The sequence below is a fragment of the Psychromarinibacter halotolerans genome, from assembly GCF_029168315.1.
In the GTDB taxonomy this organism is placed as follows: Bacteria; Pseudomonadota; Alphaproteobacteria; order Rhodobacterales; family Rhodobacteraceae; genus Psychromarinibacter; species Psychromarinibacter halotolerans.
This window is the reverse complement of record NZ_JARGYD010000007.1, coordinates 110,749-164,194: the sequence shown is the minus strand read 5'-3', so window position 1 is coordinate 164,194 and position 53,446 is coordinate 110,749. Positions and strand designations below refer to the sequence as shown.

The window sequence follows — 53,446 nt, the reverse complement described above, 5'->3', positions numbered from 1 at the left end:
ATCGACTATTTCTTCTCGACCACGTCACCGTTCAGCTATCTTGCGGGCACCCGGATGGAAGAGATCGCGGACCGCCACGGGGTCACGGTCGCTTACAAACCCTTCGACCTGCGCGCGGCCTTCCCCCGCACCGGCGGCACGCCGCCCGAGATGCGGTACGAAGGGCGGGTGGACTACCGCCTGCAGGACATGGCGCGCCAGTCGAAGAAACTTGGCCTGCCGATCAACCTGAAACCGGCGTATTGGCCGGCCAACGGCGCACCGTCGTCCTATGCGATCATCGCCGCGCAGTCGGCGGGCGGCGGCGATCTTGGCGCATTGGTGCACGGCATCCTGCGCGCCTGCTGGGCCGAGGAACGCGACATCGCGCAGGACGACGTGATCCGCGACTGCCTGTCAGCGGCGGGCTTCGACCCATCGCTTGCCGACAGCGGGTTGCTGGCCGGGGCCGAGACCTACGCCGCGAACCTCGAAGAGGCGGTCGCGCGCGGCGTCTACGGCGCGCCGTTCTACCTTCTCGACGACGGTCAGAAGTTCTGGGGTCAGGACAGCCTCGGCGATCTCGACCTGCACCTGTCGGGCAAGCTTTAGCGCGCCCGCCTCAGGCGTTCAGCGCGCCAAGGAAGCCGTCGATCTCGTCCTCGCCGGTGCACCAGCTGCAGACAAGCCGTGCCGACACGGGTTCGTCCGGATCGCCCTCCAGCGACTGGTGGCCCGGCCAGATGTGATAGGCCGCACCCTCGGCGCGCACCTTGTGGTGCAGCCCGCGCGGGAAGGCGGCGAACACCATGTTGGCGTCCTGCGGATGGGCAAGGCTGGCGCCGGGGATCTTCAGGATGCCCTCGGCCAACCGGTCGGCCCGCGCATTCGCGGTGCGCGCCATGTCCAGCCACAGGTCGTCGGCCAGATAGGCCTGCATCTGCGCCGACAGATAGCGGTGCTTGGAAAACAGGTGCCCGCCGCGCTTGCGCCGCAGCTCGAACTCCCACGCCTTGTCGGGATCGAACAGCACCACGGCCTCGACCCCCATCAGCCCGTTCTTGGTGCCGCCGAAGGACAGCACGTCGACGCCCGCGCGCCACGTCAGATCGGCGGGCGAGGCGTTGGTCGACACCAGCGCATTGGCGAACCGCGCGCCGTCCATGTGCACCGGCAGGCCGTAATCCTTCGCCACAGCCGCCAGCGCCGCCACCTCGGAAACGGAATAGACCGTGCCGTTCTCGGTCACGTCGGTGATCGACACCATCCCGCGCTGCACGTTGTGCACCCCGCCGCGCCCGGTGAACCGGATCGTCTCGCGCAGGGTCTCGGGGGTCATCTTGGCATGCTCGCCATCGACCAGCACCAGCTTGGCGCCGCCGGTATAGAACTCGGGCGACGCGCATTCGTCCTCTTCGATATGCGCGTTGCGATGGCAGAAGATCGCGGACCACGGCGGGCAATAGCAGGCCAGCGACAGCACGTTCGCCGCGGTGCCGGTGGCCACAAGGTACACCGCCGCCTCGGGCGCCTCGAAGATCTCGCGGATACGCGCGCGCACCTCGTCCATGATCGGATCGCCGCCGTAGGACGGCATGTACCCGGCGTTGGCGGCGACCAGCGCCTCCATCACCTTGGGATGCGCGGGAGACGAGTTGTCAGAGGAGAAGAACATCGCGGTCGTCCTGAAGTTCGGGGATGCCGTGTCAGACCACATTCCACGCCCAAGAGCAATCGGGCGGCCCCCTTGCTTCTTCTGTCCGCAAATATCCCGGGGAGCGCGAGGGGCAGCGCCCCTCGTATGCCGACCGATCAGCCGGTCGGTTCTTCGATGATATAGTCTTCCCAGTCCTCTTCCGGGATCTCGAACTCTGGCACCGTCCAGCCCTGAACCGACACGCCCGCCGCGTGCACCGTGTCCGGCGTGCCCGAGATCAGCGGGTGCCAGTCGTACAGCGCCTTGCCCTCGTACATCAGCCGATAGGCGCAGGTCTGCGGCATCCAATAGGCGATCTCGCCGATGTTCTTCGGCGTCAGCACCACGCAATCCGGGACGAACTGCTTGCGGATTTCGTACTGGGCGCAGCGACAGGTCGAATCGTCCAGCAGCCGGCAGGCGACGCGGGTGAAGGCGACCTCGCTGGTGTCCGGGTCCTCCAGTTTGTTCAGGCAGCACTTGCCGCAGCCGTCGCACAGCGCCTCCCACTCGCGCGCGGTGAGGTTCTTCAGCGGAACCCGTTCCCAGAACCGGTCCCGCAGCCCGTGGCGGTCGATCGGATCGTCGGTCATGGCAGCGCCGCCAGAATTTCGCGGGCGCGGGCGCAGTCTGCGTCCATCTGGCGGACCAGCGCGTCAAGACTGTCGAACTTGGCCTCGGGCCGCAGGTACTCGACCAGCGCCACGGACAGGTGTTCGTCGTACAGATCGCCGGCAAAATCGAACAGGAAGGTCTCCAGGTTCGGCACGTTCTCTCCGAACATCGGACGGTGCCCGATGTTGGCGGCGCCGTCATAGCTGCCCTTGTGCGGGCCGGTCAGGATGTCGGCCTTGACGGCATAGACCCCGAACCGCGGCGGGTGCAGCCCGCTGATCGACATGTTCGCGGTCGGATAGCCCAGATCGCGCCCGCGCTTGTCGCCGTGGCGCACCGCGCCGTCGATCCGGTGCCAATGTCCCAGCATCGCGGCGGCGTGGCGCACCTCGCCCTCGGCCAGCGCGGTACGGATGCGGGTCGACGACACCTCGATCCCCGCGGTTTCGACAAGCTCGGCGATGGTGACGCCGAACCCAAAGCGCGCGCCGAACTCCCGCAGCATATCGACGGTGCCCTTGCGGCCCTTGCCGAAGCAAAAGTCGGCCCCGACCACGACATGGCTCAGCCCCAGCCCGTCGGCGATCACATCGCGGGCAAATTCCTCGGCCGACAGGCCGGACAGGCGCGCATCGAACGGCAATTGGTACAGCTGGTCGACGCCCAGCTTCTCCAGCCGGTGCGACTTGGTCTCGGCGCTCATCAGGCGGAACGGCGGCGCGTCGGGCGCGAAGAACTCGCGCGGGTGCGGTTCGAACGTCATGATGCCCAGCGGCGCATGGGTGCGCGCAGCCTCGGACCGGGCGATGTCGATGACCGCCTGATGCCCAAGGTGCACGCCGTCGAAATTGCCGATGGCAGCAGACGCGCCCTTGTCGGCGTCGGCAATCCCCGTCCAGTCGGTGAAGGTCTTCATGGTCCCCCGAGCGACGGGGGCGCCCCGTCCGTCAGTCGAATTTCCGGCTGGGCGCCAGGACCAGCGCCTCACCTTTCAGGACGACCGTATCGCCCACGGCGCACTGACAATCAAGCGTGACCCGTCGCCGGGAATGGTCGATCTCACGCACCGTCACCTCGGCGACGACCACGTCGCCCGGCCGCACCGGCGCCATGAATTTCAGGCTCTGTCCAAGATAGACCGTTCCATGTCCCGGCAACTGCTCTCCGATCACCGCCGAAATCAGCCCGGCGGTCAGCATCCCGTGGGCGATGCGGCCCTCGAAGATCGTGTCCATCGCGTAGGCATCATCAAGGTGCACCGGATTGCGGTCGGTCGACACCTCGGCGAACAGTTCGATGTCGCGGTCGGTGACCTGCTTGCGCAGGTAGCGGCGCATCCCGATCTCGAGATCCTCGATGCAGATCGTGCCACGTTCCAGATTGTCGAGCATAGCGGCCTCCGGGCGGTTGTTGCGCTGCAGCATACACCGCCCGGCAGGGTGGGATCAATCGGGAAGGTAATTTAAATCACGAAACGGCTCAAAATTTGAAACTTTATTGCCGCGCCGTCCTTCGTCAGCGCAGAAACCCGATGCTGTAGGTCGGGTCGTAGCCCTTGGTCGCAAGCCATGCGTCCAGTCGGTCGGAATGCGGATGCGCGCCGTCCAGCGTTTCCTCGGCGGCCAGCCCACCCGCGACGAACAGCACATCCAGATCCTCGCCCACGGCGCCTTGGACGTCCGTGTGAATGCCATCCCCGACGCAGAGGATCCGCGCTTCGGGCACGTCCCGCTCCAGCGCCGCCAGCCGCCGCCGGGCCAGATCGTAGATCGGCGGATGCGGCTTGCCGAAATACAGGCTTTCGCCGCCCATCTCGGTGTACATCTCGGCCAGCGCACCGGCACACCACTGCCGTTTGGTGCCCACGTCGACGATCACGTCGGGGTTCATGCACAAAAGCTTCATGCCCTTCGTCTTCGCGAACAGGAACTCACCCTTGTAGACCGACGGATCGGCATAGGGGTCTTCCGGCCCGGCGACGACAAGGCCCTCGGCGTCGGCCAAAGGCACCACCTCGACCGAGATCGGATCGTTCAGGATCTTCGGCGGCTCGAAGATGGTTCGATCGGATTCGTAGCCGATGAAATGCACCTTGTTGCCCACCGCGCCGGTGAACAGCGCGGTGCGTGCGCTGTCGCCGGACGTCGCGATCGCGTCCCACGCGTCGCGCGGCACACCGATGTCATCAAGACCCTTGGCCACCTCTGTCCACGCGCGCGGCGCGTTGGTCACCAGCACCACCGTGCCGCCCTTCGCCCGGAACGCCTGCAGCGCCGCGACCGCCTCGGGGAAAGCTTCACGACCGTTGTGCACACAGCCCCAGACATCGCAGAACAGCGCGTCGTAATCGGCGGAAATGTCGGACAGGGCGTGGACGATACGGGTCATGAAGGGGCCTCGGCTGCGCGTTCGCAGGCGGTATCGCACGAAGCCCGCGGCGCGGAAACCCGCGATCGCGGCGGCCCTGCTTCGGCCGCTTTTGTCTTTGGTCCTTAAATATCCCCGCCGGAGGCAAGAAATCCTATGCCGCGCCGTCGCGGCGGGCGCGGGCGTCGGCAAGAAGCCGGGCCATGTCCGGATCTTCGATGTTCAGGATCTCGAACCTGTCGGCAAGGTTCTGAATGTACTCGAAGCTGGTTCCAAGAATGCCCTCGCCAAACGCCGCATAGGTCACCTGTTCGTCATGCGACAGGTCCGGGTGGATCATGTCGGCGTCATGGTCGGCGGTGAACGCCAGAACGGTGATCTCTCCGTGGTCGGTCGAGGCCGGAAGGAATTCTTCGTGATAGCACGGCGAGATGCGTTCGCGCCGCCACAGGATGTCGGTCTCTTCCTCAAGCCGCTCGGCGGCGATGCGAAAGGCCAGCCCGTCGCAGCCGGGTCCGTCCGGGTCGCTGTCCAGCGCGGCCATCACGCCGGGATGGTCCGGTGTGCCGCGCCCGCCGGAAACGTCCTTCAGGATGAAGCGGCGGGCGAAGCCGGGCAGGTGGGCGCGGCGCACTTCCTCGAACAGGAACGCCGGGTTCCACATCAGCGAGCCATAGGCGAACACCCAAAGGTCCTTGTCCCGGCGGCCATCCAGCGCAGCGGTGCGGAACGCCTCGCGTTCGGCATCGGGATAGGCGGGCATCGGTTCCAGCCCGCGAGCGGCCAGTTCCGCCTCGATCGTGGCGGGGTCGAAGTCGCGGAAGAACGAGGTCAGCGGATCCTCGATCTTGCCGCGCAGGCCGGGGTGGTGGCGGTACGGGTCTGTGGTCCGGGTGTTGCTGTCTGGCTGCATGGGCCATCGGTGACAGGCGGGCCGCCGGGGCGCAACCCGGAACGCCGCACAGTGCCGGTGCGCCGGGTGCAAAGCGGGGCCCGGATGCGGGGCCCGGATGTGGGAGGGCGGATACGAAAAGACCCCCGGCAGTGCGGGGGTCTTCCGTCAGTCGGCAGGCGATGCGCTTACAGCGTCAGCGCCGGGATGATCTGCTTTTTGCGGCTCATGATGCCGGGCAGCACGACGCTGTCGCCGGTCACGGTGGCGCCAAAGCTTTTCTCGGCCACGGTCTTGACCGTGTCGTTCGGCACCAGAAGCGTCGCCTCTTCCTTCAGGATGTCGACGACGAACAGCAGCACCTCGTCCACGCCGTCCTCGGCCGCGACGGTTTTCATCGTCTCCATCAGCGACGCCTTGCGGTCCAGCGGGATGTTCGGCGCGGTGGTTTCCAGAACCGAGACGCGGAACTTGGTGCCCGACACTTCGTATTCCTTGCTGTCCATGCGGATCAGTTCGGCATCGCTGAAGGCCGAAACGTCCGACTTGGCGGCGAACAGGTCGGCGGCGTAGTCAGAGATCGAGATCCCCAGATCGGCGGCCAGTTCCTCGGCCAGCGCCTTGTCCTGCTCGGTCGTGGTGGGCGAGCGAAATTCCAGCGTGTCCGACAGGATGCACGACAGCATCGCGCCCTTGATGTTCTCGGGCATCTTGGCGGCGTTGTCGCCCATCAGGTTGTGCATGATGGTCGCGGTGCAGGCGAGCGGCTTGATCGTGATGTCGATCGGGCCCTTCGTTTCCAGTCCGCCGGTCAGCTTGTGGTGGTCGATGATCTGCACGATGTCCGCGTCGTTGATCGCGTCGGGCAGCTCGGCCGGGTTGTTGGTGTCGACGATGACGACCTTGTCCCCGGTGGCGACGTCCGAGATGATCTCGGGTTTGTCGAAGCCCCAGCGTTCCAGCACGAAGGCGGCTTCGGTGTTGGGCTCGCCCAGCAGCTTCGCCTCGGCGGGCTGGCCGCGGTGTTCGGAAAGGTACCAGGCCCAGATAAGCGGCGAGCCTGTGGAATCGGTGTCGGGGGATTTGTGGCCGAAGACTTTGATGGTCATGTCTCTGTCCGTCGTTTTCAGGAAGCCGTTTGGTCTGGCGTGGATCGTGCGTTCGGGCGCCTCTATAGGGGCACGGCGGCGGGTTGTCACGCGGCGGCAGGTGAGGTCAAGTGGCGCGCATGGCCGACATGCGTGAAACAGACCTGTACCCGCCCGTGAAGGCGTTTCTCGAAGGGCAGGGATACGAGGTGAAGGGCGACGTGGCCGAAGCCGACGTGGTCGCCTGCCGGGGCGACGCGCCGCCGGTCATCGTAGAACTGAAGACCTCGTTCTCATTGGCGCTGCTGCATCAAGCGGTCGCACGGCTGTCGATCAGCGACACGGTCTATGTCTGCGTGCCGCGCAAGCCGGGGATGGCCTTTCACAGGGCGCTGAAGGACAACATCGCCCTGTGCCGACGGCTGGGGCTGGGGGTGATCCTTGTTCGCCTGTCCGACGGCCATGTCGAGGTGCCCTGCGATCCCGGTCCCTATGCGCCGCGCAAGTCCGCCAAGCGCCGCGACCGCCTGCTGCGAGAGTTCGCCCGGCGCGACGGCGATCCGTCCCCCGGCGGGTCCGTGCGGGGCGGGGTGGTTACTGCCTACCGTCAGGATGCGATGCGGGTGGCGGCCTACCTTGTGGCGCACGGCCCAAGCAAGGGCGCGGTGGTTGCGAAGGCCACGGGCGTCACCCGCGCCACGCGGATCATGGCGGACGACCACTATGGCTGGTTCGAACGGGTCCAGACCGGCGTTTACGCGTTGACCAAAAAAGGGGCAGCGGCGAGCGAGACCGCCGAAATTGGTAAAGACGCGGCGTCAAGTCCCTGAGAATACGTGCTTTTAGCAGGTATTTGCCGCAAAACCGCCAGATTCTCCCGGCTTGAACGGAACGTGCGACCGGGAACCGGCGCGTTCTACTCAGGCGGAAAGCAAGACTATGTCATCCCAGAACGGGAACGATACGATCAAGGGTGACTGGCAAGACAATGATCTTGCCGGCGGCGACGGCGACGACAGCGTTTCGGGTGCTTCGGGCGACGACACCCTTGATGGCGGTGCAGGCAACGACACGCTGAAAGGCGACTCTGGCAACGACAGCCTAAGCGGCGGCGACGGCGACGACCAACTGGAAGGCGGGTCGCAGAACGACACGCTGGACGGCGGCGCGGGCGATGACACGCTGTATGGCGGAAGCGAAGAAGACGTCCTGATCGGCGGCGACGGCGACGACTATCTTGACGGTGGGTCGCAGAACGACCGCCTGTACGGCGGCGCCGGCGACGACACGCTTTATGGCGGGACCGGCGACGACACGATGGACGGCGGCGCGGGCGACGACCTGATTTACGCCGGCGAGTACGAGGGCGGCCACGACATGATCGTGTGGGGGCCCGAAGGCGGTCACGACACCATCATGGGCTTCAGCCCGGAAGACGACGTCATCTACGTCGACGGCGCGACCATCGACGACGTGATCCTGACCCCGACGGACAATCCCAAGATCTGGACCATGACGCTGGACGGCGTCGAGGACGCCAGCCTGACGATCGATTTCACCTATTATTGGAACGAAGGCATCACGGCCGAACAGCTGAAGCAGCAGGTCGTGACCGAGAAGGACACGACCATCCCCGAGTCGCCCGTCGCCATGCCGGTCTGCCTGACGGCAGGGGCAATGGTCCTGACGGCGACAGGTCCGCGTCCGGTGGAAACCTTGGCCGAGGGCGACCTGTTGCAGGTCGCGGATGGCGGTCTGCGCCCCGTTCGCGCCGTGCTGCGCAACCGCGTCAGCGTCGCCGCCCAGAAAGCCGACCCGGCGCTGCGCCCGGTCGAGATCGCGGCGGGCGCGTTCGGCGACGGGCTGCCGCGCCAGCGGATGCGGGTGTCGCTTCAGCACGCCTTCCTTGCCGTCGACGCGCGGCCCAATGGCCGCGGAGAGGTGCTGATACGTGCGCGCCACCTTGCGGATGAGATGGGCCTTGCCCGGCTGGTGGAAACTCCGCGCGCGAACGTGACCTACTATCACCTCGTCATGGACCGCCACGAACTGGTCAACGCCGACGGGGTCTGGACCGAAACCGTGTTCGCCGGTCCCGAGGCGCTGGCCGCGGACCCGGTCCTGTCAGAGATGCTGGACGGGCGCGACATTCCGCAGATGGATCGCAGGGCCCGCCCGCTTTTGCTGCGCAAGCACCTGCGTCGCTATTCGGGCCTCAGCATCGGTCAGGTCGCGCGCGACGGGGTTGCTGCCGCCTGAAAAGGGATTTCGTCAGTCGGGGGTGCGGGCGCGGCGGGTGACGTCGAAGCCCTCTGCCTCCAACAGGTGAAGAAGCCCCGCGTCGCCGGGAAGGTGCATCGCGCCGACCGCCACCAGCGTGTCGCCGTCGGCGGACAGAATGCGATCCATCCACGCGCGGTTGCGGTCGTCGATCAGCACCTTTTCAAAGCGCGCGATCTGGTCTTCCAGCTCCTCGGCCGAAAAGGTCTCGTCCGCTTCTGACAGGGCGACGGTGAATTCCCAGATCAGCTGGATTTCCTCGCGGAAATAGGCTTCGGCCATCGTCACCGCCAAATCGGCGCTCTGGTCGGTCGACTGCGACAGGCCGTAGCGCAGCAGATCAAGCTGCTCTTGCTGGGTGAAGGCCGCGAATGCGGTCAGCGCGGTGTCGATTGGCTCCAGCGCCAGCGCGGGCTTGTCCAGCGCCTCGGCGGCTGCGGTAATCATCCCGTCCAGCCCGCGCTTTCCGGATTGCAGGGCCTCCATGTCGCAGCGGGTCATGCCAAGCTGCGCCATCGCCATCCAAGGCCGCATCTGCGAGGCAAGAAAACCCGGCACACCACGATCGGCCATCGCCGCGCGCAGCCGGTCCCAGTCTTCCTCGCCCAAAAGGTCGGGCAGGGTGGGGCCCTCGGTGATGAAGGCAAGCGACGGCTCGGCGGCGATCATCCGCTGCAACCGCGCCTCGTCGCCCGCCCCCATCTCAAGATAGATCGTGTCGGCGGTTTCCAGAAACGGGCGGATCTGGTCCAGCGTCGCCTCGTGGCGGGGGTCGTACAGGTGCATCGTGCCGACAAGCAGAACGTGCCGACCGTTGCGCTGGGCGTCCCACAGGATGCCGGTGCCGTTCGGAACGGCGTCGGCAAGGTTTCGCAGGCGCTCCTGTTCATCCGCTGGCAAGGCTGTTATCAGGTCGCTTCCGCCGCAGTCCGCTGTGGCCGTGGCGGGCCTGAGCGCGACCAGCGCAAGGAACAGGAAGATAAGGAATTTGCGCACTTGCCGGTCCTCCGCGGGTGTTGGCCGAAAGGGTACGCCAGTCCCCTCCGACCGCAAGCAAATTTCTGTAAGGCGCCCTGTTGACTCGTGGAACCCACCTCCTTATCTCCGGCTCGTTAGCACTCGCCCCCGGTGAGTGCTAATTTGGGAGAACAATGAACCAAGGAGCGTTCAGAGATGGCATTCACCCCGCTGCATGACCGTGTGCTGGTCCGCCGTGTGGAATCCGACGAGAAGACCAAGGGTGGTCTGATCATCCCGGAAAGCGCGAAAGAGAAGCCGGCCGAGGGCGAGATCGTCGCCGTGGGCGCAGGCGCCAAGGACGACGACGGCGATCGGATCGCGATGGACGTTAAAGCCGGCGATAAGATCCTGTTCGGCAAATGGTCCGGTACCGAGATCACGCTGGACGGCGAAGAGCTGCTGATCATGAAGGAAAGCGACATTCTCGGCATTATCGCCTGAGACCTGTCCCCTTCAATCACTCAAACATTTCAGACGGAGTAACCAATCATGGCTGCTAAGGACGTCAAATTCGACACCGACGCCCGTAACCGTATGCTCAAGGGTGTGAACATCCTTGCTGACGCGGTGAAAGTGACCCTCGGCCCCAAAGGCCGCAACGTGGTCATCGAGAAATCGTTCGGTGCCCCGCGCATCACCAAAGACGGTGTTTCGGTCGCCAAGGAAATCGAACTGGAAGACAAGTTCGAGAACATGGGCGCCCAGATGGTGAAGGAAGTCGCTTCCCGCACCAACGACGAAGCCGGCGACGGCACCACCACCGCGACGGTTCTGGCGCAAGCCATCGTCAAGGACGGCCTCAAGTCGGTTGCCGCCGGCATGAACCCGATGGACCTGAAGCGCGGCATCGACCTGGCCACTGCCAAAGTCGTCGACGCGATCAAGGCCGCTGCCCGTGAAGTGAACGACTCGAACGAAGTCGCTCAGGTCGGCACCATCTCGGCGAACGGCGAAGAAGCCATTGGCCGCCAGATCGCCGACGCGATGCAGAAAGTCGGCAACGACGGCGTCATCACCGTCGAAGAGAACAAAGGCCTCGAGACCGAGACCGAAGTCGTCGAAGGCATGCAGTTCGACCGCGGCTACCTGTCGCCCTACTTCGTGACCAACCCCGACAAGATGATCGCCGAACTGGACGATTGCCTTATCCTGCTGCACGAGAAGAAACTCTCGTCGCTGCAGCCGCTGGTCCCGCTGCTCGAGCAGGTGATCCAGTCGCAGAAGCCGCTTCTGATCATCGCCGAAGACGTCGAGGGCGAAGCCCTGGCGACCCTCGTGGTGAACAAGCTGCGTGGCGGCCTGAAGATCGCTGCCGTCAAAGCTCCGGGCTTCGGCGACCGCCGCAAGGCCATGCTGCAGGACATCGCGATCCTGACCGGCGGCCAAGTGATCTCGGAAGATCTCGGCATGAAGCTGGAATCGGTCACGATGGACATGCTTGGCACCGCCAAGACCGTGTCGATCACCAAGGACGAGACCACGATCGTCGACGGTCACGGCGAAAAAGCCGAGATCGAGGCCCGCGTTGCCCAGATCCGCACGCAGATCGAGGAAACCACCTCGGACTACGACCGTGAGAAGCTGCAGGAACGTGTTGCCAAGCTGGCGGGCGGCGTTGCCGTCATCCGCGTCGGCGGCATGACCGAAGTCGAAGTGAAAGAGCGCAAGGACCGCGTCGATGACGCGCTGAACGCGACCCGTGCGGCCGTTCAGGAAGGTGTCGTGGTCGGTGGCGGTGTTGCCCTGATCCAAGGTGCCAAGGCCCTTGACGGTCTGGAAGGCGCGAACAGCGACCAGAACGCCGGTATCGCCATCGTGCGCAAGGCTCTGGAAGCTCCGCTGCGCCAGATCGCCGAGAACGCTGGTGTCGACGGTTCGGTTGTTGCCGGCAAGATCCGCGAAAGCCAGGACCTGGCCTTCGGCTTCAACGCTCAGACCGAAGAATATGGCGACATGTTCAAGTTCGGCGTGATCGACCCCGCGAAGGTCGTCCGCACCGCGCTGGAAGACGCTGCCTCGGTTGCTGGCCTGCTGATCACCACCGAAGCGATGGTGGCCGACAAGCCGCAAAAAGACGCACCCGCGGCGCCCGACATGGGCGGCATGGGCGGCATGGGCGGCATGATGTAATCAGCCGCTCCATCCGGAGTATCGGGAAAGGGCGCCCTTGCGGCGCCCTTTTTCTTTGCAGTTTCGCCGCTGCACCGGCAACCGGCTGCCGAACACAGGCGCCAAGCCTATCGACTCTCTTGCGTGAACGGTCCCGATGCCGCCTAGATACCTCGCGTGATGGGGGTATCAATGACGCCGCAACGGATCGTCATTCTGGGCAACGCGGGCAGCGGGAAGTCCTCGCTGGCGCGCGTATTGGCGCGGCAGCTGTCGTTGCCTGTCGTTCACCTTGATTGTCTGTACTGGGGCGCTGGCTGGGTGAAACCGGCCCGCAAGGCGTTCCGCCAGCGCGTTGCGGACGCCACCGACGGCCCGGCGTGGATCTGCGAAGGCAACTACCACCACCAGACCTTCGACCTGCGCCTGCCAAAAGCCGACCTTGTGATCTGGATGGACACCCCTCGGCTGACCTGCGCCCGTCGCGTCGCCCTCCGCGCCTTGCGCCAAGGGCCGCGCGCCGACCTGCCGGACGGCTGTGCCGAGAAACTGGACCGCGATTTTCTTGCCTTCCTCGGCTATGTCTGGCGGTTCGACAGGGTCTACCGGCCAGCGATCGAGGCGCTGCGCCACGTCCACGGCCCGGACGTGCCCGTCATCCGCCTGCGCGACCGGCGGCAGGCGGATGCCTTCGCAAGCGGGCTGGGGCCCGCCGACCGGCGTCTCAGCCGGTTCTGGCCTTCGATGCCTTTGCCGCCAGCCGTTCGCGGTGAAGCGTATAAAGCCCCGTCGACACGATGATCAGCGCACCGACCCACGTCCAGAAATCCGGCAGGTCGTTGAAGATCAGCCAGCCGTAGAACGTCGACCACAGCAGAAGCGAATACTGCACGGGCGCCACCACGGCGGCCTGTCCGACCTCTAGCGCCTTGATCAGGGTGAATTCGCCCACGCCTGCCATCGCGGCGACGCCAAGCAACAGTATCAATTCGATGCCGGTGGTCGGGGTCTGCCAGACGAAGGGCAGGGGCAATGTCAGCAGCACCACGCTGACCAGCGCGGTATAGGCGACGGTCGTGATGGTGCGGTCAGAGTTCGCCAAGGACCGCGACACGATCTGGCGCAGCGCGAAGCAGAACGCCGCCAGCACCACGAAGAAGATCGCCGGGTCCACCACGCCCATCCCGGGGCGGATCACGATCAGCGTCCCGAGGAACCCGATGGTGACGGCGGCCCACCGGCGGATGCCCACCGTCTCGCGCAGGATGAAGGCGGACAGAAGCGTGACGATGAACGGCGCGATAAAGCTGATCGAAACGGCGTCCGCCAGCGGCACGAAGCTGACGGCGACGATGAAGCACACGGCCGAAACGGCGGCGAGGCACCCCCGGAACACCTGCAGCCACGGGTGCGCGGTCTTCAGAACCGACGGACCGTGCCGCGCCAGCAGGAACAGCATCGCCGCGAACAGGCCAAGCTGCCGCGACCACGTCACCTGGATCGGGTGCATCGTCTGGGTCAGGAACTTGGCTTGCGTGTCGACTGCCGAAAAGACGAACATCGCCAGTGCCATAAGGGCAAGACCCCGCATGTTGTCGACCTGCTGGCCTGCGGGAGACGGCACGTTCATCGGTGTAGAGGGAATGGGAATGGTCTTGCTCCGGAACTGACCGGCTGTGCCCGGCCCGGGGTTAGTGCTACGCCCGGGACGCCGGAGGGTCCAGTGCCGCCCGGCGGGATTCGTGGAACAGGAGATCAAGCACATGCGTCTGTTCGCGCTGGTCGCGGTGGTCATGGTGGCCTTCGCGGCGAATTCGGTCCTGAACCGGCTGGCGGTCGGCGGCGGCTGGATCGACGCGATGGATTTCGCCCTGATCCGGGTGATGTCCGGTGCCGTGGCTTTGGCCGTTCTGGTGCTGGTGCGGGACCGGCGGCTGTCGGTCGGCGGGCCGCACAGGCTGGCGGGCGTGCTGTCGCTGACGCTGTACCTTGCGGGATTTTCGGCCGCTTACCGGACGCTTGATGCGGGGGCCGGTGCGCTGATCCTGTTCGGCGGCGTGCAGGTCACCATGTTCGCCGGCGCGCTGCTGGCCCGCGAACCGATGCCGCCCCTGCGGTGGATCGGCGCGCTTGTGGCGTTGTCGGGGCTGGCGTGGATGTTCTGGCCCGGAAACGGCGCCAGCGTTCCGCTGCTTGCTGGGGCGTTGATGGCCGCCGCTGCGGTGGGGTGGGGCATCTACTCGCTGGTGGGCCGCCGCGCCGGAGAACCGCTGCGCGCCACGGCGGCGAACTTCCTGCTGGCGGTGCCGGTCTGCGCGGTGATCGCCCTGCTGGCCCGAAGCGGCGCGACGATCACGGGGGCTGGCATCGTGCTGGCGCTGGTGTCGGGCATCGTGACCTCTGGCATGGGGTATGCGCTGTGGTACGCCGTGCTGCCGCGCCTTGCCGCCAGCGTCGCGGCGGTGGCGCAACTGACCGTGCCGGTGATCGCGGTGGCGGGCGGCGCGCTGTTCCTGTCCGAACCTGTCCCGCTGGCGCTGATCGCCGCCTGCGCGCTGGTGCTGGGCGGCGTCGCGCTATCGGTGCTTGCTAGGCGTTAGGGACTGGTCTGGCGCGCGCGATGGCATATCTCAAGCGGATGCGCAGGTTTCTTCTGATCCTCTTCCTTCTGATGCCCGTCCCCGCCGCGGCGGATTGCGTCGTGTTGCTGCACGGGCTGGCCCGCAGCGCGACCAGCATGGTGCCGCTGGCCGAGGCGTTGCGCGCCAACGGCTATCGCGTCGTGAACCGCGGCTATCCCTCGACCGAGCGCAAGATCGAGGTGCTGGTCAACATGGCGGTCGGCCCGGCGGTTGCGGACTGCGGCGACGACAGGGTGCATTTCGTCACGCATTCGATGGGGGGCATCCTTGTCCGTTTGTGGCTGTCCAACCATCGCCCGTCCCAGATGGGCCGCGTGGTGATGATGGGGCCGCCGAACCACGGCAGCGAACTGGTGGACGAATTCGGTGATCTGGCGCCGTTCGAATGGATCAACGGGCCTGCCGGGCTGGAACTGGGCACCGGCCCGGACAGCATCCCGAACCAGCTGGGTCAGCCGCACTTCGAACTGGGGATCATCGCGGGCACGCGGTCGCTGAACCCGGTGTATTCGAACGTGATCGACGGTCAGGACGACGGCAAGGTCTCGGTCGCGTCGACCCGGCTGCCCGGCATGACCGACCACATCACGCTGCCGGTCACGCATACCTTCATGATGATGAACCCGCTGGTCATCGCCGAGGCGATGGAGTTCCTGGAAAACGGCCGCTTCCGCCCGGAAATGAGCTATGGCGAGGCGCTGGTGCGCGTCACCGGCGGCTGAAGCCTGCCGCGAGAGACCTAGCTTTTGGGGCCGGTGATCCGGTTGACGTGACCCATTTTGCGGCCCGGCCGCGCCTCTGCCTTGCCGTACAGGTGGATCGCGGTGGCCGCGTCGCGGGCAAGCTCGGGCACCCTCAGGATGTCGTCGCCGATCAGGTTTTCCATCACCACGTCCGAATGCCGCCCGCCGTCGCCCAGCGGCCAGCCCGCCACGGCGCGGATGTGCTGTTCGAACTGGTCCGACACACAGCCGGTCTGGGTCCAGTGGCCCGAATTGTGGACGCGCGGCGCGATCTCGTTCACCAGCAGGCCCTGCGGCGTGACGAACAGCTCGACACCCAGCACGCCGACATAGTCCAGCGCATTCAGGATACGGCCCGCCAGCAGGATCGCGTCGGTCTTCAGCGCGGCAGGGATGCGGGCGGGCACCGTCGTGGTGTCGAGGATGCCGTCCTTGTGCACGTTCTCGCCGGGATCGAAGGCCGCGACCTCGCCATTCGCGCCGCGCGCGGCGATCACGCTGATCTCGATCGAAAAGTCGACGAACCCTTCAAGGATCGCGGGCGCGCCGTTCATATCGGCCAGTGCGGCTTCGGCGTCGTCGGGCGACCGCACCCGCGCCTGTCCCTTGCCGTCATAGCCGAAACGGCGGGTCTTCAGGATCGCGGGCGTGCCGATCTCGTCGATGGCTTTCGCAAGATCCTCGGCGCTGTCGACGGCAGCGAAGGGCGCGGTGCCAAGGCCAAGATCCTGCAGGAACGTCTTTTCCGTCAGACGGTCCTGACTGGTGGCCAGCGCCTGCCGCCCCGGGTGGATCGGCTTTAGCGATTCCAGCAGGTCCAGCGCGGCTGTCGGGATGTTCTCGAATTCATACGTGATCACGTCCACGGACGCGGCGAAGGCGTTCAGCGCCGCCTCGTCGTCGTAGGACGCGGTCGTGACGCGGTGGGCGACGTGGCCCGCCGGAGGCTCGGCGCCCGGCTCGTAGATGTGGGTCAGAAAGCCAAGCCGCGCGGCAGCGACCGACAGCATCCGGCCAAGCTGGCCGCCGCCGAGAATGCCGATGGTGGCGCCGGGGGTAAGGGGCAGGGTCATGCGGGACTCCGGGTCAGGCCGTGGTCGGGAAGGTCAGTCGTCGGACGGCGCGTCGGGGATCGAGTCGGACAGCGCATCGCGCCATGCATCGACCCGGTCCGCCAGCGCCGCGTCGGTGACGGCAAGGATCTGCGCCGCCATCAGCCCGGCGTTCGCCGCGCCGCCGATGGCCATCGTCGCCACCGGGAAACCGCGCGGCATCTGGACGATGGAATACAGCGAATCGACACCGGACAGCGCGCGGGTCTGGACCGGCACGCCGACCACCGGGATGCGCGTCTTGGACGCCATCATGCCGGGCAGGTGCGCCGCGCCACCGGCGCCCGCGATGATCACCTTCAGGCCGCGGTCGGCGGCGGTCTTGCCGTAGTCCCACAGCCGGTCCGGCGTCCGGTGCGCGGACACGATCTTCGTTTCGTAGGTTATGCCAAGCTCGTCGAGGATCTCGGCGGCGAGCTTCATGGTGGGCCAGTCGCTTTGGCTGCCCATGATGATACCCACGTCCACGGTCATGTCCTGTCTCCCGTTGTCATCGCCCCGCCGTGCGCCCTGCGGTGCGGAGCGCGCACTATACGCGGGAAGGTCGCCGATGCAATCGGCCCGGGGCGGATTGCCTCAGGCGATGATGTCGGGCAGCAGACGGTCCTCGATCTGGCGGATCTTGTCCTTCAGCAGCAGCTTTTGCTTCTTCAGCCGTCCCAGCCGCAACTGGTCGGCGCGCTGGGTGTCCTGCAGGGCAGAGATGGCGTCGTCCAGATCGCGATGCTCGCGTCTGAGGACCTCCAGTTCGACCCGCAAAACCTCGGTCTCGTCCATTTGGCCGGATGCGTTCATTGCGCCTTCATCCCCGTGCCGTGGCTCCTGTCTGGCTGTGTCGCTGGTGGCGCGAGTAGTAACGCCATTTTCCGAATTCTCAAAGCCACTTGCAGCCTGTCACCCTTGCGTGGTGCGCCGCCTCTTCCCATATTCGTTAAAAGGGTCGCCGCAATCGGGGCCTTTACGCAGTGTCGCTTATGAAAGGGCAAGGCCATGACGAAAGTTGGCTTGGGTTCGCATCCCTTCTTCTTGGGGTTCGAACAGCTTGAACGGCTTATGGAACGGACCGTGAAGTCCGAAAATAACGGATACCCGCCGTTCAACATCGAGCAGACCAGCGCGAATTCCTACCGCATCACGCTTGCCGTGGCAGGGTTTGCCGAGGATGATCTGTCGATCACCGTAGAGGATCGGCAGCTGATGATCCGCGGCCGTCAAGGCGAAGAGGATGACGGCCGGATTTTCCTGCATCGCGGTATTGCCGCGCGGCAGTTTCAGCGCAGTTTCGTATTGGCCGAAGGTGTCGAGGTATCCGGCGCCGCAATGGAAAACGGGCTGCTGCATGTGGACCTGAGCCGGGCAGAGCCCGAGAAGGTCGTGCGGACGATCCAGATCGACCGCAGGTAATATGGGGGTGAGACCATGAATACCACTTACGATTTCGCGGCCGACGTGCCGCAGGACATCGTCTATGTCCGGTCGGTCGACGTTGCCGATCTTCCCGAGGACGTTCAGGCCGAGGTCGAGGGCCTTGACCAGATCTTCGCCGTCCACAACACCGAGGGCGAGCGACTGGCGCTGGTGCGCGACCGCAGCATGGCCTTTGCGCTGGCGCGGCAGAACGATCTTGCCCCGGTAAGCGTTCACTGAACCAAAGGGGCGCGGGGATGCCGATGGATTTCGACTGGGTCGACGCCTTTACGGCGGTTCCCTTTGGCGGCAACGGGTGCGCCGTCGTCTATGACGAAGGCGGCCTCGACCCCGAGACCTGCATGACCTTTGTGCGCGAGACGGGGCTGGTGGAATGCACGTTCATCGGCCCCTCTGACGTGGCGGACGTCAAGATCCGCTATTTCATGAACAACATGGAAATCCCCTTCGCGGGGCACCCGACGCTGGCCTCGGTCGCGTCGCTGGCGGACCGTGGCCGCGCGAAGCCGGGGCTATTGCGGTGCGAGACCGGCGCAGGCGTGATCCCCGTCGAGATCGAGACGACGGCGGACGGCCCCCGGATCACCATGACGCAGGTCGCGCCGGTGTTCGGCGACACGATGGACCCGGCGCTTGTCGCCGCAGCGGGCGGGCTGTCCGCGGACGATATCGTGGGCACGCCGCAGGTGGTCTCGACCGGCCTGCCGTTCGTGATCGCCGTGGTGAAGGACAAGGAGTGCCTGCGCCGCCTGTCCCCCGACTTCGACGCGATGCGCATGGTGCGCGGGACGCACGACACGCTGGAACCCTTTTGGGTTTCGCTGGGCGGCGAAACCGAAGCCGGCGACACATTCTCGCGGCTCGTTCTTGCGCCGCCGCTGCCGCCAGAGGACCCGTTCACCGGATCGGCTACCGGCGCGATGGCGTCGTATCTTTGGCATCACGGGCTGATCGACAGCCCGCGCTTCGTGGCAGAGCAGGGGCATTGGATGGGGCGGCCGGGCCGTGCCGATGTCGAGGTTCTTGGCCCGCGCGACGCGATCGAAGGCGTCCGCGTTGGCGGGCGCGGTCACGTCCTGATGCGCGGATATCTGAACCTGTAGGGTTTTCAGCGAAAGACCGTTGGCCAGTCTCGGGTGGCCGAGGATCTGCCGGTCTGCCGGGGCCAAGCAGCGGACCGTGTCAGCCTGCGTTCCGTCCCTTGTCGGACCGAGGACAGGCAAACGCCGCCACGCGGGTGCGCGGCGGCGTTCTAATCATCAGGCGGCGATCAGCCCCATCGATTCCAGCTTCAGGATCACCTGGTGGGCGCAGTTGTCGACGTCCACGTTCTCGGTATCCAGCGACAGCTCGGGGTTGGCCGGCACGTCGTAAGGGTCGGAGATCCCGGTGAACTCCTTAATCTTGCCCTCGCGCGCCAGCTTGTACAGGCCCTTGCGGTCACGCCGTTCGCATTCCTCCAGCGAGGTCGCGACATGCACCTCGACGAAGGCGCCGAACTGCTCGATGTCCTCGCGCACCGCGCGGCGGGTGGTCGCATAGGGCGCGATGGGCGCGCAGATCGCGATGCCGCCGTTCTTGGTGATTTCGGACGCGACAAAGCCGATGCGGCGGATGTTCAGGTCACGGTGCTCTTTCGAGAAGCCCAGCTCCGAGCTGAGGTTCTTCCGCACGATGTCGCCATCCAGCAGCGTGACGGGACGGCCGCCCATCTCCATCAGCTTGACCATCAGCGCGTTCGCGATGGTCGACTTGCCCGAACCGGAGAAGCCGGTGAAGAACACGGTAAAGCCCTGCTGCGACCGCGGCGGACGCGTGCGGCGCAGTTCCTTCACCACCTCGGGGAACGAGAACCACTCGGGGATCTCAAGGCCCTCGGCCAGTCGGCGGCGCAGTTCCGTGCCCGAGATGTTCAGGACGGTCACGCCATCCTCGATCTCGTCGGCGGGCTCGTACTGGGCGCGTTCCTGCACGTAGACCATGTGCTTGAACGGAACCATCTCCAGCCCGATCTCGGATTCGTATTCCTTGAACAGCTCTTGCGCGTCGTAGGGGCCATAGAAATCTTCGCCGGCAGAGTTCTTGCCGGGGCCGGCATGGTCGCGGCCCACGATGAAGTGGGTGCAGCCGTGGTTGGCGCGGATCAGCCCGTGCCAGACCGCCTCGCGCGGGCCGGCCATGCGCATGGCGAGGTTCAAGAGCGACATCGACGTGGTCGAGGCCGGGTACTTATCCAGCACCGCCTCGTAGCAGCGGACGCGGGTGAAGTGGTCGACGTCGCCCGGCTTGGTCATGCCGACGATGGGGTGGATCAGCAGGTTCGCCTGCGCTTCCTTCGCGGCGCGGAACGTCAGTTCCTGGTGCGCGCGGTGCAGCGGGTTGCGCGTCTGGAACGCGACGACCCGGCGCCAGCCCATCTTGCGGAAGAAGGCGCGCAGTTCGTTCGGCGTGTCGCGGCGGGCGCGGAAGTCATAGTGCACCGGCTGCTGGATGCCGGTGACCGGCCCACCCAGATAGATCTTGCCGGCGTGGTTGTGCAGGTAGTTCACCGCAGGGTGCGCGCTGTCGTCGGCGCCGAAGACCTTCTCGGCCTCGCGGGCCTTGTTCGGCTCCCACTTGTCGGTGACCGTCATGGTGCCAAGGATCACACCTTCCTGGTCGCGCAGCGCGATGTCCTGACCCACCTCGATCGAGTCGGCGAACTTCTCGTTCACGTCCAGCGTGATCGGCATCGGCCACAGGGTGCCGTCGGCAAGGCGCATGTTCTCGACGACGCCGTTATAATCCTCTTCCGACAGGAAGCCCTTCAGCGGGTTGAACCCGCCGTTCATCAAAAGCTCGAGGTCGCAGATCTGGCGCGGGGTCAGATCCCAGCTGGTCAGGTCGGCGGCTTCGACCTTCAGCTTCTGGGCGCTTTCGTAAGAAACATAGAGCTCCGGGATCGGAGCGAGGTTGTTCAGTTGCATCGCTGCTCTACTCGTCGTGCTGTTGGCGCGAACGCGCTAGGGAAAAGGAGTCCCGAGCCGTCTAGACCCAGCGGCAGGCCAAAGTCTAGGCAAGCGGGGCGGAATGCCGCCGAAAAGGACTGGTTTCGCGGGAAAAACGGCGCAAAATGACGGATTTCCCGAAGTCCCGCAGGGATAGGAAACAAATGTGCCCCGGTCGCCCGCCGAACCAAACGGGGGTTCGGATCGGCGGGCCCGGACGTTGCGTCAGGCGGCGGCCGCGATGTCCAGCCCGAAGCGCGCGCGCAGCTGCGCGGGCATTAGGCGGACCGAGGTGATGCGCGGGGCCGGCATCTCGGCGCGTGCCGTCGCGCCGACGGCCACGAACTCGGCGTGGTTGTCGAACATCGCCCGGTCGCCCGCGTCGATGTAGGTCTCGGCCGCCGCGCCGTTGGCAAGGATCGCATCGTGGGCGTCGGTCTCGACGTGGTAATACGTCAGCGCACTGGCCAGCGACTTCCACGAGAACCACTCGATCCCCGGGGCGCCGACAAGCGCGCCGGCGTTCACAGCGTAGCCATCAAGCATCAGCGCATGATCGGCGGTGATGATCAGGTCACGGGTGGGCGTGACGCCGTCCAGCGCGCCCTTGCGCACTAGCACCGGCTCTAGCCTGTCGGCGGTGTTGAACATCGGGCTGACGGTCACGCGGCCGACCCAGCGCACCGGGACAGTACGGCCGTCGGCGGTCAGGACCGTGTCGCCCTGTGCCAGCCGCTCTACCGCCGTTTCGCCCCCGGGAGTCGCGATGCCGGTGCCGGCAGCGAAGCAGTAGATGTAGTTGAAGGTGACGCCGTCCGGGTCGGTGTTCGAATTCATACCCGGATCCGTAACGGTCCCGCTGACGGTGAAGTTGTAGGTGGACAAACCCGCTTCTTCCAATTCTGCCCGGGTCACCGTGTAGGTAAAGGTGCCGTCGTTCTCATCGATCTCGAACGTGCCGGGCGCAATGGTTTCGTTGAAGGTGGTGGAGTACTGGCTTTCGGTATCCCCGGAGTTGGTCGGATCGTAGTTGCCGGTCAACGTGAATGTCGTGGCATCCGTGAGATTGATCGTGAATTCGACGGCGCTTTGGGCGTCGCCGGTATCTAGGTTCTGCGTCGACGTGGGTGCGATCGAAGAGCTGGCAAGTTCAATGCCCATTGTCTGTCCCTTTTTCAGTCGTCGTTGAGTATGTGCGCGGCCGGCACGGCGCGTGCGCCGAACCCCGAGCCATGGCGGGTAATCTCGACGATCCGGCGGCGCTGATGCCCCGGATCAATGCGCAGGTAGCGCACGCGCGACACGCGGTCGGGCACGCTGCGCTGCAGCCAGCGTACGACGGCGGCGGCAGTGCCTTTGCCATAGGGCGCGATGATCTCGCGCACCCACATGACGTCGCCCGAAACCCAGTCCTGCGGTTTCAGCAGCTCGCCGGCCACCATCCGGCGTTCGGCGTCACGGTCCAGAAAGGCCCAGGTCACGGCAGCGCGCGGGACATCCTCGTGTTCAAATATCTTGAAGAAGCCGAGGTCGATGGCCGGCTGTATTGCAAGCCTCGCAAGGTGCATCGGCACGTCACGATGCTGGTCCGACCGCAGGTAGAGAAAGGCAAACGCGCCATAGGCGGCGATCTGCGCTTTGGTCGGATACTCCGGCATCGTGTGGTTGGGACGAGGGGTGGCGGTGCCGGCCGCGGTCTCGAAATTCTTCATTCTTTAAATTCTCGGAAAGGAATTTATTTCCCTCCGAAAAGAATAACAGAGTAACAATTATCAAATCAATAGACATGCCCCGTTTCCGGAGCATGTCGAAGGGTCTTCTACCCGGCGGCCGAGACTTCCGCCACGGGCGCGTCGGGTGCCACGTTGGCTTCGCCATGTTCCGCAAGAAACCGTTCCGCCTCAAGCGCGGCCATGCAGCCCATGCCAGCGCTGGTCACGGCCTGCCGGTACTTGTGGTCCGTCAGGTCGCCCGCGGCGAACACACCGGGGATCGAGGTTTCCGTGGAATCAGGCTTCGTCACGACATAGCCGCCCATGTGCGTCTCCAACTGGTCTTTCACCAGTTCGGACGCGGGCGCGTGGCCGATGGCGACGAAGAAGCCGTCGCACGGGATCGAGCTTTCCTCGCCGGTGGTCACGTCGCGGACTTTCACGCCCTCGACGCCGCGCGGCTGGTCGGCGCCATAGACTTCCTCGACCGTGGTGTTCCACCGGACCTCGACCTTGGGATGCTCGAACAGACGCTTTTGCAGGATCTTCTCGGCCCGCAGACTGTCGCGGCGGTGGACCAGCGTCACCTTGCTGGCAAAGTTCGTCAGGAACAGCGCCTCTTCCACGGCGGTGTTGCCGCCGCCGATCACCACGACCTCTTTACCGCGATAGAAGAACCCGTCGCAGGTTGCGCAGGCCGAAACGCCAAAGCCCTTGAACTGTTCCTCGGACGGCAGGCCCAGCCACTTGGCCTGCGCGCCGGTCGCAAGGATCACGGCGTCGGCGGTATAGGTGGTGCCGGTGTCGCCCTGCGCCACGAAGGGCCGTTTCGACAGGTCGATGGACGAGATGTGGTCCGAGATGATCTCGGTGCCCACGGCGCGGGCGTGGGCCTCCATGTTGACCATCAGGTCGGGGCCCTGAATTTCCTTTTCGCCCGGCCAGTTCTCGACCTCGGTGGTGATGGTCAGCTGGCCGCCCGGCTGGATACCCTGAACCAGCACGGGTTCCAGCATGGCGCGGCTGGCGTAAACGGCGGCGGTATAACCGGCCGGGCCGGACCCGATGATCAGAACCTTGGTGTGCTTCGTCTCGGCCATCGCGGACCTCCTGCGGGTTCGTTGTAATCTGGAACAGGCATATAACCACGCATGCCCTGTACTGAAAGCCCCGGCTGACCTGCGATCAATCGTGCTGCACCTGCATAATGATGTTGCGCAATCTTGAAATATAATTGCCCGCGCTATTCTGTTTCGGTATCTATCGGAAAAATAATGTGCGGAGTCGCCATGCCTGGTTCAAAGCTTGACCCAATCGATCGCCAGATCCTTGCGGAATTGCAGGCCGACGGGCGCATGACGAACGTCGAACTGGCAAAGCGGGTGGGTATTTCCGCGCCGCCCTGCCTGCGGCGTGTGCGAACGCTGGAAGAACAGGGATTCATCCGCGGCTACCACGCCGAGGTCGACTCGCGCCAACTGGGGTTCGAGGTGCAGGTCTTCGCGATGGTGGGGCTGCAAAGTCAGGCCGAGGCCGACCTGTCCGCCTTCGAGCGGCGCTGCGCCGATTGGCCGCTGGTCCGCGAATGTCACATGCTGAACGGCGAGGTGGACTTCATCCTGAAGTGCGTGGCGCCGGACCTGTCCACCTTCCAGACCTTCCTGACGGAACAGCTGACGGCGGCGGACAATGTGATCTCGGTGAAGACGTCGCTGGTGATCCGGGGCGCCAAGGACGAACCCGGCGTTCCCTTCGATATTCTCGAGCAACGGCTGAACCAGACCGCCTGACGCCCAACGGGGCGCCAGCGGCCGGCAAGTTCAGTAGATCGCCGTCTCGTATTCTTCCGGCGACAGGCGCGGCGCGCACAGCGGGCCGAAGTCGCTCAGCGACGTGATGTGCGGGAAGAAGGACAGGAACAGCCGCATCCCGTCCGCGCCCAGCCGGGTCATCAGGTCGGTGCCCGGGTGATAGCTTTCGATCTCCAGCCCGTTCGCCCGCAGGATCTGATGATCCTGGAACGCCAGATGATACGTGTTCACCGGCGAGGCGGGGGCCACGCGGATCACGCTTTGACCGTCTTCGAAGGCGGTGATCGGCGTCAGTGCGCTGTCACCCTGCACCACGTCCTGCAGCCGCGCGTGGCGATGCAGAAGGCGGGCGTGCGGCGCCAGCATCAGGTCGGGCATGGGCCGCGACGGTCCGAAGCTGTCCACCGGGATGCGGAACAGGCGCGGCGGCGTCTGGCCGGGCTGCTGACCGGGGATAAGGGTCATGTTCCCGATCCACATCAGCGGTTGATAGCCATTGTCACGGGTCTCGATCCGCATACCGGGCAGCAGGTCTTCGACCGCGACGGGACCGTCTTCGGTCGCCATGATCGTGCCGCGGGCCAGCGCACAGAAGGCAGCCTCGAACACCGGATGCGCCGGCGCGCGCTTGATGATCTCGGCAAGCGAGCCATCCGGCAGCAGCGACAGCGCCTCGAAACGGCGCGCGGGAAATTGTTGTTGCGGTTGCGGTGTGCCTGCGTTGGCGCGACGGACCGTCCAGCGATGCTGACCCATCGGTGCGGCAGTGCGGGCGACGGCAGTACCGCCCGGCCGATGCGGATATGTCATTCGTTTCCCTCTTGACTGCCCCGCATGGCCGATGCCGACCTCACGGGTGCACGCCGCGGCTTTGCCGCAGCTCCCCAGTGACACGGGCATGTTCACACCCGCGGCAGACTAATTCCCCCTTGGATCGGGCCTGGGCCCGACAGGGCCCGTCCCATGCTTTTCGCGGCCCCGGACGGCCTTCAGGTCGCACCGTGCGCCGGGTGTCCCGGCTTGGCCGTGGCAGCGGCCCGTTTTGCGATGAAGGCGTCGCGGCGAGCGCCGCGCGTCCAGGGCATCTTCACCTCCAGCGTGGCCGACTCTTTCACGATCTTTGCGATCCAGTTCGCCTTGCTGGCCATGACGTCTCTCCTTGATTCGCGCGGGGCAGCCCGCGCGGTCTCTCGTCGTTTCCCGAAGCGAGGCAATTGGCCTCCGCTGGAACGACTATCGGCGGGCATTGGGGCTGCAGGATGTCGGCGTCAGGATTCTTTACGGCTCAATAAGGCCGGGAATGTGGCGCTGTGCGCGCTTTGGAAACGCTGCGGTCAAGAGGTGCCGGCGCGTCGCCGAAAATGAGCGGATCAGAGCCGAATGACAGAGATCAGGCGACCGTAATCCGCCTCGCTCCGGTGCTGGCTGCGCCGATAGGAGAAGAATCGCCGAGGATCGGCATAGGTGCACCACCGCGTCCACTCGGCCTGACCGACACCGGCGGTCCGCAACCTGTGCAGCCCGAAACCGGGCAGGTCGAAATGCTGCCTGTCGCCGTCGCCAGCCCGGAAGAACCGGGCGTTGTCGGGATCGGCGGCCAGGAACGCCTCTTGGAACTCGGGCCCGACCTCATAGGCCGATTGGCTGATCGTCGGCCCGATCGCGGCGGTGATCCGCTCGCGACGGGCACCAGCCTCGACCATCAGGTCGACGGTGGCCTCCAGCACGCCATCCAGCGCGCCGCGCCACCCGGCATGGGCCGCCCCGACGACGCCTGCCTCGCGGTCCGCGAACAGCACGGGTTGGCAGTCGGCGGTCAGGATCGCAAGCGCAAGGCCCGGCGTTGCGCTGACCATCGCGTCTGCGCGCGGGCTGTCGGGGCCGATGTCCTCGGCCCGGACGGCGGTGGCAGAATGCACCTGCCGGACGCCGATCAACGCCTCTGGCGCGACCGCCATCGCGTCGGCCACGCGGGCGCGGTTGATCTTTACGATGTCGGACTGGTCCGAAGACCCCGGCCCGCAGTTCAGCCCCGAGAACACGCCCGAGGACGCGCCACCAAGCCGGGTGAAGAACCCGTGCTGCACACCGTCGAGTGCGGGAGATGTCAGGATTTCAAGCGTCATCGCTCCAGCCCTGGCGGGGGCGCTGTTCGGTCGGGGTGAATAGCAAGCACCTTGAACAGACTCCCCATTTCCTGCGGGTGGGTCAAGCGACGATGCGCGGCGACAAGCTGGTCCAGCGGTGCGCCGGTCAGACCGCCCGCCAGCTGTTGCGCCCGCTGCGTGATGCCGAGACGTTCAAGGAACATGCCCTGAGCCACCATGGCAGAGGCCGCAACCCCCTTGGCAGCCCCGGTTGCGGCCCGGGCGAAGGCTTCGAAATCGACATGGGCGGTCAGGTCCGCCTCACCGGGATGTGAAAGCGGATCGTCGGGTTCGTGCGCTCGCAGCGCCTGCAACGTGTCCCCTTTCGACCGCCAATCGCCGTAGTCGATGAAAATCGCGGCGCCCCCCTGCGCGGCGATCCGGGGCGCCAGCGACTCGGCCACCGCCGCTGCCGGGGCACAGGTCTCGACCATGTCGCCATCCGCGGTGTCGGCCATCCGGTATGCGAGGGGGCCCAGCGGGGTGACCGCGCCCAGCCCGAAGGCCAGCGCCCCGTCCGCCACCGTCACCAGCCGTTCGCGCCACCCGCTGCCATCGCGCAGGAACTGCCGGATCGGCAGCGCGTCAAGGAACTCGTTCGCCACAAGAAACAGCGGCCCGTCCGGCAACCCGTCGACGTCGTCGCACCACTGCACCGCGTGTCCCGCCAACGTCTCGCGCTGTTTGTCCCGCAGGACCGGCGACGCCTCGACCAGCACCGGGCGGGCGGCGTCGTGAAAGCCCGGCACCCGCGCCGTGGCGCGCAGGATGTCCGCCATCAGCGTGCCCCGGCCCGGCCCAAGCTCTGCCAGCAAGAAGGATGACGGCGCGCCTTGGTCCAGCCATGCCTGCGCCAGTGACAGGCCCAGCACCTCGCCGAACATCTGGCTGATCTCGGGGGCGGTGGTGAAATCCCCGGCAACGCCGAACGGGTCGCGCGTGGTGTAATACCCGTGCTCGGGGTGCAGCAGGCAATCCGCCATATAGTCGGCGACCGTCAGCGGCCCGGTTGCGGCGATCCGCCGTGCCAGAAGCCCGGCCAGCGGCGTCATGAAGCGGCGGGTGCCCGACGTCGGGCCCACACCACCAGTGCGATCCCGATCAGCAGCATCGGCAGCGACAGCAGCTGGCCCATCGACAGGCCGGCGTCGCCCAGCCGGACGACATGGCCCAAGGGGTTGTCGAGCGTGATGTACTGCGCATCGGCCTGCCGGAAGAACTCGACGAAGAACCGCGCCCCGCCATAGCCGCCGATGAACACGCCGGTGATCGCCCACGGCGTCCGGAACCATTTCCGCGCGAAGACCAGAAACAGGATCAGCAGGCCCAGCAACAGCCCTTCCAGCCCCGCCTCGTACAGCTGCGACGGATGCCGCGCGCAGGGGCCGTCGACCAGCGGGCAATCCTGCGCCGCACCGCCGGGAAAGACCACGCCCCACGGCATGGTGGTCGGAAGGCCCCACAGTTCGGCGTTGATGAAGTTGGCGATGCGCCCCAGCAACAGCCCCGGCGGCGTCGCCGCCACCAGCATGTCCGCCACGCTTCCCGTCGCCGCGCCGATCCGGCGGGAATAGACAAGGATCACCGTCATCACGCCAAGGAACCCGCCGTGGAACGACATGCCGCCGTTCCAGATCTGCAGGATCTCCAGCGGGTGCGTCAGATAGTACCCGGGTGCGTAGAACAGCACGAAGCCCAGCCGCCCGCCAAGGATCACCCCGACGATCACCCAAGTCACGAAATCGTCCACCTGCGCCGCCGTCATCGGCGGCTCGCCGCGCCACAGCTGCGGGCGCCGGACAAACGCGACGGCCATGCGCCAGCCGATGATGATGCCCACGATATAGGCCATCGCGTACCAGCGCAGCGCGAAGGTGAAACTGCCGATGTCGATCGAGAAGATCTCGGGCGAGACGGAGGGGAAGGGAATGGCGGCCAACATGCACTTTCCTTGGCCACGGCGGCACGGCGAAGTCAACCGGACGAACGCGACCTTGCCCGTCGCGCCCCGGCAGCCCATATAGGGGGCAATCGGAACGGAGCTAAGATATGCAGACCCGCAACAAGGTTTTCGACGACATCGGCCAGCTGATGACCAACGCGATGGGCGTCGCGCAGGGCGCGCGGCAGGAAGCCGAGACCGCGATGAAGGGGCTGGTGGACCGCTGGCTTGCCGACCGCGACTTCGTCACGCGTGAGGAATTCGACGCGGTGCGCGCGATGGCCCAGAAGGCCCGCGAAGAAAACGAGGCGCTGAAAGCCCGCCTCGACGCGCTGGAAGCCTCATCCAAATCCTGACGGCAGGCCGGCGCGACCGCTTAGGTTGCGCCGCGCCCCCGGCGATACACCGAACTGTTACCGGATCGTGTACCCTTGGCCGGGTCATCCCCAAGTTATTGCACTTATCCCCGTTTTAGTGCTTTACAGTGCGAATCACTCGCCCTTACCATATCTCGTAGGACGTGCGGCACAGATCGCCGATCCTAGAGCAGGCACCTAGTTCTGGGGCGACTTCATGACCCCCGAACGATGAGCAGAGAGGCGGGGGCATGTCGCTGGCAGAACAGTTCCATACGGAAGATCTTCACCCGATCGATATCGTAGAGCACATCGCGCAACACCACGCGTGGGAGTTCGACCGCGTCGCGGACGACCAGATCGCGATGGCTGTCGAAGGACAGTGGCGGACCTACTCGATCACGCTGGCGTGGTCGGACTACGACGAGACGCTGCGCCTGATCTGCACCTTCGAGATGGAACCGCCCGAGGACAAGCTTCCGGGCATCTACGAGACGCTGAACCGCGCCAACGACATGTGCTGGTCGGGCGCCTTCACCTACTGGGCGGACCAGCGGCTGATGGTTTACCGCTACGGTCTGGTGCTGTCGGGCGGCCAGATGGCCAACCCCGAACAGATCGACACGCTGATCGGCTCGGCGGTCGGATCGGCCGAACGGTTCTACCCGGCGTTCCAGCTTGTGGCATGGGGCGACCAGTGCCCCGAAGAGGCGGTGAACGTCGCCATCGCCGAAGCCTACGGCCGGGCCTGACACCAGTCTTCGCGTATTCGACGGGCCGCGCCGGGGACCACCCCGCGCGGCCCGTTCGCGTTCGCGGCCCTTGCTTGTTCCCGCCCGCCCGCGCGGCTAGGAACGGGGCAAAGCAAGGGGGCGCGACATGTTCGAAGAAATTTCCCGCCGGGGTCTGGTGCTGCTCGGCTGCGGCAAGATGGGCTCGGCGATGCTGGCCGGGTGGCTCGATCGCGGACTGGAACCCGGCTCGGTCTGGGTCATCGACCCGAACCCGTCCGACTGGTTGAAGAACACCGGCGTCAACATCAATGCCGATCTGCCGGACAGCCCCGCCGTCGTCCTGATCGCGGTGAAACCGCAGATGATGGGCTCGGCCCTGCCGGACATCGCCGACTATGGCAACGGATCGACCCTGTTCGTGTCGGTCGCGGCCGGGACCACCATCGAAACCTACGAGGACATGCTCGGCGCGGCCTCTCCGATCGTGCGCGCGATGCCCAACACCCCGGCAGCTGTCGGGCGCGGCATCACCGCCATCGTCGGCAACCCCCGCGTCGCCCCGGCCCAGCTGGACACGGCCGAGGCGCTGCTGGCCGCCGTGGGGCAGGTGGTCCGGCTGGACGACGAAAGCCAGATGGACGCGGTCACCGCCGTCTCGGGCTCGGGCCCGGCCTACGTCTTCCACCTGATCGAAACGCTCGCCGCAGCGGGCGAGGCCGAGGGTCTGCCCGCCGACCTTGCCATGCAGCTTGCGAAGGCCACCGTCGCCGGCGCGGGGGCGCTGGCCGAGGGGTCGGACGACGACCCGTCCCAGCTGCGCGTCAACGTCACGTCCCCGGGCGGAACCACCGCCGCCGCCCTGTCGGTGCTGATGGACGATGAAACGGGCTTCCCCGACCTGCTACGCCGCGCGGTCGCGGCCGCTGCGAACCGGGGCCGGGAGCTGGCGAAATGACCATCGCGGACCTGGTCGGCATCGACGATTTCCTGAAACTCGACATCCGCGTCGGACAGATCATCCGCGCCGAACCCTTCCCCGAGGCGCGCAAGCCCGCGATCAAGCTCTGGGTCGATTACGGGCCAGAGATCGGCGAACGGAAAAGCTCGGCCCAGATCACGGTCCACTACACGCCCGAGGACCTGGTCGGCCGCCGCGTCCTTGGCGTGGTCAATTTCCCGCCCCGCCAGATCGGCCCCTTCATGTCCGAAGCGCTCGTCCTCGGCGTCCCGGACGACTCCGGCGCCGTCGTTCTGATCGCGCCGGACAAGGACGTGCCGCTGGGCGGTCGCCTGTTCTAGACGACACCGAACGCCGTCCGGCCTCTTCTTCTCTTGGAAAATACCTCGGGGAGCACGAGGGGCTGGCCCCTCGTTTCCGCCTGCGACAGGGCTCAGGCGTCGCCGACCGCCTCGCGCCAATGCCTGCGGCACAGCGCGACATAGGTCTCGTTCCCGCCGATCTGCACCTGCGCGCCGTCCTTCTGCGTCCGTCCTTCGGCGTCGCGCCGCACCACCATCGTCGCCTTGCTGCCGCAGTGGCAGATCGTGCGCACCTCGCGCATCTCGTCGGCCAGCGCCAGCAGCGCGGCAGAGCCGGGGAACAGCTCGCCCCGGAAATCGACCCGCAGCCCATAGCACATGACCGGAACGCCAAGGTCGTCGACCGCGCGCGCCAGCTGCCAGACCTGCTCTTTGTCGAGAAACTGCGCCTCGTCCACGAACACGCAGGCGACCTCTCCCTGCTCCATCCGGGCGGCGATCCGGGCGAACAGGTCCTCGCCCGACACGAAGGTGTCCGCCTCTTCGGCGATCCCGATCCGGCTGGCGATCCGGCCCTCGCCGGCGCGGCGGTCCATCCGCGCGGTCAGCAGATAGGTCTGCATTCCCCGTTCGCGGTAGTTGTACGCCGCCTGCAGCAGGATCGTCGACTTGCCGGCGTTCATGGTCGAGTAATGGAAATATAGCTTTGCCATGAAGGTCCTTTGCCCCGATGCGCCGTTTCGCGCAAGCGCCCGCCGACGCGCCGGGGTTCGCTGCGTTGCAGCAAATCCACTTGCATTCCGCTGCGGAATAGCGCCTTCCTGAACCAAAGGAGGCCCGCCATGTCCGGTCACGTCTTGACGGTTGCACAACAGAAAGGCGGCGCGGGGAAGACCACGCTTGCCATCAATCTGGCCGTCCGCTTCGCCGAGATGGGGAAGACCGTCGCGGTGCTGGACACCGACCCGCAGGGCAGCTTGGGCCGCTGGTTCATGACCCGACGGGACAGGATGGACGGCGACGCCGGGCTGGAATTCGGCACCGCCAGCGCGTGGGGCGTGTCTTATGAATGCGAGAAGCTGCGGCGCGATCATGACCTCGTGCTGATCGACACGCCGCCCAAGATCGACGCCGACCTGCGCCCCGCCTTGCGCGAGGCTGATTTGATCCTTGTTCCCGTCGCGACCAGCCAGATGGACCTTTGGGCCGTCGAAAGTGTGTTCGAACTGGCAAAGCGCGAGAATCGCGATGCGCTGATCGTGATGAATCGCGTGCCGCCCCGTGCCCGTCTGACGGAACGGATCACGGCAGAGATCGAAGAAGCGGGGCTGGATCGGGCGCAGGCGGCGCTAGGCAATCGTGTTGCCTACGCCGAGGCGCTTGGTCGCGGGCAGGCCGCGTGCGAGTTCCGCAAGGCGGGCCCCGCCGCGCAAGAGATCGCGGCGCTGGCCGACGAGATCGCCGCCCGACTGGACTAGGCCGTCAGCGCGTCAGATGCGCCGGTCCAGGATGCGTTGGTTGATGAAGGTCAGGCCCGTGCGGATCTGCACGGCAAGCTGGCGCGACACGGGATCCATGTGCATCACCCGCGCGGCAAGCCGCTCTAGCGTGTGGCCCTCGCGCATTTCCTGCATCCGCGCCTCATAGCCAGCCGTGCCGATGTCGGCCGCGACCACTAGACGTATGATCATCGCGAAATAGATGAAGAAGATGAGGTGCCACAGTGGCAAGTAACGGCTTCGGTTGCGAACCCGCGCCACTTCCAGCCCGTCGTGGTTGAAACTGAAGACCGCCGAGGACCGGCGGTACCCCTCTGCCACGCGCGAAGGCAGGATGCTGAATGGTCTTAATATACGTGCCATTGCCGCTTCCCATCTTGGAAAAACAAGTTTCCCCAAGGTTACGCCGAATGAAGGCCGAACTTTGGCGCAATACGGGGCCAGAGTGTGGCGCATTCTGCCGACGCAACGGCATTTCCGAGGACTTTGTTAACTTGGAAGGTGAGGCTTTGGAACGTCCTGCGTCCGGATCTTCACGGAATCAACGGCGCGGGACCGGGCATCGGTGCAACGTCAGATGCTGGCCCAGTCGGTGAAACGGTAAGGCGTCGGCTTGGGCCGCGGGCGATTCGGCGACTGTTCCGGCTCGGGCTCTGGCTTGCGATGGGTCATCTGGCGGCATCTCCTCTCGTTTACGTCACGTTGGGGGACCAACGCGACAGTGGAGATTTCGTTCAGATTTTATCGGTCACGGCTTCTTACGGCCCGAAATACCGTCGTGAGACCACGGGCACGCCAGCCTTGCCGCGCGTGACGATGAACAGGTCGCCGTATTCCAGCGGTGCCTCGCCGGGGGCACCCAGATCCTTCCAGATGGAATGCAGGTTACCCTTGTTGCCCACCCAGACGATCGACCGCCCAGCGCCCACCTGCATCAGCCGCGCCGCCGGATGTTCTTCGGTGATCCGGTGCATCGGAAGGTCGCGCGCCTCGGCCAGCGGTGCGGCGGTGTCATAGTTGCGGCGGATGCCGGGATAGTAGATCGCGTCGATCTTCTCGTCCTTCAGCGCGCCGACCAGTGCTTTCGCTCTTTGGCGGCCCAGTGCGGTCAGGTGGTCGCCCTCGCGGTCGGCGTGGCGCAGGATGATAAGCCGCGTTCCGCGCGGGATGATCACGGTGCGCCCCGATCCGTCCGTACAGCCAGCCATCGCGCCAACCGCTGCAAAACCCGCGCCGGCGGCAAGAAATGCCCTTCTATTCATGCTTCTCCCTCCCAAGATCGCATGGTGACCTAAGGGTAGGCGAGCTTCTGCCAAGGGTCTACCCCACGGGAACCCTGCGCCAGAACGCTCGTTGAGTTCGCAACATACGAACTGAATGGAGGATACGAAGATGTCGCTGAAGAGATTCGCCAAGAAGGCGCTTAAGACCTACGCCCGGTCGAAACGCCGGTCGGCCCACGGGCACAGCGCCGCTCCGGGCACCTATCGCCCCGGCGTCCGCCGGACCAACCCCAAGGCGTCCGCCGCCAATGCAGCGGTGCGCGAGGTCGGGAAGATGCTGCGCAGCCGGTGATTCCAGTCTCCCGCGTCCGGACCCGCCATAATTGGCCAGGTCCGGGCGCGGGATGAGGTTCCAACCATCGTTGGGGCCTCAGATGCTGGCCCAGTCCTTGAAGGTTACCGGATGGGGCACGGGTTGCTCCGGCGCCTTCTCCGGGCGCGGTTTCCGAGCGGTATGAGTCACGTCGATAGGTCCTGTGTTTCGCAGCCTTTCTGGCGGCGGCGCGGATGTAATCCCGCGCCTCGATCCGGTCAATCTGTGCTGTGCGGCTGTCGGCCAGAAAACGCCGTACGGCGCGACCGAGTCGCCCAGCAGCCCGTCATCGCCCCTTTTTCACGACGATTCGGATGATCGCACCTCTCGGAACGGTTGCAGATGTTTCAGCCATTTCACGGATTCTGTGGGGGGCGTGCGCGCCTGACCCAGCGTTTCCAGCGAATCCGCGGCCTGCGGATCACGCCTCTGTCACGGCCCACCAATTTCGACCGTGCTGCCAAACTGTTGCCGCAATCAGGCGCGAAGACAGCCGTGCTGAACAAGGAAACAATCGGGGGTGAGCGCCATGACTAAATGGAACTTCGAATCCGAAGAGCAGGATCCGAAAAAGCACTGGAGCTCGTGGAAGCTGCAGCGTGATAAGAAGAAGATCCAGCTGAACAACTACCTGTCGGCGGGTGTACTATTGCTGGCGACCGTGGTCGTCGTGGTGCATCAGGGCGTTATCTAAGCCCGACAGAAACCGACGTCCAAAATGGGCGGGCCAAGCGGCCCGCCTTTTGTTTTTCCAAGCAGCGAGGCTCAGGCGAGGGCGAGTTGAACTGCGCTCTCACGGCCGTCGCGGCCAGCTTCGATTTCGAAGGTGACCTTCTGCCCGTCGGCAAGGCCGGTCAGGCCCGAACGCTCGACGGCGGAGATGTGCACGAACACGTCGCGCTTGCCGCCTTCGGGCTCGATGAAGCCGTAGCCTTTGGTGGTGTTGAACCATTTCACGGTGCCGGTGGCCATCGTGATGTCTCCCGTTTTTGATGCCGCCCGCAGTATGCGGCGGCTCGGCTCAGTCAGTGCAAGATCGAACTGGCGGCCGGTGAAGGAAGACAGGGTCGATAGAGGTAACAGTCGCAACCGGGTATATGCGCAATCTTTCGGTGAAAATCAAGCGTGGCGTGCAGGGGCTGGGGGTGGCGCGCGCCGTTATAGCCCCTGTGTGGCTTGTCCGAAGGGCGGTGCGGGTGCCAATCCGGCGGGGTGCGGTTGGCCCTTGCCACGCGGGTCTGTCGCAGGGCATTGCACCTCAACCCAACCGGTACAAGGAGTCATCCGATGACTGACAAAACCCCCGAACCCGAAGCCGAACCCGAGGGCGAGCTGACCCTGCGCACGCTGGCCATGCCCGCCGACACGAACACCGCCGGCGACATCTTCGGCGGCTGGGTCCTTAGCCAGATGGACATCGCGGGCGGCATGGTCGCGGGGGAACGCGCACAGGGCCGCGTGGCCACGGTGGCGGTCGACGCGATGAAGTTCATCCGACCGGTGAAGGTGGGCGACGTGCTGTGCGTCTATTGCGATGTCGTCCGGGTCGGGCGCACGTCGATCGCGGTCGAGATCGAGGCATGGGTCAAGCGCGACCGCATCGGCAGCCGCGAGAAGGTGACAGAGGCGCTGTTCACCTTCGTGGCGCTGGATGCCGACGGCAAGGCGCGCGAGGTTTCCGCGTCCTGACCCGGGCCAATCGTTTCGCGCGCGAAACAACTGGCGGCCCTGTACCCCACAGGCCCATTCCCTTCCCCGGCCTCGCGTTCTAGCCTGCGCGAAACGGGGGAGGCGCGCTATGTACGCGATCTGGACGGGAATCGAGATGGGGCTGCTGGGAACGGTGGCGATGGATCTCTGGGCGATCCTGCTGGCGCGCTTTGCGGGGCAGCCCAAGCCCAACTGGGCGATGCCGGGCCGCTGGCTGGCCCACGCCTTTCGCGGCAAGCTGTTCCACGCGGACATCGCGGCGGCAAAGCCGGCGGCGGGTGAGCTGCATCTTGGCTGGTTCTTCCACTACGCGGTCGGGGTGATCTACGGCGTGGTCTTCGCGGTGCTTGCGGGCGCCGGCTGGCGCGCCGACCCGACGTTCCTGCCGCTGTGGATCTACGCCCTTGCGACCATCGCGGCAGGCTGGTTCCTGCTGCAGCCCGGCATGGGCCTTGGCTGGGGCGCGTCGAAGACACCGAACCCGTGGAAAGTGCGCGGTCTGGGTCTGGTGGCGCACACGGTGTTCGGGCTGGGCATGTGGATCGGGGCGCTGGTGATGGCGTGATGTAGGATGGGGTTCTACCCCATCCATACAAATCCGGACCAGATGTGGTGACGGCGAAAGGGTACGCCGTAGGATGGGGTTTTACCTCATCCCACCAATCCACACGACCTAGCGCGCGAACTTCTTGTACTTGATCCGCTTCGGTTCCACCGCGTCCGGGCCGAGGCGACGCTTTTTGTCTTCCTCGTAGTCCTCGAAGTTGCCTTCGAACCATTCGACATGCGCCTCGCCCTCGAAGGCGAGGATGTGGGTGCAGATCCGGTCGAGGAAGAAGCGGTCGTGCGAGATGACCACGGCGCAGCCGCCGAAGTCGACCAGCGCGTCTTCCAGTGCCCGCAGGGTTTCGACGTCAAGGTCGTTGGTCGGTTCGTCGAGCAGAAGGACGTTGCCGCCCTCTTTCAGCAGGCGGGCCATGTGGACGCGGTTGCGTTCACCGCCCGACAGCAGGCCGACCTTCTTCTGCTGGTCGCCGCCCTTGAAGTTGAAGGACGAGCAGTAGGCGCGCGAGTTCACCTGCGCGTCGCCCAGTTCGATGATCTCGGCCCCGCCCGAAATGGCTTCCCACACGGTTTCGTTGTCGGCGAGATCGTCGCGCGACTGGTCCACGTAGGACAGCTTGACCGTGTCGCCGTATTCGACCGTGCCGCTGTCGGGCTGTTCCTGCCCGGTCAGCATACGGAACAGCGTGGACTTACCGGCGCCGTTCGGGCCGATGACGCCGACGATTCCGCCCGGCGGCAGCGAGAACGACAGGTCCTCGATCAGCTGGCGGTCGCCGTAGTGCTTGTTCAGGCCCTCGACCTCGATCACCTTCGAGCCAAGACGCGGGCCCGACGGGATGACGATCTGCGCGCGCGTGATCTTCTCGCGCTCGGACTGGCTGGCAAGTTCCTCGTAGGCGGCGATACGGGCCTTGGATTTGGCTTGCCGCGCCTTGGCGCCCTGCCGCATCCATTCCAGTTCGCGTTCCAGCGTCTTCTGCTTGGACTTGTCCTCGCGCGATTCCTGCTCGAGACGCTTGGCCTTCTGTTCCAGCCACGCGGAATAGTTGCCTTCGTACGGAATGCCGCGACCCCGGTCGAGTTCGAGGATCCAGCCGGTGATGTCGTCAAGGAAGTACCGGTCGTGCGTGACGATCAGGATGGTGCCCTTGTAGGCGATCAGATGCTGTTGCAGCCACGCGATGGTTTCGGCGTCGAGGTGGTTGGTCGGTTCGTCGAGCAGCAGCATGTCCGGCGCTTCCAGCAGCAGCTTGCACAGCGCGACGCGGCGCTTTTCACCGCCCGACAGCTTGGTGACGTCGGCATCGTCCGGCGGGCAGCGCAGGGCTTCCAGCGCGATGTCGATCTGGCTGTCGAGATCCCACAGGTTCTCGGCGTCGATCTCGTCCTGCAGGCGCGCCATTTCGTCGGCGGTCTCGTCCGAGTAGTTCATCGCCAGTTCGTTGTACTTGTCGAGCTTGGCCTTCTTCGCCGCGACGCCCAGCATCACGTTGCCACGCACGTCCAGCGAGGTGTCCAGTTCCGGCTCCTGCGGGAGGTAGCCGACCTTGGCGCCCTCGGCGGCCCAGGCTTCGCCGGTGAAGTCCTTGTCCATGCCGGCCATGATCTTCAGCAGCGTGGATTTACCCGCGCCGTTGACCCCCACGACGCCGATCTTGACGCCGGGCAGGAAGGACAGGCGGATGTTCTCGAAGCATTTCTTGCCACCGGGATAGGTCTTGGAGACGCCATCCATGTGGTAGACGTATTGGTAGCTGGCCATGAGGGAAGGGCTCCGGTCTGCGTGTCGGGTTGGGCGGTGTGATATCCAAGCCGGGCGCAAAGGGCAATCCGGCGCGGACGCAGCGGGCGGCGGTGCGCCGCGTGGCCGAAAGGCGGCGTTCGTCCGCCGCGCAGGTGACGCTGCGAAAAAGATGTTGCCGGATAGGTGCGGGCCGGGCTATGCGGCTCTCACTGACCGGATGAACCGGAAACAGGAGTACGACTTATGACCGCACGCAAGCTTGCAGACATCGCCGGGGGCACCCCCTAGAGCGGCTTGCGGATCTAAGTCATCTTAACCCGGAGGCCGCCCGTTTACGCGGCCTTTTTCGTTTTCGGAATCCGGGTTTTACGGGCGGACCTCCCTACCAAAGGAGTAGCGTCATGCCCGTTGTGCAGACCAACATCGTCTATCTTCCCCTGATCCGCCGCGCCGGACTGGTGCGGCTGTTTGCCCGCCTTGTGCGCGCGATGCCGCAAGATCCGCCGCGCGTGCTGTCCGACGACGTGCCCGCCTACCTGCGGCGCGACGTCGGCCTGCCTCCGCCTATGACCGGGCGCGAGGCCGTGGGGCCGCCCGTTCATGGGCGGATCGGCATCATGTAAGGCGGCGCCCCCGGTTCCGGTGATGGGCCGGTTTCAGGCCGGATTCGGTCTGGGGCAGGGGGCGATCCGAAGAGGTGGTGAGTGACGAGACCGGGTCGGGGGCGCTGCCCCCGGCCTTCGGCCTCCCCCGGGATATTTTCAGTCAGAAGAAGGGCCGGGCGCTTCTTTGGTCGCGATTGCCTTCTCGAAGAACACATCCGGGTAGGGGTCGTCGTTGTATCGTGGGATCTCGGTCCAGCCGGTATTGCGGTACAGCGCGACCGCCTCGGGCAGGGCCGAGTTCGTGTCCAGCCGCAGGACGCGGATGCCGAGGGCGCGGGCGGCGTCCTCTGCCGCCGCCATCAGGCGGTGCGACAGTTTCAGGCCGCGCGCCGATGGTGCGATCCACAGGCGCTTGATCTCTGCCACCTCTTCACCCCAGCCCTTCAGCGCGACGCAGCCGATGGGAAGCCCGTCGGACATCGCAACAAAGAACGCGCCGCGCGGCGGGACCATGTCGGCCGCGTCGGGATCGCGGCTGAGGTTCACGTCGAAGCCCTGCGCGAAGCGGCGGCCGAGTTCGGCGTAGTATTCGCCAAGGCAGTAGACCGCATCGTCGCTGCGGGGATCGGCGGGCAGGATTTCGATCCTGTGCTGGCCCAGCGCGCTGGCCACAAGATCCATCGCGGCCAGCAGGGCGTCGGACCGTGGATGTGCCTGCAACAGCCGTTCGGCGCGGCCATCCGACAGCGCGTCATAGCGCGCGACCTCTGCCGCGCCATCAGGGGTCAGACGCGCGATGCGGCGGCGGCCGTCTTCGGGGTCGGGGGCCAGCGTCACGAGGCCCTCGTCCTCAAGCCCTTTCAGAAGGCGCGACAGCAGCCCCTTGTCGAGTTGCAGCAGGTCGCGGATCGCGGTCACGTCGATGCCGTCCTTGGTGACGGCGCACAGAACGCGGGCCGCGCCCAGCGGGCGCCCGCGTCCAAGGTAAGAGGCATCGAGCGCGCCGACCTCTACGGTGACGGCGCGGTTGAAGCGGCGGATGCGCTGGATCGGGGTCGGTTTCATTTGGTTGACTTAGGTCAACTTAATCCGTGACGTCAACAGGATTTGCCCGCGCACCGCCTGCGGTTGTTGCGCTGGCGGGCTGCGCATAAGGTTGCGGGCAGACGGGACAGGACGGAGACGCGGCGTGGGACTTGCCGCCATGGTAAGACGGGCGGGCGTCACGGCGCCGGTGCTGATGCTGGTGCTGTGCGCGGGGGCGGGCCGCGCCGACGAAGTCTACGGCATTCCCGTGACCGGCGGCGACGTGCCGGGGTATGTGCCGGACGCCACCTGCGGCACCTGTCACAAGGACATCGCGGACCGCTTTCCGACAATCGGGATGGGGCGGTCGTTCTATCGCCCGTCCGCCGACACGGCGATCGAGGATTTCGATGCGCCGCCGTTCCACCACGCCCCAAGCGACCGCCATTTCAAGGTCGAGTTGCGCGGGGACGATTACTGGTTCAACCGGTGGCGCGAGGGGCCGGATGGCGAACGGCTTGACCTGTTTCAGCGGCGCATCGACTGGGTTGTCGGGTCGGGCAACCGGTCACGCGTCTACCTGTATCGGGTCGACAGCGGCGCGATGTTCCAGCTTCCGCTGGCGTGGTATTCGCAAGAGCGCAAGTGGGGCATGGCGCCGGGGTTCGAGTTCGCCGATCACCTTGGGGTGTCGCGCCCTGTCCGGCATCGCTGCATGACCTGCCACAATGCCTATCCCGAGGTGCCCGAAGGCGCCGGGGACTTTGGCCGGCCCGAGCTGTTTCCAGCGGATCTGCCGCAAGGCATCGGGTGCCAGCGGTGTCACGGGCCCGGCGCGGCCCATGTCGAGGCGGCGTTCGACGAGGGCATCTATGGCGGCAATCTTGATGCCGTGCGGACGGCGATCGTGAACCCTGCGACCTTGCCCGCCAACCGGGCGCGGGACGTTTGCTATTCCTGTCACCTGCAGCCCAGCGTCTCTTTGCCGGCCACGGTGCGGCCGGGGCGTGGCGTGTACGACTTCCGCCCGGGCGAGTCGCTGGACGCGCACATGGTGCAGGTGGATATCGTCGATGCTCTGCGGGCGCCGGATGCGCGGTTCGAGATCAACCACCATCCCTATCGTATGGAGCAGAGCCCCTGTTTCCTTGAAAGCGGTGGCGCCTTCGGCTGCACCAGCTGTCACGATCCGCATGGCAAGGCCCCGATTGAGGAACGGCAGGCAACCTATCGCGCGGTCTGCACTGGCTGCCACGAGGCGACCGAGGTTCATCCGGATCTTGCGTCAGAGGCGGAGTGTACGTCCTGCCACATGCCCGCGCGGCGGCCGCAGGACGTGCCGGAACTGTGGGTGACCGACCACCGCATCCAGATTCCGCCGGACACCGACCTTCTGGCGCCGCTGGACAAGCGGCCCGCCGAGGTGACCGAGGTTTTCCTGTACCATCCCCCGGCGGATCTGGCGCCCGGCGAGGCGGTGATCGCGCAGACGTTCAGCATCCTCAATTACTCGGGCCACACCGCCGATTATGCGGCGGCCGCGCTTGGACGGGTGCTGTCCGCCGAGGACCCGTCCGAGTTCGAGCCGTGGCTGGCCTTCGCCGAAAGCGCGCTTCGGCTGGGGCAATACGAGACCGCCTATGCGGCGGCCGAGCAGGCGTCGCTGCTGGCGCCGGATCACCCGGTGCCGGTCAAGCTGATGGGGCTGGCAAAGCTGCAGATGGGCGACCTTGACGCGGCGCGGGCGCTGACCGAGCGCAGCCTGCGGATATCGGGCGACATGGCGGAACAGCACCTGAACCTTGGTCTTATCCTTGCGGCGTCGGGCGATGCCGAGGCCGCGCTGGCCGCGGCCCGGCGGGCGCTGTCGCTGAACGACGCGATGCCGCAGGCGTGGCGGCTGGTCGCCCGGCTGGCGGAGGCGCGCGGCGACCGGGCGGCGGCGGCCGAGGCCTACGAAGCCGCGTTGCGCATCGAACCGGGCACGCTGGACGACCGCAAGGCGCTGGTCGCGCTGTTGCAGGCGCTGGGCCGCAGCAGCGATGCCCTGTTGCACAGGGCGCTGTTGTTGCGCGATATGCGGGCAACGGTGGAGTGATGGAAGAAATCTTGCAGGACGACGTGCCCGAGCCGCGCTGGCCGCCCATGCGGTCGGACCTTCCCTTGGCCCGTGCCGGGCAGACGGTCGGTCTGTTGGGCGGGTCGTTCGATCCGCCGCACGCGGGTCACGTTCACATCACCCGGCAGGCGCTGCGGCAGTTCGGGCTGGACCGGGTCTGGTGGCTGGTGTCGCCGGGCAATCCGCTGAAGTCCGAAGGCCCCGCCCCGCTGGACCGGCGGATGGACCGGGCCCGGGTCGTGATGCAGCACCCAAGGGTCGAGATCACCGACATCGAGGCGCGGATCGGCACCCGGTTTACCGCGCAGACGCTGGCGGCGCTGATCCGGCTGTACCCAGGCGTGCGGTTCGTCTGGCTGATGGGCGCGGACAACCTGGCATCGTTTCACAAGTGGGAACAGTGGCAGGAGATATTCGAGACAGTCCCCATCGGAGTGCTGGCGCGCCCCGGCGACCGGACCGCCGCGCGTTGTTCTGTTGCAGCCACGCGCTACGTGAACCGTCGTCTGCGCGCCGCGCAAAGCAGGCAGTTGCCTTGGGTGTCGCCACCTGCATGGTGCTTTGTTAATGTACCAATGGTAAATTTCTCGTCTACCGAGATCCGGGCGCGCGGCGATTGGGTGCGCTAGGGGCGGGTGGATAAAAGGTATGATGACGTATGCGTGACGGATCTTCGCCAATGCGCCTGACACGGCGTGCGGTGCTGGGCGCGCTCATGGGAACGGCAGCCGGGGCCGCGTTTGCGAACGCTCCGACCCGTTCGATCCGGCCCGAGCCGCGCGACCCCGAGCTTGCGCGGACTTTCGTGAAGCCGGTCGAGGCGCTGATCGACGAAATCGGGCTGACCGGCAAGGTGGGCTTCGTGGTGGCCGACGCCGAGACCGGCGAGGTGCTGGAACAGCGCAGCCCGCTGCTGGCCCTGCCGCCGGCCAGCGTGACCAAGGCGATCACAGCCTGCTACGCGCTGGACGCGCTGGGCCCGGATCATCGGTTCACCACCCGCATCCGGGCGACCGGGCCCGTGGTGGACGGGATCGTGCAGGGTGACATCGTGCTGGTGGGCGGCGGCGATCCCGGGCTGGATACCGACGCGCTGGGCGACATGGCGCGCGACCTGAAAGCGGCGGGCGTCAGCGCGCTGACCGGGAAATTCCGCGTCAGTTCAGGCGTGCTTCCGACCTTCGCGTCGATCGATCCCCGGCAGCCGGACCACGTCGGGTACAACCCGTCGGTTTCGGGTCTGAACCTCAATTACAACCGGGTCCATTTCCAGTGGAAGCGCGAGCAGGGCGATTACACGGTGTCGATGGACGCCCGCGCGCAGCGGTTCAGCCCGGCGGTGTCGGTCGCGCGGATGCGCGTCGTGGACCGCAGCATGCCGGTCTATACCTATTCCGACGCCGGAGGGTCCGACGAATGGACCGTGGCGCGGCCTGCGCTGGGGCAGGGCGGCAGCCGCTGGCTGCCGGTGCGCAAGCCCGAGGCCTACGTGGCCGAGGTGTTCGAGACGCTGGCCCGGTCGCACGGCATCGCGCTGCCGCGTGCAGAGTTCACCGGCGCGCCGCCGGATGGCGAGGATCTTGTGGTGCGCGACAGCAAGCCTCTGGATGAGATCCTGCGCGAGATGCTGCTGTGGTCGACCAACCTGACCGCCGAGGTCGCCGGTCTGTCCGCCACCGCCGCGCGGGGTGTGCAGCCTGCGACGCTGGCGGATTCGGCCGACGAAATGAGCCGCTGGGCGCATGACGCGCTGGGCGCGGGACACGCGGCGCTGGTGGACCATTCGGGCCTGTCCGACGCGTCGCGGGTCAGCGCGCGCGACATGGTCGACGCCCTGCTGGCGGCGCGCCGGATCGGGGCGCTGCCGGGGCTGCTGAAGAACATGCCGATGCGGGACGAGGCCGGAAACGTGATGCCGGACCACCCGGTCACGATCCGCGCCAAGACCGGAACGCTGAACTTCGTGAGCGCGCTTGCAGGCTATGTGTCCGTCGCGGGCGGCCGCGACATGGTGTTCGCGTATTTCAGCGCCGACATGGATGCGCGCGAGGCCGCAGCCGACAGCGGGGACGAGATCCCTGCCGGGGCGCGGTCTTGGAAGGGCAAGTCGCGGCTGTTGCAGCAAAAGCTGATCGAACGCTGGGGAACCGCGTTCAGCGCGTGACCGCAAGTGTCGCGGGGGCGCTGCCCCCGTCGCACGATGTGCGACTCCCCCGGGATATTTCTGGACAGAAGAAGCAGGGATCTCGCCTTCTCCGGCCCTTGGTCAGGCCGAGGAACGGCGGTGGCGCTCGCGGTCGAAATAGGCGGCGAGGGTGATGGCGGGGTCCGGGCGGAAGGTGCCACGCGGTTCTGCGCTGGCGATGCGGTCGACGCGGAACATGCGGAAATCCTCGCGCAGTTCGCACCATGCCAGCAGGGTCCAGACCTTGCCCCAGAACCCCAGCCCCAGTGGCCGCACCGTGCGCCGGGTTTCGGTGCCGTCGGCATCGCGATAGGCGAGATCCATCCGTTCGCGCGCGTCGGTCGCGGATTCGAGCCGGTCGATCAGGGAGCGGGTCTCATCCGGCAGCGGCTCGGTCGTCAGGGCATGGATCTTCACCGCGTCCGCCCTTTGCCGTTCCGCGTCGGGCAGCACGGCGGCGATTTTCACCAGCGCCTCTTCGGCGGCCTGCGCCATCGCGAGACCGCCGAAGGCCCGCACAAGACGAGCGCCGGCGACAAGGGCCACGACTTCGTCGCGTGAGAACATCAGCGGCGGCATCTCGTAGCCGTCGGCCATGACATAGCCGTAGCCGGACGCGCCCTCGACGGGCACGCCCGAGGCCTGAAGGTCGACGATGTCGCGGTAGATCGTGCGCTCGCTGACCTCCAGCGTTTCGGCCAGTTGCCGGGCCGTCCGCAGGCGCCCGCCCCGAAGGGCTTGCACGATGCGGAACAGGCGGTCGGCGCGGCGCACGGGATCAGGCGGCCTTGTGGGGTTCGAACAGACCTAGGCGGTTTCCGTCGGGGTCGTGCACGATCACGTAGCGGCCGGGGCGAACCATCATCTCGTCGCCCTCGATCTTGGCGCCGGCTTTCTCGGCCCGTGCGCGGGTGGCGGCGAGGCCGCCGGGAGCCAGGAGGTGAATGACCGTGCCGCTGCCAGCGCCGGGCGCGCCTTCGACAAGGTTGCCCCCGATGCCATCCTGACCGAAGGCGGCGACGGTTTCGCCCGCCATTTCCATCGGTTCCATGTTCCAGTCGAAGACGGCGTTGTAGAAGGCGATCGAGGCGGACAGGTCGGACACCGGGATCTCGGTCCAGACGACGGTGGGTTGGGTGCTCATGGCGATACTCCGTTCGGGTTGTGCGATGAGAACCTTGTCGCACAGCCCCCCTGACAGCGTTCTGTCAGCATCTGTCAGGGCATCGGATCACGCAAGCGCGGACATCCAGCCAAGGCTGCTTTCGGTGTCCTTGTCCGGGTTGTATTCGCCGCTGATCCAGCCGTCGTAGCGGCTGTCGCGGATCGCGGCGAACAGCGCCGGGAAGTCGACGGTGCCGTTTCCGGGCGTGTTGCGGTCGGGGGCGTCGCCGACCTGAACGTGGCGGACGCGGGGGGCGTGGTCGTGCCAGACCGCCACCGCGTCGCCGTGGATCATCTGCGCGTGGAAACTGTCGTATTGCAGGCCGACATTCGGAGCGGCGACGGCGTCGAGGATGTCGGCCGCCTGCGCGTAGTCGTTCAGGAAATATCCCGGCATCGCGGTTGGATTCAGCGGCTCGATGGTCAGGCTTTGGTCCGGGGCTTCTGCCGCGGCCCATTTCAGGTTCGCGATGAAGGTGTCACGCGCCGCGTCGCCTTCGCCATCGCCGGTCATGATGTGGATGTGCTGCGGCTTCAGCCGCTTTGCATAGCGCATCACCCGGAGAAAATCCGACCGGAATCGGTCCGTCAGGTCCGGCGCGGCGGCAAAGCCGCGCGGGCCGCCGGTGTAGTTGGGCGGCGGTGCGTTGATCAGCGCCAGAGGCAGGCCCGCCAGTTGTAGCCGGTCGAGGATCTCGGGCGCCGGCATATCGTAGGGAAACAGGATCTCGACCGCGTCGAAGCCCGCGTCGGCGGCGGCCTGAAACCGTTCGAGGAACGGCAGTTCCTTGAACAGGAACGTCAGGTTCGCGCAGGGCTTCATGACGGAAGCTCCGCCGCGGGGATCATCGGGAAGAACTGTCCGCCGGACCACAGGCCGAACCAGTCGGTGCCGTCGACCGGTTCCGTGGTGCCAAGATCGACGAGCCGGTAAAAGCTTTTGCGGTCGATCAACGCCTCGAGGTTGGCGCGGACAAGGATGTAGGGCGAGGGTTCTCCGGTCTCGGGGTCGCGCGTCACGCGGATCGGGTGATCGGGGCCTGCAGTCACGACGTCGTCGACATGCGTAAGGAAGGTGAGCGTCTGGTCGGCGCCGTCGCCCTTTGCCTCGAAGTCGACGGCGACGAAGGGCGCGTCCTCTACCGTGATGCCTACTTTTTCGACCGGGGTGACCAGGAAATAGTCGTCGCCATCCTTGCGGATAATTGATGAGAACAGCTTGACCAGACCTTTCCGGCCGATCGGCGTTCCAAGGTAGAACCACGTCCCGTCGCGGGCGATCCGCATGTCGAGATCGCCGCAAAACGGGGGATTCCAGAGGTGTACGGGCGGGGGGCCTTTCTTGCTCGCGGCCTTCGCCGCCTCGGCTATTCCGTCTGCCGAAGGTCTCACGATCATTTGTGCGCTCTCGCGTTTTGTCATTTGTGTTTTCAGGCGATACCTGCCGATACTGAGTATCGAGAATAGCATGTGCGGGAGCTTTGTCATGGCCGATACCGAGAACCTCGTTGCCGAGATCGAGGCGCTGGGCGCCAAGATGCAGGAGGCCGAGGCGTCGATCGCGAAGCGGTTTATCGGGCAGAAGAAGGTGGTCGACCTTGTGCTGTCGACGCTGGTCTGCGGCGGCCACGGTCTGCTGATCGGGCTGCCCGGGCTGGGCAAGACCCGCCTGATCGAGACGCTGGGCACGGTGATGGGCCTGTCCGAGGCGCGGGTGCAGTTCACCCCCGACCTGATGCCTGCGGACATCCTTGGGTCCGAAGTGCTGGAGACCGCGGAAGACGGATCGCGGGCGTTCAAGTTCATCAAGGGGCCGGTTTTCTGCCAGCTTCTGATGGCGGACGAGATCAACCGCGCGTCGCCGCGGACGCAATCCGCGCTGCTGCAGGCGATGCAGGAGAAGGTCGTGACCATCGGCGGCCAGCCGCACGCGCTGCCGAAGCCGTTCCACGTGCTGGCCACGCAGAACCCGATCGAGCAGGAAGGCACCTATCCGCTGCCCGAAGCGCAGCTTGACCGTTTCCTTGTGCAGATTGATGTCGAATATCCGACCCGCGATTTCGAGCGCGAGATCCTTGTCGCGACGACCGGCACCACCGACGACAAGGCACATGCCGTGTTCACGATGGAAGAGCTGATGGCCGCGCAAACGCTGGTGCGCCGGATGCCGGTGGGCGAGGGCGTGGTCGAGCTGATCCTTGATCTTGTCCGGTCGTGCCGTCCGGGCCAGCCGGAAGCCCCCGAGATCGTCAACCGTTCGGTCGGTTGGGGCCCCGGCCCGCGTGCCGCGCAGGCGCTGATGCTGACGGTGCGCGCCCGCGCGCTGCTGCAGGGGCGTCTTGCCCCGTCCGCCGAGGACGTGCTGGCGATGGCGCGGCCCGTTCTGAGCCACCGCATGGCGCTGACCTTCGCGGCGCGCGCCCGGGGCGAAAGCCTTGGCGATGTGATCGATACCGTGGCCGAACAGGTGACGCGGGTCGAGGCGGCGGCGTGACCTCAGCCGCCGGGTATCGCCAGCGGTCGGAAACCCTAGCAGGCCCGCTTCCGCCGCTGCTTGCAGAGGCCGAGCATCTTGCTCAGGCGGTTCTGATGGGATTCCACGGGCGTCGGCGCGGCGGCATGGGGGACGAGTTCTGGCAATACCGCCCCGCCCGCGCGGGCGACGCGGCGCGGTCGATCGACTGGCGCCGGTCGGGCCGGTCCGACATGCATTTCGTGCAGGAAAAGGAATGGCAGGCGGCACAGTCGGTGTTCATCTGGCTGGACGAGGCCCGGTCGATGGATTTCACCGGCGAGAAGAACCGCGTCACCAAGATCGAGCGCGCCCGCGTGCTTGCGCTGGCCATCGCGATCCTGCTGATCCGGGGCGGCGAACGGGTGGCTTTGGCGTCGCTGGGCACACCTCCGCGGTCGTCCGAGCTGCAACTGCTGCGGATCGCGCAGTCGTTCGAACTGGAAGAAGACCGCCCGGATTACGGCGCGCCCGAGGTTCGCAACCTGCTGCCGCATTCCCGCGCGCTGTTCGTGTCGGATTTCATGGGCGACCTTGCGCCGCTTGAGACGCAGCTTGCCAAGGCCGCCGACCGGGGTGTGCGCGGCGTGCTGTATCAAGTGCTGGACCCGATGGAAGAGGCCTTCCCCTTCGACGGGCGGACGATCTTCGAAAGCATGGGCCAGACGGTGCGGCACGAAACGCTGAAGGCGGGCGACCTGAAAGACCGCTATCTAGAGCGGCTGGCCGAGCGAAAGGCGCGGCTGGATGAGCTCGCGCAGGTGACGGGCTGGCAGTACGCCTGCCATCACACCGGCGACAGCGCCCAGTCGGCGCTTCTTTGGATTTATGGTGCTCTGGAGCACAAACTGTAGATGTTCACGATTGGCTCCATCGGTTTCACGGCCCCTTGGCTTCTGATCGCGCTTGCCGCGCTTCCGGTGCTTTGGATCCTTCTGCGCGCGGTGCCTCCTGCGCCGATCCGGCGGATGTTCCCGGGTGTCGCGCTGTTGCTGGGGCTGACCGATGACGAAAGCCAGACCGACAAGACGCCGTGGTGGCTGCTGCTGCTGCGGACCTTGGCCGTTGCGCTTGTGATCCTTGGCTTTGCCGGCCCGGTGCTGAACCCGCGCGAGGAAGGCATGGGCGACGGCCCGCTTCTGGTGATGGTCGACGGCACATGGGCCGACGCCCGCGACTGGGCCGCGCGCATGGACCGGGTCGAGGCGGCGCTGGACGAGGCGGGACGGCTGGGCCGGCCGGTCGCGCTGGTGTCGCTGACCGATCTTCCGGCGGCGGGCGATCTGCCGTTCCGGGCCGCCGACGCATGGGCCGTCGAACTGCCCAGCCTGACGCCGCAGCCGTGGCTGCCGGATGCAGAGGCCGTCGCGGATTGGATCGACGCGCTGCCCGGTGAGGATTTCGACACGTTCTGGATGTCAGACGGGCTGGCACGGGACGACCGCGCACCGCTGCTGGAAACACTTGAGGCGCGGGGCGAGGTGACGGTGTTCGAAAGCCCGCGCCCGCTGTACGCGCTGCGGCCCGCCGGGTTCGTCGAGGGCGCCGTCGCCGTGACCGCCGCGCGGACCGTGGCGGGCGAGATGGCGGTCGTGACCGTATCCGCGCGCGGGTTGGACCCGTCGGGGATCGAGCGCGAACTGGCGCGCGAGGATCTTACCTTCGAGCCGGACGCGACAGAAGCGACGCTGGAACTGGACCTGCCGCCCGAACTGCGCAACCGGGTGACGCGGTTCGAAATCGCGGGCGTTCGGTCCGCCGGGACCGTCACGCTGACCGACGACGCCCTGCGCCGCCGCGAGGTCGCGCTGATCGCCGGGCGGGACGACCGCGAGGGCCTAGAGCTGCTGTCGCCGCTGCACTATTTGCAGCGCGCGCTGGAACCGACCGCCGACCTGATCGAAGGCGACATGCTGGACATCCTGCTGGCCAATCCCGACGTGCTGATCCTTGCCGACGTGGCGACCGTAAGCGAAGGCGAACAAGAGCCGCTGCTGGACTGGGTCGAAAACGGCGGGCTGTTGCTGCGTTTTGCCGGACCGCGCCTTGCCGGGTCCGACGTCAGCCGCGGCACCGAGGATCCGCTGATGCCGGTGCGCCTGCGCGCGGGCGGCCGCAGCATCGGCGGCGCCATGAGTTGGGGCGAGCCGAAGACGCTGCGCCCGTTCGCCGACACGTCGCCATTCTATGGCCTTGCCATCCCGGAAGACGTCAACGTGTCCAGCCAGGTGATGGCGCAGCCAGACCCCGAACTGTCGTCGCGGGTGATCGCCTCGTTGGCCGACGGCACGCCGCTGGTCACCCGCAAGCGGGTGGGGCAGGGGCAGGTCGTCCTGTTCCACGTCACCGCGAATGCCGAGTGGTCGACACTTCCGCTGTCGGGTCTGTTCGTGCAGATGCTGGAACGGCTTGCGGTCTCGACCCGGCCTGCGCAGCCCTCGGAAGAGGATCTGGCCGGAACGGTTTGGGCGCCCGATGCGGTGCTAGACGGGTTCGGCACGGTGCAGGACGCGGGCACGCTGCCCGGCGTTCCGGGCGAACGGATCGCGGCGGGCATCCCGGCGGCCGACATGCCGCCCGGCCTGTACACCGGCGACGACCGGCGGATCGCGGTCAACGTCGTGTCCGCCGATGCCGAGATCGCACCGACCGCATGGCCGTCGCGCATCGCCGTGACCGGGCTGGACCTGCTGGACGAGGTGCTGCTGAAGGGCTGGCTTCTGGCGCTTGCGCTGGCGCTGTTGTGCGTCGACATCCTTGCCTCGCTGTGGATCGGCGGGCGGCTGAGCCGCGCGTCGCGCGGGGTGGCGGCTGCGCTGGCGGCGCTGATGCTGACGCTGCCGCCGCAGGGGGCCGAGGCGCAGGGAATGCCCGATGACGAACTGGCGCTGGCGGCGACCTCGGAGGTCGTGCTGGGCCACGTCATCACCGGCAACGCGCAGGTGGACGAGGTGTCCGAGGCCGGTCTGCGCGGGATCGGCGATGCCCTGTGGGCCCGCACGTCCATCGAACCGGCGGACCCCATCGGCGTGAACCTTGAGACGGACGAACTGGCGTTCTTCCCGTTCCTGTACTGGCCCGTGACCGAGGATCAGCCGATCCCGTCCGACGAGGCCTATGCCAAGCTGAACCGCTATCTGCGGCACGGCGGGATGATCCTGTTCGACACGCGCGACGCGGATATCGCGGGCTTCGGAGCCTCCAGCACAAACGGGCGCAAGTTGCAGCGGCTGGCCGCGCCGCTGGACGTGCCGCCGCTGGAACCCATCCCGCAGGATCACGTCCTGACGCGGACCTTCTACCTGCTGCAGGACTTCCCGGGCCGCTATATGGGCCGCGACGTCTGGGTCGAGGCCGCCGCCCCGGATGCAGAGCTTGTCGAGGGAATGCCGTTCCGCAACCTGAACGACAACGTGACCCCCATCGTCATCGGCGGCAACGACTGGGCCGCCGCGTGGGCGGTGGACGAGAACGGCGGGCGGATGTTCCCCATCGGAAATGGATTTTCCGGCGAACGGCAGCGCGAGCTGGCGCTTCGGTTCGGGGTGAACCTGATCATGCACGTTCTGACCGGGAACTACAAAAGCGACCAGGTACACGTTCCGGCCCTGCTGGACCGCCTGGGGCAATGAGGCCGGGGCGCGGCCGGGGGCGCTGCCCCCGGACCCCCGGGATACTTGAAGACCAAAGAAGGGCATCTCTTTGACCGGCTCGATCATCTTCGACCCTCTTCTGGACTGGCCGCTTGTGTGGGCGGCGCTGGCCGTGGCGATCCTGTTCGTCGCCGCCGCCGTGTGGCGCGGGCTGTCGGGCTGGTGGCTGCGCGGCCTGGCCGCCGCCGTGCTTGTGGTGGCGTTGTTGAACCCGTCCTTGCAGCAAGAGCAGCGCGCGCCGCTGTCGGACATCGTGATCCTTGTGGTCGACGAAAGCGCCAGCCAGCGCATTGCCAGCCGCCCCGACCAGACCGCCGAAGCGATCGCGCGGGTCGAAGCCGAGGTGGCCGGGCTGGAGAACACCGAGTTGCGGATCGTACCGCTGGGCGACGGCGAGGGCGACGAGGGTACGTTGTTGATGACCGCGCTGGCCGAGGCGATGGCCGAAGAGCCGCGCGCGCGGCTGGCGGGGGCGATCCTGCTGACGGACGGCCAGTTGCACGACGTGGACCGCGCGCCCGATCTTCCGGCGCCGCTTCATGTGCTGCTGACCGGCGAGGAGGACGACTGGGATCGCCGGCTGATGGTGACGAACGCCCCGAGTTTCGCCATCCTCGGCGAGCCGGTGACGCTGACGCTGCGGGTCGAGGACCAAGGCGCCGTGCCGGACACCGAAGGCGGCCTTGCCCCGCTGGAGATCGCCATCGACGGAGGAGAGCCGCAGCGGTTCGACGTGCCGGTGGGCGAGGATCTTGAGCTGCCGATCACCCTGCCGCACGGCGGGATGAACGTGATCCAGTTCACCGTGCCCGAGGCCGAGGGCGAACTGACCGACCGCAACAACGCCGCCGTGGTGCAGATCAACGGCGTGCGGGACCGGCTGCGGGTGCTGCTGGTGTCTGGCGAGCCGCATCCCGGTGAACGGACGTGGCGCAACCTGCTGAAGTCGGATTCCTCGGTGGATCTGGTTCACTTCACCATTCTGCGCCCGCCCGAGAAGCAAGACGGTGTGCCGGTCAACGAACTGTCGCTGATCGCCTTCCCCACGCGCGAGCTGTTCATCGACAAGATCGACGAGTTCGACCTGATCATTTTCGACCGCTACAAGCGGCGCGGCATCCTGCCGTCGCTGTATCTGGATAACGTCCGGCAATACGTCGAGGACGGCGGCGCGGTGCTTGTGGCGGCGGGGCCGGACTTTGCCACTGCGAATTCGCTGTACCGGTCGCCGCTGGCCGAGATCTTGCCGGCCGCTCCGACCAGCCTTGTCCTGGAGGAAGGTTATCGGCCCGAGATCACCGATCTGGGCGAGCGGCATCCGGTGACCGCCGGGCTAGAGGCGTTTTCGCCGGTCGAGATGGTTGATGCCACGGGCGACGAAGACGAGGACGGACCGCGCTGGGGCCGCTGGTTCCGGCTGGTCGAGCTTGAGGAAACGTCCGGCAACACGGTGATGAGCGCGATGGACGGGCGTCCGCTGCTGGTGCTGGACCGGGTGGGCGAGGGGCGCATCGCCTTGCTTGGGTCGGATCACGCGTGGCTGTGGAACCGCGGGTTCGAGGGCGGTGGCCCGCAGCTAGAGCTGCTGCGGCGGCTGGCGCACTGGATGATGAAAGAGCCCGAGCTTGAGGAAGAGGCGCTAAGCGCCACCGCCGAGGGCCAGACCATGACCATCGTGCGCCGCACGCTGGAGGACGGCGTCGGCGAGGTCGAGCTGACCGCGCCGGACGGCACCGTGATGATGGTGCCGCTGGAAGAGGTGCGCCCGGGCCGGTGGGAGGCCACCGTGGAGGGCCCCGAGATCGGGTTGTACCGTCTGCGCGAAGGGGACGAGGACGCGGTCATCGCGCTTGGCCCGGCGGCCCCGCGCGAGTTCGAGGCGACGATCGCCAGTGGCGACCTGCTGGAGCCCGAAGTCGATCAGACCCGTGGCGGGATCGTGCGGATCGAGGATGGCGTGCCGGACTTGCGGTCTGTGCGCGCCGGGCGCCCCGCGGCGGGGCGCGGCTGGCTGGGGATCACCCCGCGAGAGGCCTATCTGACGGCGGACGTGCGCCTGACCCCGCTGGTGTCGGGGTGGCTTTTCCTGATGCTGGCGGGCCTGCTGATGGTCGGCGCATGGATGCGCGAAGGGCGCAACTGACCA

Annotated in this window: 60 protein-coding genes (1 of these 60 cut by a window edge); 29 read left to right on the top strand and 31 right to left on the bottom strand. The window is 66.4% G+C overall.

What is annotated here, in order from left to right:
- Positions 1–591, top strand: the 3' portion of a protein-coding gene (locus P1K30_RS17575; protein WP_275634069.1) for a 2-hydroxychromene-2-carboxylate isomerase. It extends 9 nt beyond the left edge of the window; 591 of the gene's 600 nt are visible here — the last part of the coding sequence; its start codon lies beyond the left edge, outside the window; its stop codon occupies positions 589–591.
- 10 nt (positions 592–601) lie between these two features.
- On the opposite strand, the gene P1K30_RS17570 is transcribed toward P1K30_RS17575, so the two are convergent.
- The 7 genes from P1K30_RS17570 to P1K30_RS17540 form a co-directional block, all read right to left on the bottom strand.
- The gene (locus P1K30_RS17570; protein WP_275634068.1) at positions 602–1,654 is read right to left on the bottom strand and encodes a threonine aldolase family protein; all 1,053 of its coding nucleotides are present in this window, start codon (positions 1,652–1,654) and stop codon (positions 602–604) included.
- A 137-nt stretch (positions 1,655–1,791) separates the two neighbouring features.
- Positions 1,792–2,268 (bottom strand): YcgN family cysteine cluster protein, encoded by a 477-nt coding sequence (locus P1K30_RS17565; RefSeq protein WP_275634067.1) that lies wholly within the window; start codon positions 2,266–2,268, stop codon positions 1,792–1,794.
- Positions 2,265–3,206 carry a bifunctional riboflavin kinase/FAD synthetase gene (locus P1K30_RS17560; RefSeq protein WP_275634066.1) on the bottom strand — a complete coding sequence of 314 codons (942 nt, stop codon included), beginning with the start codon at positions 3,204–3,206 and terminating at the stop codon, positions 2,265–2,267. Before P1K30_RS17560 ends, P1K30_RS17565 begins: the two co-directional genes overlap by 4 nt.
- Before the next feature lie 31 nt (positions 3,207–3,237).
- Positions 3,238–3,681: a MaoC family dehydratase gene (locus P1K30_RS17555; protein WP_275634065.1), complete on the bottom strand. Its 444-nt coding sequence runs from the start codon at positions 3,679–3,681 to the stop codon at positions 3,238–3,240.
- A gap of 124 nt (positions 3,682–3,805) precedes the next feature.
- Positions 3,806–4,678 (bottom strand): TIGR01459 family HAD-type hydrolase, encoded by an 873-nt coding sequence (locus P1K30_RS17550; RefSeq protein WP_275634064.1) that lies wholly within the window; start codon positions 4,676–4,678, stop codon positions 3,806–3,808.
- A gap of 133 nt (positions 4,679–4,811) precedes the next feature.
- Complete coding sequence (locus tag P1K30_RS17545; RefSeq protein ID WP_275634063.1) at positions 4,812–5,570, bottom strand: gamma-glutamylcyclotransferase; 759 nt, start codon at positions 5,568–5,570, stop codon at positions 4,812–4,814.
- A 167-nt stretch (positions 5,571–5,737) separates the two neighbouring features.
- Complete coding sequence (locus P1K30_RS17540) at positions 5,738–6,658, bottom strand: manganese-dependent inorganic pyrophosphatase (RefSeq protein ID WP_275634062.1); 921 nt, start codon at positions 6,656–6,658, stop codon at positions 5,738–5,740.
- A 119-nt stretch (positions 6,659–6,777) separates the two neighbouring features.
- Between P1K30_RS17540 and P1K30_RS17535 the strand changes: the two genes are divergently transcribed.
- Complete coding sequence (locus P1K30_RS17535) at positions 6,778–7,467, top strand: DUF2161 domain-containing phosphodiesterase (RefSeq protein ID WP_275634061.1); 690 nt, start codon at positions 6,778–6,780, stop codon at positions 7,465–7,467.
- A 109-nt stretch (positions 7,468–7,576) separates the two neighbouring features.
- Positions 7,577–8,896 carry a Hint domain-containing protein gene (locus tag P1K30_RS17530; RefSeq protein ID WP_275634060.1) on the top strand — a complete coding sequence of 440 codons (1,320 nt, stop codon included), beginning with the start codon at positions 7,577–7,579 and terminating at the stop codon, positions 8,894–8,896.
- Positions 8,897–8,908: 12 nt separating this feature from the next.
- Here the strand turns inward: P1K30_RS17530 and P1K30_RS17525 are convergent, their stop codons facing one another.
- Entirely contained in the window at positions 8,909–9,913 is a 1,005-nt protein-coding gene (locus P1K30_RS17525) for a TraB/GumN family protein (RefSeq protein ID WP_275634059.1), read from the bottom strand.
- Positions 9,914–10,090: 177 nt separating this feature from the next.
- Here P1K30_RS17525 and P1K30_RS17520 point away from each other — a divergent pair, with 177 nt between their 5' ends.
- From P1K30_RS17520 to P1K30_RS17510, 3 genes are all read left to right on the top strand, one after another.
- The gene (locus tag P1K30_RS17520) at positions 10,091–10,378 is read left to right on the top strand and encodes a co-chaperone GroES (RefSeq protein ID WP_275634058.1); all 288 of its coding nucleotides are present in this window, start codon (positions 10,091–10,093) and stop codon (positions 10,376–10,378) included.
- A gap of 48 nt (positions 10,379–10,426) precedes the next feature.
- Positions 10,427–12,067: a chaperonin GroEL gene (gene groL, locus P1K30_RS17515; RefSeq protein ID WP_275634057.1), complete on the top strand. Its 1,641-nt coding sequence runs from the start codon at positions 10,427–10,429 to the stop codon at positions 12,065–12,067.
- 171 nt (positions 12,068–12,238) lie between these two features.
- Complete coding sequence (locus P1K30_RS17510; RefSeq protein ID WP_275634056.1) at positions 12,239–12,847, top strand: AAA family ATPase; 609 nt, start codon at positions 12,239–12,241, stop codon at positions 12,845–12,847.
- Here P1K30_RS17510 and P1K30_RS17505 read toward each other — a convergent pair.
- Positions 12,771–13,676, bottom strand: a complete 906-nt coding sequence (locus P1K30_RS17505; RefSeq protein WP_275634055.1) for a DMT family transporter — start codon at positions 13,674–13,676, stop codon at positions 12,771–12,773. The two genes, P1K30_RS17510 and P1K30_RS17505, sit on opposite strands and share 77 nt — an antisense overlap.
- 133 nt (positions 13,677–13,809) lie before the next feature.
- Here P1K30_RS17505 and P1K30_RS17500 point away from each other — a divergent pair, with 133 nt between their 5' ends.
- Together P1K30_RS17500 and P1K30_RS17495 are read left to right on the top strand one after the other, a co-directional pair.
- Positions 13,810–14,646 carry a DMT family transporter gene (locus P1K30_RS17500; protein ID WP_275634054.1) on the top strand — a complete coding sequence of 279 codons (837 nt, stop codon included), beginning with the start codon at positions 13,810–13,812 and terminating at the stop codon, positions 14,644–14,646.
- Between the two features lie 38 nt (positions 14,647–14,684).
- Positions 14,685–15,410: an alpha/beta fold hydrolase gene (locus P1K30_RS17495; RefSeq protein WP_275634147.1), complete on the top strand. Its 726-nt coding sequence runs from the start codon at positions 14,685–14,687 to the stop codon at positions 15,408–15,410.
- A gap of 17 nt (positions 15,411–15,427) precedes the next feature.
- Here P1K30_RS17495 and P1K30_RS17490 read toward each other — a convergent pair whose 3' ends face one another.
- From P1K30_RS17490 to P1K30_RS17480, 3 genes are all read right to left on the bottom strand, one after another.
- The gene (locus tag P1K30_RS17490) at positions 15,428–16,504 is read right to left on the bottom strand and encodes a 5-(carboxyamino)imidazole ribonucleotide synthase (RefSeq protein WP_275634053.1); all 1,077 of its coding nucleotides are present in this window, start codon (positions 16,502–16,504) and stop codon (positions 15,428–15,430) included.
- A 33-nt stretch (positions 16,505–16,537) separates the two neighbouring features.
- Positions 16,538–17,017 carry a 5-(carboxyamino)imidazole ribonucleotide mutase gene (gene purE, locus P1K30_RS17485; RefSeq protein ID WP_275634052.1) on the bottom strand — a complete coding sequence of 160 codons (480 nt, stop codon included), beginning with the start codon at positions 17,015–17,017 and terminating at the stop codon, positions 16,538–16,540.
- Positions 17,018–17,119: 102 nt separating this feature from the next.
- Entirely contained in the window at positions 17,120–17,338 is a 219-nt protein-coding gene (locus P1K30_RS17480; RefSeq protein WP_275634051.1) for a YdcH family protein, read from the bottom strand.
- A gap of 195 nt (positions 17,339–17,533) precedes the next feature.
- Here P1K30_RS17480 and P1K30_RS17475 point away from each other — a divergent pair, with 195 nt between their 5' ends.
- From P1K30_RS17475 to P1K30_RS17465, 3 genes are read left to right on the top strand one after another with little or no spacing between them, the layout of a single operon-like run.
- Complete coding sequence (locus P1K30_RS17475; protein WP_275634050.1) at positions 17,534–17,947, top strand: Hsp20 family protein; 414 nt, start codon at positions 17,534–17,536, stop codon at positions 17,945–17,947.
- Between the two features lie 15 nt (positions 17,948–17,962).
- Entirely contained in the window at positions 17,963–18,190 is a 228-nt protein-coding gene (locus P1K30_RS17470; RefSeq protein WP_275634049.1) for a DUF1150 family protein, read from the top strand.
- 17 nt (positions 18,191–18,207) lie between these two features.
- Positions 18,208–19,074: a PhzF family phenazine biosynthesis protein gene (locus P1K30_RS17465; RefSeq protein ID WP_275634048.1), complete on the top strand. Its 867-nt coding sequence runs from the start codon at positions 18,208–18,210 to the stop codon at positions 19,072–19,074.
- A gap of 156 nt (positions 19,075–19,230) precedes the next feature.
- On the opposite strand, the gene P1K30_RS17460 is transcribed toward P1K30_RS17465, so the two are convergent.
- From P1K30_RS17460 to trxB, 4 genes are all read right to left on the bottom strand, one after another.
- Complete coding sequence (locus P1K30_RS17460) at positions 19,231–20,937, bottom strand: bifunctional sulfate adenylyltransferase/adenylylsulfate kinase (protein ID WP_275634047.1); 1,707 nt, start codon at positions 20,935–20,937, stop codon at positions 19,231–19,233.
- Between the two features lie 246 nt (positions 20,938–21,183).
- On the bottom strand, positions 21,184–22,119 hold the full coding sequence (locus P1K30_RS17455; protein WP_275634046.1) for a Hint domain-containing protein: 936 nt from the start codon (positions 22,117–22,119) through the stop codon (positions 21,184–21,186).
- 14 nt (positions 22,120–22,133) lie between these two features.
- On the bottom strand, positions 22,134–22,670 hold the full coding sequence (locus tag P1K30_RS17450) for a toxin-activating lysine-acyltransferase (protein ID WP_275634045.1): 537 nt from the start codon (positions 22,668–22,670) through the stop codon (positions 22,134–22,136).
- 107 nt (positions 22,671–22,777) lie between these two features.
- A complete protein-coding gene (gene trxB / locus P1K30_RS17445; protein ID WP_275634044.1) occupies positions 22,778–23,770 on the bottom strand; it encodes a thioredoxin-disulfide reductase in 993 nt (330 codons plus the stop codon).
- A gap of 189 nt (positions 23,771–23,959) precedes the next feature.
- Here trxB and P1K30_RS17440 point away from each other — a divergent pair, with 189 nt between their 5' ends.
- Complete coding sequence (locus P1K30_RS17440) at positions 23,960–24,460, top strand: Lrp/AsnC family transcriptional regulator (RefSeq protein WP_275634043.1); 501 nt, start codon at positions 23,960–23,962, stop codon at positions 24,458–24,460.
- 30 nt (positions 24,461–24,490) lie between these two features.
- Here the strand turns inward: P1K30_RS17440 and P1K30_RS17435 are convergent, their stop codons facing one another.
- The 5 genes from P1K30_RS17435 to lgt all read right to left on the bottom strand — a co-directional run bounded on the left by P1K30_RS17435 (position 24,491) and on the right by lgt (position 28,570).
- On the bottom strand, positions 24,491–25,291 hold the full coding sequence (locus tag P1K30_RS17435; protein ID WP_275634042.1) for a Hint domain-containing protein: 801 nt from the start codon (positions 25,289–25,291) through the stop codon (positions 24,491–24,493).
- Between the two features lie 179 nt (positions 25,292–25,470).
- On the bottom strand, positions 25,471–25,629 hold the full coding sequence (locus P1K30_RS17430; protein ID WP_275634041.1) for a hypothetical protein: 159 nt from the start codon (positions 25,627–25,629) through the stop codon (positions 25,471–25,473).
- 222 nt (positions 25,630–25,851) lie between these two features.
- Entirely contained in the window at positions 25,852–26,607 is a 756-nt protein-coding gene (gene pgeF / locus P1K30_RS17425) for a peptidoglycan editing factor PgeF (RefSeq protein WP_275634040.1), read from the bottom strand.
- Positions 26,604–27,680: a class I SAM-dependent methyltransferase gene (locus P1K30_RS17420; RefSeq protein ID WP_275634146.1), complete on the bottom strand. Its 1,077-nt coding sequence runs from the start codon at positions 27,678–27,680 to the stop codon at positions 26,604–26,606. Before P1K30_RS17420 ends, pgeF begins: the two co-directional genes overlap by 4 nt.
- Positions 27,677–28,570 (bottom strand): prolipoprotein diacylglyceryl transferase, encoded by an 894-nt coding sequence (gene lgt, locus P1K30_RS17415; RefSeq protein ID WP_275634039.1) that lies wholly within the window; start codon positions 28,568–28,570, stop codon positions 27,677–27,679. The genes P1K30_RS17420 and lgt overlap by 4 nt, the downstream gene beginning before the upstream one ends.
- Before the next feature lie 107 nt (positions 28,571–28,677).
- Between lgt and P1K30_RS17410 the strand changes: the two genes are divergently transcribed.
- The 4 genes from P1K30_RS17410 to P1K30_RS17395 all read left to right on the top strand — a co-directional run bounded on the left by P1K30_RS17410 (position 28,678) and on the right by P1K30_RS17395 (position 30,959).
- Entirely contained in the window at positions 28,678–28,926 is a 249-nt protein-coding gene (locus P1K30_RS17410) for an accessory factor UbiK family protein (RefSeq protein WP_275634038.1), read from the top strand.
- Between the two features lie 251 nt (positions 28,927–29,177).
- Positions 29,178–29,678 (top strand): type III secretion system chaperone family protein, encoded by a 501-nt coding sequence (locus tag P1K30_RS17405; protein WP_275634037.1) that lies wholly within the window; start codon positions 29,178–29,180, stop codon positions 29,676–29,678.
- A 127-nt stretch (positions 29,679–29,805) separates the two neighbouring features.
- A complete protein-coding gene (proC, locus tag P1K30_RS17400) occupies positions 29,806–30,615 on the top strand; it encodes a pyrroline-5-carboxylate reductase (RefSeq protein WP_275634036.1) in 810 nt (269 codons plus the stop codon).
- The gene (locus P1K30_RS17395; protein WP_379560336.1) at positions 30,612–30,959 is read left to right on the top strand and encodes a tRNA-binding protein; all 348 of its coding nucleotides are present in this window, start codon (positions 30,612–30,614) and stop codon (positions 30,957–30,959) included. Before proC ends, P1K30_RS17395 begins: the two co-directional genes overlap by 4 nt.
- Before the next feature lie 92 nt (positions 30,960–31,051).
- On the opposite strand, the gene P1K30_RS17390 is transcribed toward P1K30_RS17395, so the two are convergent.
- On the bottom strand, positions 31,052–31,633 hold the full coding sequence (locus tag P1K30_RS17390; protein WP_275634035.1) for a thymidine kinase: 582 nt from the start codon (positions 31,631–31,633) through the stop codon (positions 31,052–31,054).
- 129 nt (positions 31,634–31,762) lie between these two features.
- Here P1K30_RS17390 and parA point away from each other — a divergent pair, with 129 nt between their 5' ends.
- Entirely contained in the window at positions 31,763–32,398 is a 636-nt protein-coding gene (gene parA / locus P1K30_RS17385) for a ParA family partition ATPase (RefSeq protein ID WP_275634034.1), read from the top strand.
- A gap of 12 nt (positions 32,399–32,410) precedes the next feature.
- Here parA and P1K30_RS17380 read toward each other — a convergent pair whose 3' ends face one another.
- Both P1K30_RS17380 and P1K30_RS17375 read right to left on the bottom strand, forming a co-directional pair.
- A complete protein-coding gene (locus P1K30_RS17380; protein ID WP_275634033.1) occupies positions 32,411–32,782 on the bottom strand; it encodes a hypothetical protein in 372 nt (123 codons plus the stop codon).
- Positions 32,783–33,177: 395 nt separating this feature from the next.
- Positions 33,178–33,681, bottom strand: a complete 504-nt coding sequence (locus P1K30_RS17375) for a histidine phosphatase family protein (RefSeq protein WP_275634032.1) — start codon at positions 33,679–33,681, stop codon at positions 33,178–33,180.
- Positions 33,682–33,811: 130 nt separating this feature from the next.
- Between P1K30_RS17375 and P1K30_RS17370 the strand changes: the two genes are divergently transcribed.
- Together P1K30_RS17370 and P1K30_RS17365 are read left to right on the top strand one after the other, a co-directional pair.
- Positions 33,812–33,994 (top strand): hypothetical protein, encoded by a 183-nt coding sequence (locus P1K30_RS17370; RefSeq protein ID WP_275634031.1) that lies wholly within the window; start codon positions 33,812–33,814, stop codon positions 33,992–33,994.
- Between the two features lie 541 nt (positions 33,995–34,535).
- Positions 34,536–34,709, top strand: coding sequence for a hypothetical protein (locus P1K30_RS17365; RefSeq protein ID WP_275634030.1), 174 nt, complete (start codon positions 34,536–34,538; stop codon positions 34,707–34,709).
- A gap of 71 nt (positions 34,710–34,780) precedes the next feature.
- Here the strand turns inward: P1K30_RS17365 and P1K30_RS17360 are convergent, their stop codons facing one another.
- Entirely contained in the window at positions 34,781–34,987 is a 207-nt protein-coding gene (locus P1K30_RS17360; protein WP_275634029.1) for a cold-shock protein, read from the bottom strand.
- A gap of 315 nt (positions 34,988–35,302) precedes the next feature.
- On the opposite strand from P1K30_RS17360, the gene yciA reads away from it, so the two are divergent.
- Complete coding sequence (yciA, locus tag P1K30_RS17355; RefSeq protein ID WP_275634028.1) at positions 35,303–35,704, top strand: acyl-CoA thioester hydrolase YciA; 402 nt, start codon at positions 35,303–35,305, stop codon at positions 35,702–35,704.
- A gap of 109 nt (positions 35,705–35,813) precedes the next feature.
- The gene (locus P1K30_RS17350; RefSeq protein ID WP_275634027.1) at positions 35,814–36,290 is read left to right on the top strand and encodes a DUF2938 domain-containing protein; all 477 of its coding nucleotides are present in this window, start codon (positions 35,814–35,816) and stop codon (positions 36,288–36,290) included.
- 108 nt (positions 36,291–36,398) lie between these two features.
- Here P1K30_RS17350 and ettA read toward each other — a convergent pair whose 3' ends face one another.
- Positions 36,399–38,054: an energy-dependent translational throttle protein EttA gene (ettA, locus tag P1K30_RS17345; RefSeq protein WP_275634026.1), complete on the bottom strand. Its 1,656-nt coding sequence runs from the start codon at positions 38,052–38,054 to the stop codon at positions 36,399–36,401.
- A gap of 383 nt (positions 38,055–38,437) precedes the next feature.
- Between ettA and P1K30_RS17340 the strand changes: the two genes are divergently transcribed.
- A complete protein-coding gene (locus P1K30_RS17340) occupies positions 38,438–38,659 on the top strand; it encodes a hypothetical protein (RefSeq protein WP_275634025.1) in 222 nt (73 codons plus the stop codon).
- A 138-nt stretch (positions 38,660–38,797) separates the two neighbouring features.
- Here the strand turns inward: P1K30_RS17340 and P1K30_RS17335 are convergent, their stop codons facing one another.
- Positions 38,798–39,706, bottom strand: a complete 909-nt coding sequence (locus P1K30_RS17335; protein WP_275634024.1) for a bifunctional helix-turn-helix transcriptional regulator/GNAT family N-acetyltransferase — start codon at positions 39,704–39,706, stop codon at positions 38,798–38,800.
- 139 nt (positions 39,707–39,845) lie between these two features.
- Between P1K30_RS17335 and P1K30_RS17330 the strand changes: the two genes are divergently transcribed.
- From P1K30_RS17330 to dacB, 3 genes are read left to right on the top strand one after another with little or no spacing between them, the layout of a single operon-like run.
- Positions 39,846–41,765, top strand: a complete 1,920-nt coding sequence (locus tag P1K30_RS17330; RefSeq protein WP_275634023.1) for a cytochrome c3 family protein — start codon at positions 39,846–39,848, stop codon at positions 41,763–41,765.
- 47 nt (positions 41,766–41,812) lie between these two features.
- Complete coding sequence (locus tag P1K30_RS17325; protein ID WP_275634144.1) at positions 41,813–42,415, top strand: nicotinate-nucleotide adenylyltransferase; 603 nt, start codon at positions 41,813–41,815, stop codon at positions 42,413–42,415.
- 50 nt (positions 42,416–42,465) lie between these two features.
- Positions 42,466–43,950, top strand: coding sequence for a D-alanyl-D-alanine carboxypeptidase/D-alanyl-D-alanine endopeptidase (dacB, locus tag P1K30_RS17320; protein WP_275634022.1), 1,485 nt, complete (start codon positions 42,466–42,468; stop codon positions 43,948–43,950).
- Between the two features lie 102 nt (positions 43,951–44,052).
- Here dacB and P1K30_RS17315 read toward each other — a convergent pair whose 3' ends face one another.
- From P1K30_RS17315 to P1K30_RS17300, 4 genes are all read right to left on the bottom strand, one after another.
- Positions 44,053–44,745, bottom strand: coding sequence for a helix-turn-helix transcriptional regulator (locus P1K30_RS17315; RefSeq protein ID WP_275634021.1), 693 nt, complete (start codon positions 44,743–44,745; stop codon positions 44,053–44,055).
- Between the two features lie 4 nt (positions 44,746–44,749).
- The gene (locus P1K30_RS17310) at positions 44,750–45,115 is read right to left on the bottom strand and encodes a VOC family protein (RefSeq protein WP_275634020.1); all 366 of its coding nucleotides are present in this window, start codon (positions 45,113–45,115) and stop codon (positions 44,750–44,752) included.
- Between the two features lie 87 nt (positions 45,116–45,202).
- Positions 45,203–45,958 carry a hydroxypyruvate isomerase family protein gene (locus tag P1K30_RS17305; protein WP_275634019.1) on the bottom strand — a complete coding sequence of 252 codons (756 nt, stop codon included), beginning with the start codon at positions 45,956–45,958 and terminating at the stop codon, positions 45,203–45,205.
- Positions 45,955–46,557: a DUF1285 domain-containing protein gene (locus P1K30_RS17300; RefSeq protein WP_275634018.1), complete on the bottom strand. Its 603-nt coding sequence runs from the start codon at positions 46,555–46,557 to the stop codon at positions 45,955–45,957. Before P1K30_RS17300 ends, P1K30_RS17305 begins: the two co-directional genes overlap by 4 nt.
- 64 nt (positions 46,558–46,621) lie before the next feature.
- Here P1K30_RS17300 and P1K30_RS17295 point away from each other — a divergent pair, with 64 nt between their 5' ends.
- From P1K30_RS17295 to P1K30_RS17280, 4 genes are all read left to right on the top strand, one after another.
- Positions 46,622–47,629, top strand: coding sequence for an AAA family ATPase (locus P1K30_RS17295; protein ID WP_275634017.1), 1,008 nt, complete (start codon positions 46,622–46,624; stop codon positions 47,627–47,629).
- Entirely contained in the window at positions 47,626–48,501 is an 876-nt protein-coding gene (locus P1K30_RS17290) for a DUF58 domain-containing protein (RefSeq protein WP_275634016.1), read from the top strand. The genes P1K30_RS17295 and P1K30_RS17290 overlap by 4 nt, the downstream gene beginning before the upstream one ends.
- Positions 48,502–51,279: a DUF4159 domain-containing protein gene (locus tag P1K30_RS17285; RefSeq protein WP_275634015.1), complete on the top strand. Its 2,778-nt coding sequence runs from the start codon at positions 48,502–48,504 to the stop codon at positions 51,277–51,279.
- Positions 51,280–51,349: 70 nt separating this feature from the next.
- Entirely contained in the window at positions 51,350–53,443 is a 2,094-nt protein-coding gene (locus tag P1K30_RS17280) for a hypothetical protein (protein ID WP_275634014.1), read from the top strand.
- Positions 53,444–53,446 lie beyond the last annotated feature (3 nt).

Bases quoted from the DNA above. Each gene is read 5' to 3' on its own strand.
- dacB (WP_275634022.1), top strand. From the start codon at position 42,466: ATGCGCCTGACACGGCGTGCGGTGCTGGGCGCGCTCATGGGAACGGCA.
- groL (WP_275634057.1), top strand. From the start codon at position 10,427: ATGGCTGCTAAGGACGTCAAATTCGACACCGACGCCCGTAACCGTATG.
- P1K30_RS17520 (WP_275634058.1), top strand. From the start codon at position 10,091: ATGGCATTCACCCCGCTGCATGACCGTGTGCTGGTCCGCCGTGTGGAA.
- P1K30_RS17480 (WP_275634051.1), bottom strand. From the start codon at position 17,338: ATGAACGCATCCGGCCAAATGGACGAGACCGAGGTTTTGCGGGTCGAA.
- yciA (WP_275634028.1), top strand. From the start codon at position 35,303: ATGACTGACAAAACCCCCGAACCCGAAGCCGAACCCGAGGGCGAGCTG.
- P1K30_RS17440 (WP_275634043.1), top strand. From the start codon at position 23,960: ATGCCTGGTTCAAAGCTTGACCCAATCGATCGCCAGATCCTTGCGGAA.
- P1K30_RS17490 (WP_275634053.1), bottom strand. From the start codon at position 16,504: ATGACCCTGCCCCTTACCCCCGGCGCCACCATCGGCATTCTCGGCGGC.
- P1K30_RS17325 (WP_275634144.1), top strand. From the start codon at position 41,813: ATGCGGTCGGACCTTCCCTTGGCCCGTGCCGGGCAGACGGTCGGTCTG.
- ettA (WP_275634026.1), bottom strand. From the start codon at position 38,054: ATGGCCAGCTACCAATACGTCTACCACATGGATGGCGTCTCCAAGACC.
- proC (WP_275634036.1), top strand. From the start codon at position 29,806: ATGTTCGAAGAAATTTCCCGCCGGGGTCTGGTGCTGCTCGGCTGCGGC.
- P1K30_RS17295 (WP_275634017.1), top strand. From the start codon at position 46,622: ATGGCCGATACCGAGAACCTCGTTGCCGAGATCGAGGCGCTGGGCGCC.
- P1K30_RS17535 (WP_275634061.1), top strand. From the start codon at position 6,778: ATGGCCGACATGCGTGAAACAGACCTGTACCCGCCCGTGAAGGCGTTT.
- P1K30_RS17565 (WP_275634067.1), bottom strand. From the start codon at position 2,268: ATGACCGACGATCCGATCGACCGCCACGGGCTGCGGGACCGGTTCTGG.
- P1K30_RS17540 (WP_275634062.1), bottom strand. From the start codon at position 6,658: ATGACCATCAAAGTCTTCGGCCACAAATCCCCCGACACCGATTCCACA.
- P1K30_RS17495 (WP_275634147.1), top strand. From the start codon at position 14,685: ATGCGCAGGTTTCTTCTGATCCTCTTCCTTCTGATGCCCGTCCCCGCC.
- P1K30_RS17510 (WP_275634056.1), top strand. From the start codon at position 12,239: ATGACGCCGCAACGGATCGTCATTCTGGGCAACGCGGGCAGCGGGAAG.
- P1K30_RS17460 (WP_275634047.1), bottom strand. From the start codon at position 20,937: ATGCAACTGAACAACCTCGCTCCGATCCCGGAGCTCTATGTTTCTTAC.
- P1K30_RS17360 (WP_275634029.1), bottom strand. From the start codon at position 34,987: ATGGCCACCGGCACCGTGAAATGGTTCAACACCACCAAAGGCTACGGC.
- P1K30_RS17435 (WP_275634042.1), bottom strand. From the start codon at position 25,291: ATGACATATCCGCATCGGCCGGGCGGTACTGCCGTCGCCCGCACTGCC.
- P1K30_RS17505 (WP_275634055.1), bottom strand. From the start codon at position 13,676: ATGAACGTGCCGTCTCCCGCAGGCCAGCAGGTCGACAACATGCGGGGT.
- P1K30_RS17285 (WP_275634015.1), top strand. From the start codon at position 48,502: ATGTTCACGATTGGCTCCATCGGTTTCACGGCCCCTTGGCTTCTGATC.
- P1K30_RS17300 (WP_275634018.1), bottom strand. From the start codon at position 46,557: ATGACAAAACGCGAGAGCGCACAAATGATCGTGAGACCTTCGGCAGAC.
- P1K30_RS17410 (WP_275634038.1), top strand. From the start codon at position 28,678: ATGCAGACCCGCAACAAGGTTTTCGACGACATCGGCCAGCTGATGACC.
- P1K30_RS17530 (WP_275634060.1), top strand. From the start codon at position 7,577: ATGTCATCCCAGAACGGGAACGATACGATCAAGGGTGACTGGCAAGAC.
- P1K30_RS17450 (WP_275634045.1), bottom strand. From the start codon at position 22,670: ATGAAGAATTTCGAGACCGCGGCCGGCACCGCCACCCCTCGTCCCAAC.
- P1K30_RS17455 (WP_275634046.1), bottom strand. From the start codon at position 22,119: ATGGGCATTGAACTTGCCAGCTCTTCGATCGCACCCACGTCGACGCAG.
- P1K30_RS17380 (WP_275634033.1), bottom strand. From the start codon at position 32,782: ATGGCACGTATATTAAGACCATTCAGCATCCTGCCTTCGCGCGTGGCA.
- P1K30_RS17560 (WP_275634066.1), bottom strand. From the start codon at position 3,206: ATGAAGACCTTCACCGACTGGACGGGGATTGCCGACGCCGACAAGGGC.
- P1K30_RS17470 (WP_275634049.1), top strand. From the start codon at position 17,963: ATGAATACCACTTACGATTTCGCGGCCGACGTGCCGCAGGACATCGTC.
- P1K30_RS17550 (WP_275634064.1), bottom strand. From the start codon at position 4,678: ATGACCCGTATCGTCCACGCCCTGTCCGACATTTCCGCCGATTACGAC.
- P1K30_RS17500 (WP_275634054.1), top strand. From the start codon at position 13,810: ATGCGTCTGTTCGCGCTGGTCGCGGTGGTCATGGTGGCCTTCGCGGCG.
- P1K30_RS17475 (WP_275634050.1), top strand. From the start codon at position 17,534: ATGACGAAAGTTGGCTTGGGTTCGCATCCCTTCTTCTTGGGGTTCGAA.
- P1K30_RS17310 (WP_275634020.1), bottom strand. From the start codon at position 45,115: ATGAGCACCCAACCCACCGTCGTCTGGACCGAGATCCCGGTGTCCGAC.
- P1K30_RS17305 (WP_275634019.1), bottom strand. From the start codon at position 45,958: ATGAAGCCCTGCGCGAACCTGACGTTCCTGTTCAAGGAACTGCCGTTC.
- P1K30_RS17405 (WP_275634037.1), top strand. From the start codon at position 29,178: ATGTCGCTGGCAGAACAGTTCCATACGGAAGATCTTCACCCGATCGAT.
- P1K30_RS17545 (WP_275634063.1), bottom strand. From the start codon at position 5,570: ATGCAGCCAGACAGCAACACCCGGACCACAGACCCGTACCGCCACCAC.
- P1K30_RS17395 (WP_379560336.1), top strand. From the start codon at position 30,612: ATGACCATCGCGGACCTGGTCGGCATCGACGATTTCCTGAAACTCGAC.
- P1K30_RS17420 (WP_275634146.1), bottom strand. From the start codon at position 27,680: ATGACGCCGCTGGCCGGGCTTCTGGCACGGCGGATCGCCGCAACCGGG.
- P1K30_RS17570 (WP_275634068.1), bottom strand. From the start codon at position 1,654: ATGTTCTTCTCCTCTGACAACTCGTCTCCCGCGCATCCCAAGGTGATG.
- P1K30_RS17350 (WP_275634027.1), top strand. From the start codon at position 35,814: ATGTACGCGATCTGGACGGGAATCGAGATGGGGCTGCTGGGAACGGTG.
- P1K30_RS17375 (WP_275634032.1), bottom strand. From the start codon at position 33,681: ATGAATAGAAGGGCATTTCTTGCCGCCGGCGCGGGTTTTGCAGCGGTT.
- P1K30_RS17370 (WP_275634031.1), top strand. From the start codon at position 33,812: ATGTCGCTGAAGAGATTCGCCAAGAAGGCGCTTAAGACCTACGCCCGG.
- P1K30_RS17465 (WP_275634048.1), top strand. From the start codon at position 18,208: ATGCCGATGGATTTCGACTGGGTCGACGCCTTTACGGCGGTTCCCTTT.
- purE (WP_275634052.1), bottom strand. From the start codon at position 17,017: ATGACCGTGGACGTGGGTATCATCATGGGCAGCCAAAGCGACTGGCCC.
- P1K30_RS17390 (WP_275634035.1), bottom strand. From the start codon at position 31,633: ATGGCAAAGCTATATTTCCATTACTCGACCATGAACGCCGGCAAGTCG.
- lgt (WP_275634039.1), bottom strand. From the start codon at position 28,570: ATGTTGGCCGCCATTCCCTTCCCCTCCGTCTCGCCCGAGATCTTCTCG.
- P1K30_RS17555 (WP_275634065.1), bottom strand. From the start codon at position 3,681: ATGCTCGACAATCTGGAACGTGGCACGATCTGCATCGAGGATCTCGAG.
- parA (WP_275634034.1), top strand. From the start codon at position 31,763: ATGTCCGGTCACGTCTTGACGGTTGCACAACAGAAAGGCGGCGCGGGG.
- trxB (WP_275634044.1), bottom strand. From the start codon at position 23,770: ATGGCCGAGACGAAGCACACCAAGGTTCTGATCATCGGGTCCGGCCCG.
- pgeF (WP_275634040.1), bottom strand. From the start codon at position 26,607: ATGACGCTTGAAATCCTGACATCTCCCGCACTCGACGGTGTGCAGCAC.
- P1K30_RS17335 (WP_275634024.1), bottom strand. From the start codon at position 39,706: ATGAAACCGACCCCGATCCAGCGCATCCGCCGCTTCAACCGCGCCGTC.
- P1K30_RS17330 (WP_275634023.1), top strand. From the start codon at position 39,846: ATGGTAAGACGGGCGGGCGTCACGGCGCCGGTGCTGATGCTGGTGCTG.
- P1K30_RS17340 (WP_275634025.1), top strand. From the start codon at position 38,438: ATGCCCGTTGTGCAGACCAACATCGTCTATCTTCCCCTGATCCGCCGC.
- P1K30_RS17430 (WP_275634041.1), bottom strand. From the start codon at position 25,629: ATGGCCAGCAAGGCGAACTGGATCGCAAAGATCGTGAAAGAGTCGGCC.